The organism is Afifella pfennigii DSM 17143 (assembly GCF_000688515.1).
GTDB classification, from domain to species: domain Bacteria; phylum Pseudomonadota; class Alphaproteobacteria; order Rhizobiales; family Afifellaceae; genus Afifella; species Afifella pfennigii.
This window is the reverse complement of the sequence record NZ_JHZK01000025.1, coordinates 1-55,903: the sequence shown is the minus strand read 5'-3', so window position 1 is coordinate 55,903 and position 55,903 is coordinate 1. Positions and strand designations below refer to the sequence as shown.

The following is a 55,903-nucleotide window of genomic DNA, read 5'->3' as shown; positions in this document are numbered from 1 at the left end:
CCGACCTGGGCGTTATGTCGGCGCTGCGTGCGCTCGATATAGGCCCTGACCGCCTTCTCTCCCTCACCGTTCTCGACCAGAAGGTCGATGACCCCCTCCTGAAGCATCTCCTCGGCGTGAAAGCTGCGCCCGGAAAGCATCAGCTTCTCGGCCGTGCGCGCCGAGGTCTTGCGCTGCAGGTAGGAATAGGCGCCCATACCCGGGAAGAGATTGAACAGCACCTCCGGCAGGCCGAAGCTGGCGTTCTTCTCCGCCAGGATGAGGTTGCACGACAGCGCCGATTCCAGCCCGCCGCCGAGCGCCTGCCCCTCAACCAGGGCGATAGTTATGATCGGCAGTCCGGCGCTGATGGAATTGAGATAGGTCATCCTCGCGCAGGCATGCGCATAGTCGCGCAGCCCCGCCTCGTCGCGCTCGCGGATGAGCCGCGAGAACAGCTCAAGGTCGCCCCCGAGGCTGAAGATCTGCGGCGTCTTGGAGCGGTAGACGATGTATTTGAGCGGCAGGGAGCGTTGGAAGGCGCCGCCGGAAAGCCGCTCGTTCAACGACGTGAACAGATGGATGTAGTCATCCACCAGCTGACGCGTGAAGCACGGCCGGCCCGGCGGCGTCATCGTCGTCCACAGCGTTCCGGTCTCCGGCTCGAAGCGAAGAGCGATCTCCTTCACCTCACCCTGAAGCTTCTCCAGGATGGCCGTGACATACTTCTGGCTGTATTGCGCATCGGAAAGGCCGGCATGATCCGGCCTCGCCTCGCTCCGATTGGCGTCCCCCTCGCCATGCTCGCACGGCTCGTGGGCACGCGTTTGCCGCATTTCCATCACAGGTACTCCCGCCGCCACAGGACCTGTTAAGATTAATACAACCTTTTGGCGATTGGTTAAGGGAAAGTTTGAATCAAAACGTGGCAACTTCTTGTTAAGGTTAATATTGCGTTAACGCGCGCCCAGAGGCTGCAGCCCTGCCGCCGGCCATTCTTCGCGGCAGGATTGAACCGCCCCAGGCGCGAAATGGCTGAAAAACCGCGCCCCTGCGCCGCCGGCGCCGCGCACCGAGCGCCGCGGAGCGATGCCGCCGAATGCAGCTATCGTCCGCAAGGACCGGCCCCTGCCGCTGACGTACCCCTTCAGAGAAAAGCGTGGCGGGCCAGCCGGATACCGGCGGTCTTCGGGCCGTCGCGGCTCAGGCTGCGGCCTGTGCGTCGATGCGCAGGGCGAAGAGCTTGCTGAGCCTTTCCGGCGGCACCGGCTTGCCGATGAGGTAGCCCTGCACCTCGTCGACATAGCCGTCGGCCATGATGATGGCGAGTTGGTCTTCCCGCTCCACCCCTTCCACCGCCACCGACAGGCCGAGTTCGGCGCTGAGCCGGGCGACGCCGCGCAGCATGATCAGCGATTGCGGATCGGCATCCAGGGCCAGCACGAAGGAGCGGTCGATCTTCACCTTGTCGAAGGGGAAGCTGTGCAGATAGGCAAGGCTCGAATAGCCGGTGCCGAAATCGTCGAGCGAGATGCGGATGCCCATCTCGCTGAGCTCCGAGAGCGCCAGCTTGGTGCGCTCGGTATGCTCCAGAAGCACCGATTCGGTGATCTCGATCTCCAGCCGGTTGGCGGAAAGCCCGCTGCCCGCCAGCGCCGCCTCCACCGAGCGCACGATGTCGCCGCGACGGAAATGGATCGGGGAGACGTTGACGGCGACCCGCGTCTCCCCTGGCCATTTATTCGCCTCGCGGCAAGCTTGCAGCAACGTCCAGTCGCCGATTTCCACGATGAGGCCCATCTCCTCGGCGAGCGGGATGAATTCTGAGGGCGGCACCGGGCCGCGCCGGCCGCCCGGCCAGCGCAAGAGCGCCTCGCAGGTGGAGATGTTGCGTCGTCTGAGATTGAGCAGCGGCTGATAATGCAGTTGCAGCTCCTCGTTGGCGAAGGCGCTTCTGAGCTCCATTTCCAGCGAGCGCCGCTCCTGCGCCTTCACGTCCATCTCCCGCTCGAACAGGCAGAAGGTGCCGCGCCCGTTGGCCTTGGCCCGGTAGAGCGCCATGTCGGCGTTCTTGATGAGGGCATCGGCGTTGCGTCCGTCGGCGGGGGCGAGCGCGATGCCCACGCTCGCCCCGGCGACGATGGAATGGCCGTTGAGGGCGTAGGGCTGGGTCAGCGCCGCGATGATCCGTGTGGCGAAAAGGCCCGCCTCCTCCGCGTCCTCGATGCCGGTCGCCATGAGCACGAATTCGTCGCCCCCGAAGCGCGCCAGCACGTCGCTCTTGCGCGTCATCGCCGAAAGCCGCCGCGCCGTGGCGCGCAAGAGGCTGTCGCCGACCGGATGGCCGAGCGTGTCGTTGACGCTCTTGAAATGGTCGAGATCGATGCAGAAGACGGCGAAGCTCTTATCGGCCTCGATCGCCCGCTTCACCGCCTCCTCCAGCTGTTCCTTCAGCTTGACGCGGTTGGGCAGGCCGGTCACGTCGTCGTGATGCGCCATATAGGCGATGCGCGCTTCGGAGCGCTTGCGCTCCGTCACGTCCTCGGCCACCAGCACCATGCCGCCATCCTTGGCGGCCTCCACCGTGACGGCGATGGTGCGGCGGTCGTTGGTGACGATCTGCACGGCGGTGCCGACCTTGAACTCGCCCTGCAGCCGCTTCAGCTCCGAGCGCGAGATCACGCCCTTGCGCACGCAGGTACGCACCAGATCCTGCATCGTCATGCCTTCCTCGATATCGCCCTCCCTGAGGCCGAGGAGATCGAGGAGGCGGCCGTTATAGACGCGCACGCGCTCCTGCGCGTCGAGCATCATCACACCGTGGGACATGTTGCTGAGGGCAGCTTCCAGCCTTCCTGCGAGCAGCGACATGACCTTCTCCGCGCGCAGTGCCGTGAGCAGCGTGTTGCTGATCGACATGGAGACGCCGCGCATGCTCCAGAAGAAGAAGGCCATCAGGAGCGCAAGGACGATGTAGGAGGCCTCGCCGCGCAGCATCAGGCCGATGACCAGCGGAATGCAGGCGAAGATGATCTGAAGCGAGACCAGCGTCGGCCGGCCGGCGTTGCGGCCGGCGATGCCGGAGGAATAGCCGATGGTGACGGACACGGCGACCAGATGCGCCGCCACGTCGTTCGACATGGTCAGCGCCACCAGGCACCACACGCCCAAAAGCCCGGAATAGGCGCAGGCCCCGATGGCGTAGAGAAGGTCCCAGAAATGCGGGTTCTCCACGCCGCCGTTGCCGCCGCCGCGACGTCGGTAGAGCACCGCCGCCAGAACGCGCGCGAAGCCGATGACCGCGATCGCCGCCGCGGTCCAATAGAGCGCGACGGTACCGGTCTCGAATGCCGTCAACAGCGCAGCCGCCGTCCCGCCGATCGCCCCGGCCACCAGCGAACGCATGGAGCTGAAAAGCGAGGTAACCAGCGAGGCGTAAATGTCCGGCTCGACCCGACGGTCGATGGTGGGTCCGTTCTCCATCACCCAAACAGTCGCGACGTTCCGCGACATCTTGGAAGGAGTAGATTAAAGAAAGCGCTAAACCCGGTCGTTTTCTGTGTTTTCGACGGCAGCGCCTTCACCGGCCACGCTTTTTCACCGATCCTGTTGCGATTTTCGCGATTTCTCCGCAACGGCAAGGACATGCTGCACTGAACGAAATCCTGATCATCTGCATGTGCCTGCTTGCCGGCGGCACGCTCAAGGGCGTGACCGGCATGGGCCTGCCGCTCGTTGCTGTGCCGGGGCTCGCCGCCTTTCTCGGCGTGCCGCATGCCCTGGCTGTCCTGACGTTGCCGATCCTTGCCACCAATGCCTGGCAGGTATGGGTCTATCGGGCACATCGGCGGGGCCTTGTCTTCCTGCCGGCCTTGATCCTCGCCGCCCTTTTCGGCGTCGCCGTCGGCACCTTTCTGTTGACGCAGCTGCCGGGCGAGATCCTGTCCCTGGCCCTCGCCCTGATGGTGCTCGCCTATGTCGCCTTGCGACTGCTGCAGCCGCAATGGAAGCTGGCACTTGCCCCGGCGCGGCGGCTCGCTCCCGCCGTCGGCCTCGTCTCCGGCGCCCTTCAGGGCGCCACCGGCATTTCGGCGCCGGTCAGCGCCACCTTCATCAGCGCCCTGCGGCTGCCGCAGCCGCAGTTCGTCTTCGCCGTCTCCACCCTCTTCACCGGCTTCGTGCTGGCGCAGATACCCTCTCTCGCCCTTGCCGGCATCCTGACGCCGGAGCGCGCCGCCTACAGCCTCGTGGCGCTGTTGCCGACCTTCCTCGGCCTGCGTCTCGGCAACTGGCTCGGGCGCTATCTTAATGCCGCGCATTTCGACCGGCTCATTCTCCTCATGCTGGTGCTGATCGCGCTAAAGCTCTTCGCCGATTCCGGCATCCTCGTCTGAGGCGGCTCAGCCCTCCTTGGCCATCTCGCGCAGCCTGAACTTCTGGATCTTGCCGGTGCTCGTCTTCGGGATCTCGGCGAAGACGAAATGGCGTGGGCATTTGTAATGGGCGAGCCTCTCGCGCGTATAGGCGACGAGCTCTTCCTCGCTCGCCTCCTTGCCCGGCCTCAGTTCCACGAACGCGACCGGCGTCTCGCCCCATTTCTCGTCGGGCCGCGCCACCACCGCCACGGAGGCGATCGCCGGATGCTTGTAGAGCACGTCCTCCACCTCGATGGAGGAGATGTTTTCCCCGCCGGAGATGATGATGTCCTTGGAGCGGTCCTTGAGCTGGATATAGCCGTCCGGATGCATGACCCCGAGATCGCCGGAATGGAACCAGCCGCCGGCGAGCGCCGCTTCCGTCGCCTCCCGGTTCTTCAGATAGCCCTTCATGACGATATTGCCGCGGAACATCACCTCGCCGAGGCTCTCTCCGTCCGCCGGCACCGGCCGCATCGTCTCCGGGTCGATCACCGAAAGCTCCTCCAGCGCCGGATAGCGCACGCCCTGGCGCGCTTTCTTCCTCGCCCGTCCCGCCGCGTCGAGTTCGCTCCATTCGGCGTGCCATTCGTTGACCACCGCCGGCCCGTAGGTCTCCGTCAGCCCGTAAAGATGGGTGACGGAAAAGCCTGCCTCCTCCGTGGCTGAAAGCACCGCCTCCGGCGGCGGCGCCGCGGCCGTGGCGAAGGAGACCTTGTGCGAGAAATCGCGACGTTCCTGCGGCGCCGCGTTGACCAGCACGCTCATGACGATCGGCGCGCCGCACATATGTGTGACGCCGTGCTCGGCGATGGCGTGGTAGATCGATCGCGCCCGCACCCATCTGAGGCACACATGCGTGCCGACCGTCAGCGGGATCGTCCAGGGAAAGCACCAGCCGTTGCAGTGGAACATCGGCAACGTCCACAGATACACCGGATGGTGCCCCAGATCGGCGCTCACCTGGTTGGCGTAGCACATCAGCGCCGCGCCGCGATGATGGTAGACGACGCCCTTCGGATTGCCGGTCGTGCCGGAGGTATAATTGAGCGAGATGGCGTCCCATTCGTCCTGCGGCATCGCCCAGTCGAAATCCGCATCGCCCTCCGCGAGAAGTTCGGCCCATTCCAGGCTGCCGATCCGTTCCCCCTTGGGAAAGGGGGGCGCCTCGCCGCTTGCCGGCCCGTAATCGGGGTCGTCGAAATCGACGATAAGCGGCTTGACCTTCGCCTGCGCCAGCGCCTCGCCCATCACCGCGGCGAATTCCCGGTCGACGATCACCGCCTTGGCCTCTGCATGGTCGAGTTGGAAGGCGATCACCGCTGCGTCGAGGCGGGTGTTGATGGAATGCAGCACCGCCCCGGCCATCGGCACGCCGAAATGCGCCACCAGCATCGGCGGCGTGTTCGCCAGCATCACCGAGACGGTGTCGCCTTGCCCGATGCCGCGCTTTGCCAGCGCCGAGGCGAGCCGCCGCGCATCGGCGTAGAAGTCGCGGTAGCTCATCTGGCGGTGGCCGTGGATGACCGCGATCCTCTCCGGGAAAACGGCCGCCGTGCGCGCCAGGAAGGAGAGCGGCGTCAGCGGCTGAAAGTTCGCCGGCGTTTTCGGCAGGTCGGTGCGATAGGCGTCGTTCATCGGCGTTTTCTCCCTTGTCGCTAGGATCAAAGCCGAAGCCGGAAGCGACCGCAATCGCCTATCGGCGCCGCGGCCCGGTTCAGGAAAGCAGCGCCGAGACGCCGTCGAAAATGAGCTTCACCGAGACCAGCAGCACCATGGCGTAGCTGAGAGCGTAGAAGAAATGCGGGGAGACCATCTTCACCAGCCAGGCGCCGAAGAGCGTTGCGAACGGGGCGATGGGAAGCAGCACCGCGGAGGTCGCCAGATTGGCGGCGGAAAACTGCCCGAGAAAGAAATAGGGCGGAAGCTTCACCGCGTTGACGACGGCGAAGAAGATCACCGAGGTGCCGGCATAGAGCCGCGGATCGAGCCTTAAGGGCAGCATGTACATCTGAAAGGGCGGCCCGCCGGCATGGGCGAGGAAGCTGGTGAAGCCGGCAACCGCCCCCCAGAAACCGCCCTTGGCCGCGTTCGCCGGCCGGCCTTCGCTGCTGCGCTGGCGTCTGAGGTAGTGGTTGAGCGAGAAAACCAGCCCGATGGTGCCGACGATGAGGCGGATCTGGTTCTCCCCGATCGTGCCGGCGAGGAGCCAGCCGATACCGATCCCGAGGACCGCGCCGGGCAACAGGATGGCCAGGCTCTTGACGTCGTAGGTGCCGCGCCAGGCATAAAGCCCGGCGATATCCATGACGACGAGGATCGGCAGCAAAATCGCCGCCGCCCGCACCGGATCGACGGCGAGCATCAATAAGGGCACGCCGAGAATGGCGCCGGCTCCGCCGAAGCCGCCCTTGGAAAGACCGATCATCACGACGGCCGGGACCGCCATCATGTAGAAGAACGGATCCTCGATCACGAAGCTGTTTGGCTGCCGCCCCTCACGAAGCGGCGGTGCCGCGTACGGCGCGGGCGATGCGCGACAGCCGCTCGCTCGCCCGTTCCATCACCTCGCTGACCTCGCCTTCCAGCGCCTCGCAGCGGTCGAGCGCCTCGTTGCGGCCCTCGCGCAGATCGCCGATTTCCTCCTCCAGCGCCGAAATGCGGCCCTCCGCCTCGCTGAGCCGGTCCATGGTCAGCATCGCCGCCATGACGGTGAGGCGCTGGTCGCCCACCTCGCCGACCCCGGCGCGCAGCTCCGTGACGGTCTCGTCGAGCCGCGTTCCGAGCTGGGCGACATGCTCCTCCTGCCCGTCTTCGCAGGCGAGCCGGTAGCGATGCCCGGCGATCGTGACGGTGACCGTTCCCATCCTATCTGTCGCCTTCCCCGAGCGCCTGTTGCAAAACGTCGATCGCCCGCTCCAGGCGGCGGCCGACCTCTTGTCTTGCCTGCTCCAGTTTCTCCGAGCGCTCGCTGGCGGCGTCCAGCGCCTCGGCGAGCCGCGCCCTGTCCTGTTCCAGGTCGTGCAGCTGTGCGCTAAGCGCTTGGCTGCGTTGCTCGCCGGTCTCGGCCTGCTCCACGGCCAGTTCCAGCTCGCCCAGCGCCTCCTCCAGCCGCTTGGCCGCCGCTGCAAGACGCGTCGCGCCGGCACCCGGCTCGGAGCCTGAGTGCATTGGACGCGGATTGGTGAGCTGTTCAGCCGGCAAGGCCCCGTCTCGACATCGGATAAATCAACGGATTGCGGGGAAGAGGTTATGCAGCGCTTCAAAGGGCCGTCAACTGCCTCTTTGCAGGGCGCCCCTCATCGGACGCCCCGCGACGTTGACTCCCCTTGAGAGGCGTGTATGTCTCGCGCGCCTGCCGAAGGGGGCGGACGGCGGGGCATTTCCTCACTTTCACTCTACGACGCGGTTAGCAAGAAGTATTCATGTCAGAGGCCGACAAGCACGCACCCATGGCCAACGCTATTCGGGCGCTCGCCATGGACGCTGTGGAAGCTGCCAAGTCCGGACATCCGGGCCTGCCGATGGGGGCGGCCGATATCGCCACCGTCCTTTTCACCCGCCATCTCAAATTCGATCCCACCGATCCGGCCTGGCCGGATCGCGACCGCTTCGTCATGTCGGCCGGTCACGGCTCCATGCTGGTCTATGCCCTGCTTTACCTCCTCGGCTACGAGGACATGACGCTGGAGGAGCTGAAGAATTTCCGCCAGCTCGGCTCCAGGACGGCCGGCCATCCCGAATTCGGCGAGGCCGCGGGCATTGAGACCACCACCGGCCCGCTCGGCCAGGGCATCGCCAACGCCGTCGGCATGGTGCTCGCCGAGCGCCTGCTCAATGCCGACTTCGGCGACGAGCTCGTGGATCATCACACTTATGTCCTGTGCTCCGACGGCGACCTCATGGAGGGTATCAGCCAGGAAGCCATCGCCCTTGCCGGCCATCTGCAGCTGTCGCGCCTCATCGTCATCTTCGACGATAACGGCATCACCATCGACGGCGACATCGCTCTCGCCGATTCCACCGACCAGGTGGCCCGCGTGGAGGCTTCCGGCTGGAACGCGCTGCGTATCGACGGCCACGACCCCGACCAGATCGACCGTGCCCTCGCCGAGGCCCGTCAGTCGGATCGCCCGACGCTGATCGCCGCGCGCACCACCATCGGCTACGGCGCCCCCAACAAGGCCGGTACTGCCGCCGCCCATGGCTCGCCGCTTGGCGAGAAGGAAATCGAGGCGGCGCGCCAGAAGCTCGACTGGGAGCACGAGCCCTTCGCCATTCCCGAGAATGTTCGCGACGCCTGGCGCATCGCGGGCCTGCGCTCGCGTCCGCAGCGCAAGGCCTGGCAGGAGCGTTTCGAGGCGATGGACGCGGAACGCCGCGGCGATTTTGAGCGGCGCATGGCGGGCGATCTGCCGGCCGAGCTGGAGCGCGCCTTCGCCGAGCTGAAGAGCCGGCTCGCTGCCGAGCCGCAGAACATCGCCAGCCGCAAGGCCTCCGAGCTGACGCTGGAGGCGATCACCCCGGCCGTGCCGGAGATGGTGGGCGGCTCCGCCGATCTCACCGGCTCCAACAACACCCGCGCCAAGGCCATGAAGGCGGTGGCGCCGGGCGATTATTCCGGCTCCTTCATCCATTGGGGCATCCGCGAGCACGGCATGGCCGCCGCCATGAACGGCATGGCGCTGCATGGAGGGCTGATTCCCTATTCGGGCACCTTCCTCACCTTTTCCGATTACTGCCGGCCGGCGATCCGTCTTGCCGCCATGATGGGCCAGCGCGTCATCCATGTGATGACCCACGATTCCATCGGCCTTGGCGAGGACGGCCCCACGCACCAGCCGGTGGAGCATCTCGCCGCCTTGCGGGCGATCCCCAATCTTTGCGTCTTCCGCCCCGCCGATGCGGTGGAGACGGCCGAATGCTGGCAGCTCGCTCTGGCCCGCAAGGAAGGCCCGAGCGTGCTTGCCCTCACGCGGCAGAACCTTCAGCAGCTGCGCCTTGATCTGGAGGAGGACAATCGGTGTCGCCGCGGCGCCTACGAGCTCGCGCCGGCTTCCGGCGATGCGGCCGTCAGCCTCTTCGCCACCGGCTCGGAGGTCGCCATCGCGCTGGCCGCCAAGGAGCTTCTGGACGCCAAGGGCCATCCCGCGCGTGTCGTTTCCGTGCCGTGCTTTGAGCTGTTTGCGCGCGAGAGCGAGATGTATCGCCGGGAAGTGCTCGGCTCGGCGAAGCTGCGGGTGGGCGTGGAAGCGGCCATCCGCCAGGGCTGGGACGCCATCATCGGCGATGACGGGCTCTTCATCGGCATGACGGGTTTCGGTAGTAGCGGTCCTTATCAGGAGCTCTACCGGCATTTTGGCATCACCGCCGAGGCGATTTGCGAAGCCGCGCTCGCCCGGCTGGAAGGCAATGGGACGGACGAGGAGTAGGGAAATGGTTGTAAAGGTCGCCATCAACGGATTTGGACGTATCGGGCGCAACGTGCTGCGCTCCATCATCGAGACCGGCCGCACCGATATTGAGGTGGTGGCCATCAACGATCTCGGCCCGGTGGAGACGAACGCCCATCTCGTGCGCTACGACAGCGTGCATGGCCGCTTCCCCGGCGAGGTGAAGGTCGACGGCGACACCATCGATGTCGGCCGCGGCCCGATCAAGGTGACGGCCGAGCGCGATCCCTCCAAGCTGCCGCATGGCGATCTCGGCGTCGATATCGTCATGGAATGCACCGGCATCTTCACCGCCCGCGACAAGGCCGCCATGCATCTGGACGGCGGCGCCAAGCGCGTTCTCGTCTCCGCCCCGGCCAGCGGCGCCGATCTCACCGTCGTCTACGGCGTCAACCACGACAAGCTCACCGCCGAGCATGTCGTCGTCTCCAACGCCTCCTGCACGACCAACTGCCTGTCGCCGGTCGCCTATGTGCTCAACAACGCCATCGGCATCGACAAGGGCTTCATGACGACGATCCATTCCTATACCGGCGACCAGCCGACGCTGGACACGCTGCACAAGGATCTCTACCGCGCCCGCGCCGCGGCCCTGTCGATGATCCCCACCTCCACGGGTGCGGCCAAGGCCGTCGGCCTCGTCCTGCCGGAACTGAACGGCAAGCTCGACGGTGTCGCCATCCGCGTGCCGACCCCGAACGTCTCGGTCGTGGATTTCAAGTTCCTGGCCTCCCGTGAGACCTCGGTGGAGGAGATCCAGAACGCCATCCGCGAGGCCGCGAACGGGCCGCTGAAGGGCATCCTCGGCTACACCGACGACAAGCTCGTCTCCTGCGACTTCAATCATGACAGCCATTCCTCCGTCTTCCACATGGACCAGACGAAGGTGATGGAAGGCAGCTTCTGCCGCGTCCTGTCCTGGTACGACAACGAATGGGGCTTCTCCTGCCGCATGGCCGACACCGCTGTCGCCATGGGCAAGACGCTCTGAGCTGAAAACGCCTCTAGAAGACGCGACGACGGCGGCGGGCCTCCCGCCGCCGTTTTCGTGTGCGCCGACAGCTTGCTCTCCAGATCGCGCTCTCCGGATCACGCTCCCCGGATCGCGCCCTCAAGATCGCGAAGATGGGCCGTCCGATCCGGCGGATCGCTCGCCCTCTCCTCTGCCGTCTGCAGACGGCGAACCGTGATTCGCTTGCCGGCGCGCCAATCCCCTCAAGCCTCCGCATGCCCCGTGCTGGCGATGACAGCGCCCGAACGGGCCGGCCCCTCTCTTCCGTTGCGGCGGTGCGGAGAACGACCGGGCGATAGAGCGAGAAAATGCCGTCGGGACGGTGCTGGAGGGCGTTTAAGGGCTGCCTGGCGCCCCCTTGGCGCAGGAGCCCTGCAACCGCAAATGCCCGCTTCGGGGGGATCGCCGATAGCCGCTTCGTGCGCCGGTTGTTTCTTAGAGCCATTCTTGAATAACTGTGGCCCCGGCGCAACAGCGCTGCGCTGCCACAGCTGCTAGCAGACACGCGTTAAAGTCACTTATGTAAGGAAATTCAAGCAGCTATGAAGAGAGCGATTGCCCTCACGCTGAGCACATTCTTTCTCGCCGGCACGGCATATGCGGCCGATCTGCCGACCTATGAAGCGGCACCGGCGCCGGTCGCGCCCGCGGCCGCCTTCGACTGGACCGGCTTCTATCTCGGCCTTCAAGGGGGCTTCGGCGGCGACGAGTTCACCTATCCGCTCGATTATTCCGTTGGCGGCACCGGTGTCTTCAACGCCGAGGCCGATTTGGACTCCAGCGGCTTCTTCGGCGGCGCCTATGCCGGCTTCAACTATCAGTTCGGACCTAACTTCGTCGCCGGCATCGAAGCCGACATCAACTGGGCGGATATCGAGGGCAAGCTGGACGTCAGCGGCAACAGCCCGCTCCTCGGCGGGTTGAACGTCACCGCCAAGGCCGGCTCGCAGGTCAACTGGTTCGGCACCGGCCGTCTGAAGCTCGGCTTCCTGCCGACCGAGCGCTTCATGATCTTCGCCACCGGCGGTCTTGCCTTCGGCGAGGTGGAGAGCTCCTACCGTGTCACGGCCGCGGCCGGTGGCGGCTCCGTGGCGTTCCGTGATTCCACCAGCGATACGGAATTCGGTTGGACGCTGGGTGCCGGCTTCGAATACGCCATCACCGATGCGCTCTCCGTCAAGACGGATTACGCCTATGTCGATCTCGGCGATCAGACGCTTTACAACGCGCCCCTGGGTCTCGTCGCCGGCGACAATCTGAACATTGAGGCTGAGACCAGCTTCCACACGATCAAGGCTGGTCTGAGCTACCGCTTCTGAGCCGAGCTCGTTTGCGCAGGCAGCCCCCGCCTATGCGGGGGTTGCTGTCCCACCCTCCGGCGACGGCCCGCCCGCCCCGCCGGGCAGCCGCGAACTCTCGCCCGCCGCACAAGCTTTCCTTATGATTTAGGCCTTACCGGCCTTGCCTTCGCCCCACTCGCCGCAGAACAAGGAAGGGGCATGGCAAAGAGAGGCTTATGGAACAGGCGATCTATCTCGTTACCCTCATCGGCACGGCGCTCGTCCTCGTCGCCGCCTTCTCCAGCGTGATCGCTTTCCGCTTCGGCGCGCCCCTCCTCCTCGTCTTCCTGCTCATCGGCCTTGCCGCCGGCGTCGACGGTCTCGGCCTTGATTTCGACAATGCGCCGCTCGCCTATTTCGTCGGCTCGCTGGCGCTTGCCGTCATCCTCTTCGATTCCGGCTTTCGAACCTCGCTGACCGCCTTTCGTCAGGCGGCCCTGCCGGCCGTTTCGCTGGCCACCATCGGCGTTGTGCTGACGGCCGGCCTCGTCGGCCTCGCCACCTATTACCTCACCGATTTCACCTGGCTGGAATCCTTCCTTCTCGGCGCCACCGTCGCCTCCACCGACGCGGCGGCCGTCTTTTTTCTGCTGCGCGCCGGCAACATCTCCATCCGCGAGCGCGTGCGCTCCACCCTGGAAATCGAATCGGGCTCCAACGATCCGATCGCCATCTTCCTCACCCTGACCCTCGTCTCGGTCCTGGCAAGCGGCGAGGCGGTGAAGGCCGAAGCGCTCGCTGGCGAGGTGCTTGCCGGCTTTCTCCTGCAGATGGGTCTGGGCGCCGCGGCCGGGCTCGCCGGCGGGCGCCTCGTCGTCTGGCTGGTCGGTCGTTTCGAGCTCGATCGCGGCCTTTTGCCGATCTTCGTCCTGGCGCTGTCGCTGATGGTCTTCGGCGCGGCCGGCGCCATCGGCGGCTCCGGCTTCCTTGCCGTCTATCTTGCCGGCCTCGTTGCCGGCAATGCGCGCCTGCCGGCAGCCTCCGGCATCATGCGCTTCCAGGACGGCATGACCTGGCTCGCCCAGATCATCATGTTCCTGGTGCTCGGCCTCTTCGCCACGCCCTCGCAATTCCCCGTCATCGTCGTCGATGCCCTGCTCATCGGCCTCTTTCTCATCTTCATCGGCCGTCCGCTCGCCGTGGCGCTCTGCCTCGTGCCCTTCCGCTACCCGCGCAACGAGACGGTCTTCGTCTCCTGGGTCGGCCTCCGGGGCGCCGTCTCCATCCTCCTGGCTCTGACGCCGCTCATCATCGGGCTGGAGAACGGCCGCGCTTTGTTCAACACCGCCTTCATCATCGTCCTCGTCTCCTTGATGGTGCAGGGCTGGACGGTCGGCACCGTGGCGCGCCGCCTTGGCCTCGTCCTGCCGCCGCGCATGGGGCCTTTGGAGAAGATCGCTCTCGACCTCCCCGGCGCCAGGCATCAGGAGCTTCTTACCTACAAGGTCATCGAGGACAGCCCCGTGGCGCGCGGCGAGCGCATCCCACGCTGGGCGCGGCCTTCCCTGGTCCTGCGCGCCGGCCGGGCCCTTTCCTTCCACGATGCCGGCCGCCTGCAGCCGGGCGACCATGTCTACATCGTCGTGCCGGACCGCTATCCGCCGCTCCTCGACCGCCTCTTCGCCAGCCGCGCCGAGGTCGATCCGGCCGATGTCGATTTCTTCGGCCAGTTCGCCGTCGATCCGGAGCGCCCCGCCGCCGAGCTCGCCGCCGCCTACGGCGTTGCCCTCTCCGATGAGGAGGCGGCCATGAGCATTGCCGAGCTGGTCATGGAGCGCGTCGTCGGCAAGGCCGAATACGGCGACCGCATTCCCCTTGAGCCGGTGGAGCTCATCGTCCGCGACACCGACGCGGAGGGCCGCCCGACGAGGCTCGGCGTCTCCCTCGACCCGCCGGAGCCCTCCGAGAGCTTCATCACCTTGCTGAGCGCCGGCGGCCTGCGCGATCGTCTCGCCCGCCTCGCCGGCCTGAAGCGGCGGGAAGATCTCTCCTCGCGCGCCCCGGCGCGTCCGCCCTCGCCGGGTGCCGCGCTTTCCGCCTCCGAGCCGGCTCCCGCATCCGCCGAGAAGGCGCCGGGCGAGACATGAGGGCCGCTTGCCTTCGTTTTCTCTCTCTGTATGTTCCCGGCCAATCTGAACGCGACTGGGGGGTAAGATGATGAGCGGCTTCAATACGCTCGACGACGCCGGCGATATCGCCGGCAAGCGCGTGCTTCTGCGCGTCGATCTCAACGTGCCGGTAAAGGACGGCCGCGTCACCGATGCCACCCGCATCGAACGCGTCGCGCCGACCATCCGCGAGCTCTCGGGCAAGGGCGCCAAGGTAGCGCTCCTCGCCCATTTCGACCGGCCGAAGGGCAAGCGCATGCCGGAGATGTCGCTCGCCCCGGTGGCCCCTGAGGTCGCCGAAATCGTCGGCAAGCCCGTGGCCTTCGCCGAGGATTGCATCGGCGAGGCGGCAGAGCGCGCCGTCTCCAGCCTCGGCGACGGCGCCATCGTGCTTCTGGAGAACACCCGTTTCCATCCTGGCGAAGAGAAGAACGAGGCGGACTTCGCCGACGCCCTCGCCCGGAGCGGCGACATCTACGTCAACGACGCCTTCTCCGCCGCCCACCGCGCCCATGCCTCCACGGAGGGCCTCGCGCGCCGCCTTCCCGCCTATGCCGGCCGCGCCATGCAGGAGGAGTTGGAGGCGTTGGAGAAGGCTCTCGGCAGCCCCAGGCGCCCGGTCCTTGCCATCGTCGGCGGTGCCAAGGTCTCCACCAAGATCGACCTTCTCGCCAATCTCGTGCAGAAGGTGGACGCCCTCGTCATCGGCGGCGGCATGGCCAATACCTTCCTCTTCGCCAAGGGGATCGCCGTCGGCAAGTCCCTGTGCGAGCCCGATCTCGCCGAGACCGCCCGCCGCATCATGACCGAGGCCGCCTCCTCCGGCTGCGCCATCGTCCTGCCGCTCGACGTGGTCGTGGCCAGGGAGTTCAAGGCCAATGCCGAGAACGAGACCCTGCCGGCCGAGGAAGTGCCCGAGGATGCCATGATCCTCGATGTCGGGCCTCAAAGCCTTGCCGCCGTCAACGCCTGGATCGACAAGGCCGAGACGCTGGTCTGGAACGGCCCGCTCGGCGCCTTCGAGACGCCGCCCTTCGACGTCGCCACCATGGCCGCCGCCCGCCACGCCGCTGAGGTCACCAAGGCCGGCGGCATCGTCTCCGTCGCCGGTGGCGGCGATACCGTCGCCGCCCTCAACCAGGCTGGCGTTGCGGAAGATTTCTCCTATGTCTCCACCGCAGGCGGCGCCTTCCTGGAATGGATGGAGGGCAAGGCGCTCCCGGGCGTGGAGGCCTTGAAGAAGGTTTGAATCGTTCGACTTTTGGAGTAGCCAGCCGCATGGACAACGTTCAGCGCGGAGGACTTCAATGAGCGAGCGTATCGAGGATATCGCCAATAGGATGGTGGCGGAAGGCAAGGGTATTCTTGCCGCCGACGAGAGCACCGGCACCATCAAGAAGCGTTTCGATTCCATCGGCGTCGTCTCCACCGAGGAGAGCCGCCGCGATTATCGCGAGATGCTCTTCCGTTCCGAGGCGATGGCCGAGACGATCTCCGGCGTCATCCTCTACGACGAGACCCTGCGTCAGAAGGCGGCCGACGGCACGAAGCTGGTCAAGCTCATTGAGGCTGCCGGCGCCGTGCCGGGCATCAAGGTCGACCAGGGCGCCAAGCCGCTCGCCCTTTCCTCCGGCGAGAAGATCACCGAGGGCCTGACCGGCCTTCGCGAGCGCCTTGCCGAATATCACGAGCTCGGCGCGCGCTTTGCCAAATGGCGCGCCGTCATCACCATCGATGGCCCGCGCCCGTCCTGGAACTGCGTCAAGGCGAACGCCCATGCGCTCGCCCGCTACGCCGCCCTCTGCCAGGAGGCCGGCATCGTCCCCATCGTGGAGCCGGAAGTCCTGATGGACGGCGACAAGGCCAGGCACGGCATCGAGCGCTGTTACGACGTCACCTTGTGGACGCTGAACACGGTCTTTTCGGAGCTGTTCGACGCCGGCGTCGTCCTGGAAGGCATCGTCCTGAAGCCGAACATGGTCGTCCCCGGCCAGCATTCCGGCGAGAAGGCGAGCGTGGAACAGGTTGCCGAGAAGACCATCCGCTGCCTCAAATCCGCCGTGCCGGCCGCCGTGCCGGGCATCGCCTTCCTCTCCGGCGGCCAGTCCGACGAGGAGGCGACGGCGCATCTTTCCGCCATGAACGCCATCGACGACGTGCCCTGGAAGCTCACCTTCTCCTATGGCCGCGCTTTGCAGGCGGCGGCGCTTCAGGCCTGGAGCGGCAAGGCGGAGAACGTCGCCGCCGGCCAGCGCGCCTTCAACCATCGCGCCCGCATGAACGCGCTCGCCGCCACCGGCAATTGGAGCGAGGCTGAAGAGAAGCAGGCCGCATAGGGCCTGCCTGCGGGCCCTTCCAGCGGGCCTTTCCTTTTCTCCGGCGTAAAATCGCCGGATTTGTTGGCTGAGGAGGCGCTTGGCGCCTCCTTTTTCGTGCGAAATTGCCCGATAAGGGGGCGGTTGGAGCCGCCTTGCGAAAATCATGCAGAACGAGCCTGCCGAAAAGAAGATATTCCTCATCGCTCCGCCCGGCGCGCCGGGCGAGGCTGCCGAGCGCCTTGCCGCCGGCCTTGCCGGTGTCCCGGTCGCCGCCGTTCTCGTCACCGCTTCTGCCAGCGAGACGGAGACGGAGGCGCGCGCCAAGGCTTTGGTGCCGCTCGCCCAGGCGGCGGGCGCGGCCGCCCTGGTGGAGAACTTCACCCGCGCCGCCGGCCATGTCGGCGCCGATGGCGTGCATGTCTCTTCGGGCTTCTCAGAGTTGGCGGAGGCCGCGGAGAGGTTCCGGCCGAAGCGCATCGTCGGCGCCGGTCGTCTGCGCGGCCGCCATGCGGCGATGCAGGCCGGCGAAGTGGACGTCGATTACCTTTTCTTCGGCGAGCCGGAGGGCGACACCCATGCCGGACCGCATCCGAAGGCGCTGGCGCTCGCGCAGTGGTGGGCGGAGCTGATGGAGATTCCGGCCGTCATCATTGCCGGCAACGACCTTGCCACGCTGCCGGAGGCGCTCGCCACCGGGGCGGAGTTTATCGCTCTCGGCCGCGCCGTCTGGCAAGCGCCGGAAGGGCCGGAGGCGGCGCTGCGCCGCGCCCATGCCATGCTTTCATCCGCCGAGGTGCCGGCATGAGGCCGTGGCTCGCCGCAGCTTTGCTCCTCGCTTTCCTCGCCGCGCCGGCGGCAGCGCAGGAAGAAGCCCCGCGCAGCGGCCTGCCGACGCCTGACCTGCCGAGCCCGGTCTCCCCCGAGGCGGCGCCCTTCCTGCCCCCCTCATTGGCCCCAGCCGCGCCTGAAGCGGGCGCGGCGGCCGCCACCGACGGCGAGACGGCGGAGGCGCCGCAAGGCGGCGGGGCGACACAGAAGCTCGATGCCCGCCTGCTTGAGAACCGCATCGACCAGTCGCTCCAGGATGCCGGCGTTCTCGGCAAGGATGCTCCCGATTACGCCTATGGCGCTTTCCAGCGCGGGCATTTTCTTACCGCCTTCGCCATGGCGCTGCGCCAGGCGGAAGCCGGCAGCACCGCGGCGCAGACCCTCCTCGGCGAGCTCCTGTCGCGCGGCGTCGGCGTCAAGCGCGATTACGCCGAGGCCGCCGCCTGGTATGAGCTCGCCGCCAAGGCGGGTGACCGCGAGGCGCTCTACGCCCTTGCCCAGCTCACCCTGGAAGGCAACGGCGTTGAGGAGGACGCAGAGAAGGCGGCCGAGCTCTTCCGCCAGGCCGCCGAGCTCGGCCACGCCGCCGCCGAGCGCGAATACGCCTATCTGCTGCTCCAAGGCCGGGGCTTAACACAGAACCCGATGCTCGCCGCCGCGCATCTACGCAACGCCGCGCGCGCCGCCGACACCGACGCGCAATACGCCCTCGCGGGGCTCTATGCCGAAGGCGTCGGGGTCGTCGCCAATCCGGCCGAGGCCGCTCGCTGGTATGCCGAGGCGGCGCGCCGCGGCCACGCCCCGGCACAGATCGAATACGCTACTCTGCTTTTCAACGGCACCGGCGTGCCGAGAAACCGGCAGACCGCCGCGGCGTGGCTGCGCCAGGCGGCTCTCGCCGGCAATCCGGTTGCCCAGCTCCGCCTCGCCAAGCTCTACAAGGAGGGCGCGGGGGTTCAGAAGGACGAGGTGCAGGCGGCCCGCTGGTATCTCATCGCCCGCGCGGTGGGGCTCGTGGAGGATCCCATGGAGGGCTATCTCATGGGCCTTCCCTCCGGCATCCGCGCCGAGGCGGAAGAGCTCGTCGCCGCCTGGCCGGGAGGCGGCGGCCCGCCCCTGCCGGGAAGCCGGCAGCCGAACGAGGCGGCCTCGCCTGACCGCGCCGAGATTTTCCCGGAACCGGATGCCGACGAAGCGGTTAGCCAAGAGGGTGGCCCGCCTTCCGCCCTGCCTGCCGCCCCGCCTGCAGCAATGCCGCGCCGGACGCAGAGCGAGGCGGGGGAGGCGGCCGCTGCCGCGCCGCAACAGGACGTCGAAAACGGCCGGGAGCCGGGCGCGCCTGAGGTGGACAAGACGGGCGAATAGGTCTATATGGCCCCCGCCCGATCGCAGAGGCGAGAGCGGGCTCCAACTGTTTTCGCGGGCATTTGCGGCGGCGGTCTCATGCGTCACCGAGCCGGCGTGACCGCCGCGCTTGACCGCGATGTGCGAGCGAGAGGAAAGGAACGGGTTCAACGTGCAAGTCGTCGTACGAGACAACAATGTCGATCAGGCGCTGAAGGCGCTGAAGAAGAAGATGCAGCGCGAGGGCATCTTCCGTGAGATGAAGCTGCGCAATTTCTATGAGAAGCCGTCGGAGAAGAAGGCGCGCGAGAAGGCCGAAGCCATTCGCCGCGCCCGCAAGCTGGCCCGCAAGCGCGCCCAGCGCGAAGGTCTCCTCCCCGGCAAGCGCCGCGGCCGCTAGAAGCCGCCTGTCATCCACACCCGAGCGCGTCACGCGAAGGACCGGCGATGAAGCCTCGATCGGCACGTTTCTGGCCTTTTATCGCGCTCCTTGCCTTGGGGCTTGGCGCCTGCCAGTCGGTGGGCAGCGGTGGTCTGTCGAGCCAGCTCACAGTCGATCCGGATACCGGCTCTGAGGCCAACATCGCCTCGCTGACCGCCGTCATCGAGCGCAATCCGCGCGATCCGGCTGCCTACAACGTGCGTGGCGCCGCCTATGGCAAGGCGGGCCAGTACCGCGAGGCGCTGTCGGATTTCAACACCGCGCTGCAGCTCGATCCGGGCTTTGCGCCGGCCTACGCCAACCGCGCCCTCATCCATCGCCAGCGCGGCGACACCCAGGAAGCCTTCAACGACTACAACCGGGCGATCCAGGCCGATCCGAACTACGCCACCGCCTATGTCGGCCGCGGCACGGTCTATCGTCAGCAGGGCCGTTTCAGCGAGGCGCTGGCAGACTACAACACCGCCACACGGCTCGATTCCACCGACGCCCAGGCCTTCCACAATCGCGGCCTCGCCCAGCAGGCGCTCGGCAACCACCAGGCGGCGATCGAGAGCTTCACCACCGCCATCGGCCTGTCGCCGCTGACCTCCGAGCCCTTCAACGGCCGCGGCCAGAGCTATCTGGCGCTGGGCGACTACAAGACCGCGCTCGACGATTTCAACGAGGCGGTGAAGCGCAACCGCAGCTCCTTTATCGCCTGGACCAATCAGGGCCTGGCGCTGGAAGCGCTCGGCGACCGCAAGAAGGCCTTCGCCTCCTTCGCCCGCGCCGCCAACATCAACCCGCAATACGATCCGGCCCGCCAGGGCATGCAGCGCACCACCGGCGCCTAGGGGTCGGCAGGCATCTGCGAAACCGCATGTGTTGACGCCGCTCGCGGCATCATCGCCGCCAGCCTATTCCGCCGCTACGGCGCCGCGGCCCGGTGCGCGCAGGAGCCCGCGCACATCCGTCGCCCCTTCCAGTGCCTCCACCCGCCGGCGCAAGGTCTCCGCCGCCTCGCCCAGCACCGGGCGCGCCAGCGTCATGAATTTCTCCGCCAGCGCCTCCGGCGCCGGAAAGCTCTGCGGCTCGCCGGAAGGCTCGCCCACGCGGCGGGAAAGCCGGCGCCCGTCCTTCAGAAGGATGGCCACCTCCGCCCCGAAGGGATGGGAAAGGCCTTCAAGGCTCTCTTCGCGTACCACGTGAAACCGTGCCGCGAGCGCCTCCACTTCCGGCGCGCCGAGCCGGCGGTAATCGTCCCAGGAAAAGCCCCCTTCAAGCAGCGCCACCGCCCCGACGAAGGGCATGGAGAACTGACCCTCCACGATACTGCCAGGCCGCCGTTTCGCCTCCACCGGCTCGGCGGTCAGCGCGATGCCGTTGCCGTGAAGGCCCACCTGAACCTTTTCGATATCCACAGCCCGAAGCCCCGCCTCGGCGCGCAGCTGAAGGAGCGCATCGAGGGCGGCATGGGTATAGCGGCAGGTCGGATAGGGCTTCACGGCGATATTGAGCGTCTCCCAGGTCTCGCCGAGCCCGGCGACGGCGCGGGCAGGCTCCGCCCCGTCCGAATAGGCCTTCAGGAAGCCGTGCTTGCCCTCGATCGCCTCCGCCGCTCCCAGAAAACCCTCGCGCGCCAGCGTCGCCGCCATCAGCCCGTTCATCGCCGCCGCCCCGACCTGGTAGCGCTTGTTCCAGGCACCGTTGGCCAGGAATTGCAGCGAGCCGGCGGCCTGGCTTCCCGCCACCCCGAAGGCCGCTGCCACGCCTTCCTGCGCTAGGCCGAAGACGCGTGCGGCGGCCGCCGCCGCACCGAAGGTTCCGGCCGTCGCCGTCGGGTGGAAGCCGCGGGCGTAATGCGCGGCCGGGTCGAGCGCCATGCCAAGCCGGCAGGCGGTCTCGTAGCCGGCGACGATGCCGGCAATCAGGCTTTCGCCCTCCGCCTCCACCATCTCCGCCGCGGCGAGCGCCGCCGGCACCACCGGCGCGGAAGGGTGCAGCGAGCTCGCCGCATGCGTGTCGTCGAAATCAAGCGAATGGCCGAGCGCGCCATTGAGCAGCGCCGCCGTCAGCGGTGGATAGAGGTGTTCGTCGCCCGCCACGCTGGCGCAGCATTCCCCGCACCATTCCGGCGCCAGCCCGAGCGCTTTCACCGCTGAGAACAGAGCCGGGGTCGAATCGGCCTCCGCCCGCGCCCGCACGGCGCTGCCCAAAAGGTCGAGGGCCAGCGCTTTGGCCCGCTCGGCCGCTTCGCCCGGAATCTCTGAGAAGTCGAGCTCCGCCACGAAGCCCGCCAGAAGCTCGCTTTCGCCTGCCATCCTCGCCTCCCGATGCGTCTTGAGCTGCGCCGCCAGCGCCCCGCCAGCCATGCTGCCAGACGTGCGGGCGTAGCCTTCTGCGCGCTTGCGCCGCGCTCCGCCGGCGGGCAAGCTCGCCGCTACGCCTCATCGCCGGCATGGCGCGCCCGCCCTTTTCCGCCGCGCCGCTTTGCCAGGAAAGCCCCGATGGCCCTTGAAGACAAGGCTTGATCGATGTCCGCTGATCCTTTCGGCGCCCTCGCCGCCGAATGCCCCGTCACCGATCCTCGGGCGCGGAGACGCTCGCCGAGTTCCGCGCTTTCCTGCGCAGATCGTGCGAGCGCTTCGGCAGTGCATCGTCCACCACCTATGCGGAGTTCGCCGCGCCTCCTTCCGCGCAGACAAGCCGCAGGCAATCGGCGACCTCGCGGCGCACGCTCACCGCCGCCCCCCGCTCGGCGAGCAGATCGCCGAGCGAAGCCAGAAGGCTTTCGTGATGGGCTTTGCAGGCCGCTTCGGCGGCATCTTCGTCGCGCCGGGACATGGCGGCGACGATCGCCTGTACCTCGCCCGCGCACGCCTTGATTCGGCCAGGCCGCGACATGTCGGCGACCCAGAACCGCGTCACGCGCGCGAAGATGGGGCTGAGGGCGGCGGCGGCCGAGCGGTTGCTCGCGCCGGCCAGAAGGACGGCGTAATACTCGCGCATCAGCCGCGCGAAGTCGCAGACATCGAGGCTCTGCGAGCTGTCTGTCATCGCCGCGACGATATCGGCGAGCCGGTCGATCCTTGCCCGGCTCGCACGCTCGGTGAACTGGCGTACCAGAAGACATTCCAGCGCCGCGCGCGTCCTGTAGCTGTCCTCCGCCTCCTCGGCATTCGGCGCGGCGACCACGACGCCGCGATGCGGTATGGAGGTGACGATGCCCTCGCTTTCCAAGATTCGCAAGGCCTCGCGCAGCGAGGTGCGGCTGATCCCGAGTTCCTCGCACAGCACGCGCTCGCGCAGTCGCCTGCCCGGCTCAAGGGCGCCTACCGCGATGGCGCTGCGCAGCATGTCGGCGACCTGGTTGCGCAGGGACGCGGCGTTGGGCTTGACCCGCGTCAGCATTGCCCGGCCTCCGCCGGGCTCGGCCGACGGCCCGGCGCAATGGCGCGGGCGCGGCCGCGAGGGGCATGCGGCCTCGCCGGAAAGACGGCGGGGTGGGGAAGGATTGGACGGCCCCTGGCGGACGATATCCGCATCGGCCCGTCCGCGTCGGCTCTGGCCGGGTCGGACCGTTCGTCTACCGCCTTTGGCATTTGTATCGCCCTGGGAAAGAATACTTTTATATCGATACCTGCATGTGTAGCAGATATTGCCGCCCACTTAGACGGCAACGGCGCCTTTCGGGCGCTTTCGCCGCATAGTTCTTTTGTCTAATGCAGCGCGCAGCGCGGCCGGAGAAGAAAATGACAGAGAGTTCGCAACATCATACCGAAATCGATATTGAACATCTTCGACAATGGCTGGGCCGCAGCGAGACGGCCGAAGATATCGTGACGCCGCGCCTGGCGGCGCATTTCCTGGCGACGTTCGACGAGCCATCGCCAGCGCCTGAAGCCGGCGAGCCCGCACCGCTCGCCATTCATTGGTGCCTCGCCCCCTCGGCGGCGCCGATGTCGTCCCTTGGCCCGGACGGTCATGCCGCGCGCGGCGGCTTCCTGCCGCCCGTGCCGCTGCCGCGCCGCATGTGGGCCGGCGGCCGGCTTGAGCTTCTGGCGCCCCTTCGGGCCGGCGAGACGGTAACGCGGCTTTCGACCGTCAAGGATATCTCGTTGAAGGAGGGCCGCTCCGGGCGTCTGTGCTTCGTCGTCGTGGAGCATCTTTTCGCCAGCGAGCGCGGCGAGCTTTTGAAGGAGCGCCAGGATATCGTCTACCGCGAAGCCGCCAGGCCGAGCGCCGGCTCCGGCGCACCGCCGGCGGGCGCGCCGGAGCCGCTGCCCCGCCCGACTTGGCGGAAGCGGCTGACGCCCGATCCCGTCCTGCTCTTCCGCTATTCGGCCCTCACCTTCAACGGCCATCGCATCCATTACGACCGGCGCTATTGCATCGAGGAGGAAGGCTATCGCGGCCTCGTCGTGCACGGCCCCCTGCAGGCGAGCTGGCTGCTCCGCCTTGCCGCCGAGGCGCGCGGCGCTCCGCCGAAAAGCTTCGCCTTCCGCGGTCTGAGCCCACTCTTCGACGGCACGGAGATCACGTTGAACGCCGCCGAGGACGAAGACGGGCTTCGGCTTTGGGTGGCGGACGCAGATGGCCGGGCGACGATGCGCGCCGAGGCAGGGTGGTGAGGTAGAAGAGCCCGCCCGACAAGCCAAATGCTGGCTTTGGGCGAGCCGGTTCAGGCGACCTGTCGCTGGGCCCTCTCCACCATTTCCGCCCCGTAATCGCCGAAGAGGAAGCCGTTGGAAAAGCGCGCCTCGGGCAACAGCATGCCGAGCCGCGTCACCGCCTCTTCGGCATCGAGCTTCTCCTCCAGCCGCTCGCGGAAGAGGCCCGCCACCGCCACCATGTCGCAATCGTGCGGCGACAGGCGGAACGAGGTCACGCCCGCCGCCTTCAGCGCGTCGAGCTCGCCGAGGACGCTCGCATGGGTGAAGGACATGGTCTGCACGCCGTTGACGGCCAGGAAATCCTCCCCGTCGAGGGTGGCAACGCGCAGCCCGTCGAGATCCTCGCCGCAGACGAACTGGCAGGAATCCTTGGACAAACCGTGGATGCGGGCATGATAGCAGCGCCCGGAGATGGCGAGCGGCACCCGCCCGAAGGCCCAGACCTCCGTGTCGATGCCGGCCGCCCCGCCGGCCTTGGCAAGCGCCGTCACCGAGGCGATGGGCAGCTCCGGCGGCAGGCAGACGAGTTTGGCCCCGCGCCCCGCCAGCCAGGCGAGCGTGCCCTCGTTGTAGACGTTGACCAGGGGCCCGGCGGCGAAGGGCGCGCCGGGCTCAAGATAGCGCAGCATGGTGAAGTCGTTGATCTCCACCGGCAGTTCGGCGCCTTCGGCGAGTTCCTTCATCGCCTTGCGCTCGCGCGGCAGGGTGACGAGGACGAGCGAGGCGAGAAGCACCTCCTTGCCGGCCTTTTGCAGCCGTTCCACCGCCGCGCCGATCCGGTCCTCGCAGAAGGGCGAGCGCTTGGAGCAGACCACCTCGCCGAGGACGACGCGGTCGACCTCCGCCTCATCGGCGATGCGGGCGTAGAAATCGCTCCACTTATCGGCCGGCCAGTTGAACAGAAGCGGGCCGAGGGTGAGGGAGGGGCGTGCGGGCACTTTCTTGAACCTTGGCTGCGGCGCGCTCAGCGCCAGGTCTTGGCATAGGCGCCGGCGGTCGTCGTCTGGCCTTCCGTCAGGCGCTGCAATTCGTTCGCCATGATCGGCAGGCCGGCGGCCTCCGCCTCCACCGCCTTGCGGAAGGAGCGCACCACCGCCTGCGTGTAGGAACGCGAGCGCTGGCGGCCTTCGATCTTCAGCGCCGTCACGCCCGCCTTGGCGAATTCGGCGATCAGCGTCGCCGCGTCCAGGCTGACCGGGTCCTCGAAGACATGGCCCCTGTATTCGCCAGCGCTGAAACAGCCCTTGCAAAGGGTCGGATAGGGCGCCGGGGCGCCGCGCTTCACCCGGTTGATGGTGAAGGGGCCGAGCCGCGACACGAGATCGGTGCCCTCCTCGCGGTAGACGACATGGCTTGCCGGCGAGCAGGCGCCGTTCATGTCGGGCGAGCGCCCGGTGGCGTAGGCCGACAGCGCGCAGCGCCCCTCCGCCATGACGCACAGCCCCCCGAAGACGAAAACCTCCGTCTCGCAGCCGATCTGCCGGTTGATGGCGGAGATCTCCTGTACCGTCAGCACCCGCGGCAGCACCACCCGCTTCACCCCGAACGTGTCGACATAGAAGTTGATGGCATCGGCGTTCGCCGCCGCCGCCTGCACCGAAAGATGCCGGCGCAGCCCCGGATGCTTATCCGCGGCATAGGCGAGAAGGCCGAGATCGGCGAGGATGACGGCATCGGCCCCGAACCGTGCCGCATCGTCGACGGCCGCCCGCCATTTCTCCGGCGCCCCGGCACGCGGGAAGGTGTTGATGGCCACAAGCAGCTTCACCCCGGCCTTGTGGGCGTAGCGCACGCCCTCCTCCATCTCCTCGCGCGAGAAGTTGAGGCCGGGAAAGTTGCGCGCGTTGGTCTCGTCGCGAAAGCCGCAATAGATCGTGTCGGCGCCGGCATCGACCGCCGCGCGCAGCGCCGCGGGCGTGCCGGCCGGGCAGACCAGCTCCAGCCGCTCCATGTCTCAAAACTCCATCATGTCGACGCGGTGCAAGGGCAGCCCCGTCACCCTTTCAGCAATCGGCATTGCCCTTTTCATCAGCGGCTCCACCGCCGGCCGGAACGGGCCGAAGGCGGCCGCCGCCTCCTCCATCAGGTCGATCTCCGCATCGTCGAGCGCGTTGCGCAGGGCGAGCACGGCCTCCGTGTCGCCCTCGATGACGATATCGCGCGAGAAGAACAGCGCGTCGCCGTCGAAGGCGCCGTGGATCATCCCCATCAGCGCCCCGAGCGGGCCGGCCACGCGCGCGTCGTGAAGCCCGCCATCGCCGCGCCGCACCGGCTCCACGCTCGGCCGCTCCGGCCGCGGCTTCAGGCGGAAGGCGAAGGGCAGATCCGTCGGATCGATGAGGAAGGTTTTCTGCGCATGCTCGTCGAGCCTGGAAAACAGCCCCGGCCGGCGGCGGATGAGGCCGGCGACCATGCGCTCCAGGACGAGGCGCAGGGGAAACAGCGGCAACGGCCGCAGGAACAGGCGGACGGGCGCCGGAACGGCGACGATATCGGTGGCAGGCTGCATGGCGCGCGCATTGCGCCCCGAAGAAGGGCGAGCGTCCTTGATCTATCTCAAAGCGGTGCCGGCCGCTCTGCCGCATCGGGGACAAGGAGGTGCGCCTTGACGTTCCGTGATCTGCCGCCGTTCCGCACGCTCGGCGATTTCCTCGCCCATCTTTCCCGCTCCGGCGATCTCGCCGCCATTTCCGAGCCCGTCTCCATGGTGCACGAGGCGACCGAGATCGAGCGCCGGGTGCTGGCCGCCGGCGGCCCTGCCCTGCGCCTCGACCATGCCCTCCACGCCGACGGGCGCCGCGCCGAAATGCCCGTCCTCGTCAATCTCTTCGGCACGGTGGAGCGCGTCGCCGCCGGCTTCGGCGTCAAACTGTCACGCCTTGGCGAACTCGGCGAGGCGCTCGCCGCCCTGCGCGAGCCGCAGCCCGTCCACGGCCTCAAGGACGCGCTCGCCCAATGGCCGATGCTGCGCGCCGCCCTCAACACCCGCGCCGAGAGCGTTTCGCGTCCCGCCGTGCAGGCGGAGGTGCGCCGCGGCACCGACGCCAACCTCGCCCGCCTGCCCATCCAGACCTGCTGGCCGGGCGAGCCGGCGCCGCTCATCACCTGGCCGCTGGTCATCACCCGAGGGCCGGAGGGCGGGCCGATCAATATGGGCGTTTACCGAATGCAGATGCTGGACGAGCACCGCCTCATCGCGCGCTGGCTCGCCCATCGCGGCGGCGCCAAGCACCATCGCGCCTGGGCCAGCGCCGGGCGCGACATGCCCGTGGCCATCGCCATCGGCGCCGATCCGGCGACGATTCTCTCCGCCGTCATGCCGCTGCCGGAAACGCTCTCAGAGCTCGATTTCGCCGGCCTGGTGCGCGGCGAGCGCCCGCGTATCGCCGAGGCTCTCACCGTTCCCCTGCCGGTGCCGGCCGATGCGGAGATCGTCATCGAGGGGCTGGTCTCGGCCAGCGAGACGGCGCCGGAAGGACCCTATGGCGACCATACCGGCTATTACAACGCCGTGGAGGAATTCCCGGTGATGCGGGTGACCGCCATCACCCACCGCCGCGATCCCGTTTATCTCTCCACCTATACCGGCCGTCCGCCCGACGAGCCTTCCGTCATCGGCGAGGCGTTGAACATTCTCGCCAAGCCCATCATCCGCCAGCAGATGCCGGAGATCCTCGACGTCTGGCTGCCGCCGGCCGCCTGCTCCTACCGCCTCGCCATCGTCTCCATCAAAAAGCGCTATCCCGGCCAGGCGCGCCGGGTGATGATGGGGCTCTGGGGCATGCTGCCGCAGTTCAGCTATACTAAGGGCATCGTCGTGGTCGACGACGACATCGACGTCACCGATCCCGCCGATATCGTCTGGGCCCTGTCGACGCGCATGGACCCCTCGCGCGATCTCCTGCTTCTGGATCGCACCCCCATCGATTATCTCGACTTCGCCTCGCCGGAGGCCGGCCTCGGCGGCAAGCTCGGCATCGACGCCACCACCAAGATCGGCGCCGAGACGAGCCGCGAATGGGGCCGCGTCCTGAAGATGAGCCCGCAAGTGGAGGCGCGTATCGACAAGCTCTGGCCGAAGCTCGGCCTGCCCGCCGCCCAGCCGCTGCGCAGGGTCGGATGAAGCCGCCCGTCATCCTCGCCGTCACCGGCGCCTCCGGCGCCGCCATCGGCCTGCGCGCCGCCGAGCTTCTCGCCGAGCTCGGCTTTGCCATCGAGCTCGTCGTCTCCGCCGCCGGTGAGCGCACCTTGCTGGAGGAGGTCGGCCCGCACGCCCTGTCCGGTATCGCCGCCCGCCGCCATGCCGTCGATGCGGTCGGCGCCGCGATCGCCTCCGGCTCCTATCCCGTCGCCGGCATGCTCGTCGCACCCTGCTCCATGCGCAGCCTTGCCGCCATCGCCCATGGTCTTGCCGACAATCTGATTGCCCGCGCCGCCGACGTGCAGTTGAAGGAGCGCCGCCCGCTGGTGCTCGTCGCCCGCGAGGCGCCGCTCAATCTGGCGCATTTGCGGTCGATGACGGCGGTCACGAAGATGGGCGGCATCGTCCTGCCGCCGGTCCCGGCCTTCTATCTGAAGCCGAGAAGCGTTGCGGAAATCGTCGACCAGATCGCCCGCCGCGCCGTCGACGCCTTGAAGATCGCCCCGCCGCTTGCCGCCGCCTGGGACGGCGGCGCGCACTGAGAGGGGGAGCCAGGCTTCCCCTGCACCATGAAAACAAAAGGGGAGGCCACCTTTCGGCGCCTCCCCAGTTTTTCCGGCCGGCCATGACCGGCCGGTGGCCAGCTCAAAATCAGTTGCTGTCGCCGTTTCCGCCATCGGTGGACACGTTCTGGACGCCGACACTGTGGCAGGCCGTGCAATTCGCCCAGGAGCGGGCCTTGCGGATCGCCCGCCGCGACACCTCGCTCCCATGTACATTCACGAACCAGGCGAGACGGGAGACGCGCTGCGGCGCGCCGGAGACGCCGCGGCGATTGTCGGCGTGAGCGACGAGATAGGCTTCAATCTCGCTGCGCACCGGTTCGCCGACGGCGGCGTTGACGCCGAAATGGTTGTCCAGACTGCGCATCATCATCTGCCAGGAAGCCGGCGGCAGAAGATCGGCTGGAAAGGTCATATGGCAGGCGCCGCATTTGGCGGCGGTCGCAGCATGCGTGACGGCCGGAAGCGGTATGTCGTCATCGGCAAGAGCTGGCGCGCCGATCATCAGGGCGATGAGCCCCGCTGCAACAATTCGATACATTCATTCCCCCCTTTACTTTAAAAGAGCGCCGGCTCGTAAGCCGGGGCGCTGTCGACGTCTTCCCTGGCCGCTCAAGGCACGGCCGATCCCTGCTCACGTCGCGGCGGCACGCATCGCTTGCCTCCGTTCGCCTTGGTGCCAGGCGTGAAACGTGCGCCTTGACTTGGTACCGGCCGGCCCTGGCCGGCCGGTCACCAGCCCCATCAATCGTCGTCGAAATAGCCGCGCTCGGCGCCGCGATGGCATTCGCCGCAATTGGCCCAGGAGCCCGCTCTCGCCAATTCGCGGCGCGAGACCTCGTCGCGATGCTCGTCGACGAACCACCTGAGCTCGGAGATGCGCTGCGGCGCGCCGCTGCCGCGCCCGGCATGTGAGACGAGATAGGCTTGGATATCGGCCCGGGTCGCCTCGTCGAGCGCGGCGCTCTCGCCGAAATGGTTGTCGAGATCGCCCATCATCTTCCGCCAGGAAGCGGCCGGCAGGAAGCCGGCGGGATAGGCGATGTGGCAGGCGCCGCATTCGGCCTTCGTCGCCGCATGGGTGACCGCCGAGACGCGGGTATGGTGGTCGTCGCCCCGGCGGCCGCGATCGTCGTCATCGTCGGCAAGGGCGGGCACGGTGAGGATGATGGCGCCGGCCGTCGCCGCCGCCAGTAACATTCGGTACATGAAAATCTCCCTTTCTTGGTTGGTTCACTGGCTGGCGAGCCAGGCGACGACGTCCGCCTTTTCCCCGGCGGTGCAGGAGCGGCCGAGAACGCTGTCGCAATTGCGGCGGAACCACTTCTCCACCTTGGCGAGATCCGTCAGCCGCGCGCCGTTCGCCGAAGGCGCCAGCGGGTCGATCGTCTTGCCCGTGCGCGCCTTGCCGGCGCTGCGCGGGTTTTTGGTGTGGCAGGTCGTGCAGGAGGGCGTATCCGGCTTGCCGCTGCCATGGTTGGCCAGGAAGAACGATTTTCCGCGCCCCGCATCGGCGGCCCGTCCGGCCTCGGCCGAGTAGCGTTGGATGAGGTCCGAAGGCGAGGTCGATTGTGCCAGCGCCGGCGTCGCAATCAGCAGCGCCGGCACGATCAAAAGGTATTTCATCGAATGGTCTCCTGTTTCGGGATGGATATGGACAAGGGGCTGAAGAGCCCGGTCTCCGCGTCGAGGTGGCAGGCGGCGCAATTGCTGGCGCTGCCAACGGCATCGGAAGCGAAGAGCGCCTTGGCCAGATCTTCGTGCTGGTGCTTCCAGAACGGCGTCTCGGTCATGGCCAGCGGCGGCGCGTCGAGGCCGCGCGCCATGCGGTTGGCGGCCTTGGTGTCGGCCGTCTCGGCGGCATGGGCGACGAGATAGGCTTCAAGTTCCGCCGTCAGCTCCGGCCCCAGGCTGGCGTTCTCGCCGAAATGGTCGGCAAGCCGCGGCATCAGCGCCCTCCAGGAAGCGGCCGGCAGAAGGCTTGGATGGTAGACCGTATGGCAGTCGCCGCATTCCTGGGCGTAGGTCGGATCGAGATTGGCCACGGGCATGCCCGGCACCGGCCGCGCCGACAGGCCGGTATTGGCGAGGATGAGGACGGCGCCGACCGCGGCGATCGCGGCCGCCGCGGCAAGGCCACGCGGCCTGGCGATCCGGGGCTGATGGTCGTCCGCCCGCCATTCCTTCTCGCCCGTCACCATGCCGCGGGCGAGGTTCTCCCGGCTGCGAAAGCTTTCCAGGACGACGCCGGCGACGTGCAGGCCGATCATGACGAGAAGCGCCAGGGCGATGAGTTCGTGCACCTCCTCCATCGCGTGACCGCTCTGGAAGGTGAACGCGAAGGCGAGCGGTCCGGTCTTGAAGGCGCCGCCGAGGATGGCAAGGCCGGTAGCGGCCAGAAAGAGGATGGCGAGGAAGAAGGCGAAGACCATGGCCCCGCCGAGCGGGTTATGGCCGCGATGCCGCCCGCCGCCGCCGCGCAGATGCTCCATGACCGCGGAGGGCCGTGGAAAGAAGTCCTTGAAGCGGGCATGGGTCGGCCCGGTGAAGCCCCAGACGATACGCGCCAGCACCAGGCCGGCAGCGCCGAGCCCGCCGGCGATATGCAGGCGCAGCCAGGTGGCGTCGGCGAAGAAGCCCGTCACCGTGGCTGTGGCGACACAGGCGAGAAGCAGCCAGTGGAAGAGCCGCACCCAGATGTCCCAAACGGGAACCGTCAGCCCTTGGCCTTCTCTGGTTTGCTCTGTGTTTTTTTGCAGCATGATATGCCCCGTCCGGTCCGCATCCTCCGCGAACCTTTCGGGGACCATCGCACCGGCGGGCTGACGCCGCCCTGACCGTGGATGTCAGCGAAATGTCAGGAAGTCGGCGGCCGCACCGCCGGCAGGATGAGGCGCGCCTCAAGGCCCGGCTCGACGTTGTGCAGCGACAGCACGCCGCCGAGCGCCTCGGCGATTTCGGAGGCGATGGCGAGGCCGAGGCCGGTTCCGGGGCCGCTGGTATCGGCCCGCGCTCCGCGCGCCATCAGCGCCTCGATCCGCTCCGGCGGGATGCCGGGCCCGTCGTCGCGCACCGAAAGCACGATGAAGCCCGCATCCTCGCGGGCGGCGATCGTGACCTCCTGGCGCGCATAGCGCGAAGCGTTCTCCACCAGCGCGCCGAGCGCCTCCGTCAAATCGTCGCGGTCGACCGCCGCCTGCAGGTCCTGCGGCACCTCCTGGCGCCATGCGATCTCGCCGCCCTCCTCCGTGCGGCGAATGACGCGCACCACGTTCTCCACCACCTTGCCGACATCGGCCTGCGCCGCCTTGCTCCTGAGGGCGATGCGCGCGCGCGTCAGCTCCCGGTCGGTGTGGCGGCGCATGGCGCCGGCGATCTCCTCGATGGCCTTCGCCGCTTCCGCGCGTCCGGCCTGGCGCAGCCGCTCCGCCTCGCCGAGCAGCGCCTGCAGCGGCGTCTTCAGCCCGTGGGCGAGATCGCCCGCACGCGCCCGGGCCCTGACGATTTCATGCTCGCGCTGCTCCAGGAGCGCGTCCACCTCGCTGGCCAAGGGAAGCACCTCGACCGGAAAGTCCTCGCCGAGGCGTTTCGCCTCGCCGGAGCGTACGGCGGCGACGCGCGCCCCCACCGCTGCCAGCGGGCGAAGCCCGATGGCGATCTGCAGACCGCCGGCGATGGTCAGCGCCAGGGCGAGAAGCGCCGTATAGGGGATGAGATCGGCGACGAAGGCGCGCCGCGCTTCCTCCAGCTCGGCACGGTCCATGGCGACGGCTGCCCGCGCCCGACCGCCGCCGAGGCGCTCCGGCAGGGTGACGCTGCGCTCGATGGTCAGGAGCCGCTGGTCCGTCGGCCCGGCGATGTCGTGCACATGCACCGCCCCGTCGACGAGTTCGTCCGTCGGCAGCTCCAGGGCGTCATCCCACAAGGAGCGCGAGCGCAGCACCTCCCCGTCTTGCGAGATCTGCCAGTAGAGTCCGCCGAAGGGACGGGAAAAGCGCGGATCGGCGGGCATTTGCGCCAGGACGAGGCTTCCCTGCGGCCCGCGCTCCAGGCCGGAAAGGACCTGGTCCAGATGCACCGAGAGCTCCGCCACGGCGCGCCGTTCCACATGCGCGGCGAACAGCGCCGACAGGCCGAGCGCGGCCAGCGCCAGCGACACGCTGATGGCGAGCGCGCCGGCGAGGATCAGCCGCAGCCGGAGCGAGCGCTGCATCAGGCGGCGTCGCTCGCCGCTTCCAGGAAATAGCCGAAGCCGCGCCTTGTCCCGATGACGCCGGGCCCGAGCTTGCGCCGCAGCCGCGTCACCAGCGCCTCCACCGCGTTGGTATCGCGCGATTCCTCATCGCCGTAGAGATGCTCCAAGAGCTCTGTGGGCGGCACCGCCCGCTCCTTGTGCAGCATCAGATAGGCCAGAAGCCGGTATTCCAACGCCGTCACCGTCACCGGCACGCCCCTCAGCGCCACCGTCATGCGGTTGGCGTCGAGGCGGAGCTCGCCGGAACTTTGCACCGAGGAGCCCCTTCCCGCCGCCCGCCGGATGAGCGCCCTGGCGCGCGCCACCAGCTCCTCCATGCGGAAGGGCTTGGGCAGATAATCGTCCGCCCCCGCATCGATGCCCTCTACCCGCTCCGTCCAGGCGCCGCGCGCCGTTAAGATGAGCACCGGCATTTCCCGCCCGTTTGCCCGCCAGCGCTTCAACAGCGTCAGCCCGTCGAGGCTCGGCAGGCCGAGATCGAGCACGACGAGGTCGTAATCCTCCGTATCGCCGAGGAACCAGGCCTCCTCGCCGTCGCCGCAGGTCTCCACGCGAAAGCCCGCCGCGCCGAGCGCGGCGGCAAGATCGGCAGCGATACGCGGATCGTCCTCCACGGCAAGCGCGCGCATGTCTTTCTCGTCCTCAGCTGCCCGTGCGCCGGCTGCGGTCGATCTCCTTGCCGATGACGGCGCCGGAGGCGGCATCCACTTCCAGCTCGATGATACGCCCGTCGCGGGTGATCAGCTCCAGCTCGTAGACGATGATACCGTCTTCGCGTTCCAGCTCCACTTCCAACAGGCGGGCGCGGTAGCGCCGCTCGATCTTCGGCAGGATCTCGGCGAGCGGGAGGATTTCGCCCCGGCGCAAGGCGTCGCGGGCACGGTCGTGATCCTTGTCCGCCAGCGCCGCCGGCGAAATCAGCAAGAGGATCGTCAGCAATAGGTTTGTCATGGGCTACATCCTAGGCCGTCCTGCCTGACGCATTGCTGACAAGGCCAGTCAGGGAGGCGTCAGCGGGCCTGTGGCATTCCTCGCTCCATCGAGAGCGGCAACCCGCCGGTCTCACAGCAAGAAAGATGGAGCACAACACCATGAAGAAGAAAATTGCAATCGCCGCCCTTCTGGCCGCCGCCATCGGCGTTTCCGCCCTCGGCACGGCGCAGGCCTCCGCCGACGACAGCCGCTTCTCCCGCGACCGCGGCAGCGTCACCTGGATGCCGATTACCGATCTCGTCAGCCAGCTGGAGGCCCTCGGCTACACCGTCCTGGAAGTGGATCGCGAGGACGGGCGCTACTGGGACGTCAAGATGACCGACACCAACGGCATGCAGGTGGAGGCCGAGCTTGATGCGGCAACCGGCGCACCGATCTCCGGCGCCTGGGAGAAGGCGCTCGACTGATGGTCAGCCTCACGCATGATGAGGATGCCACCGGGCGGGTCCGGGTATGGGACCCGCTGGTGCGCATCGGACACTGGGTGTTGGTGGCGGCCTTCGCCGCCGCCTACCTCACCGAGGGCGAGCCGGAATGGCTGCATAGCTGGTCGGGCTATGCCATCGCCATCACCGTGGCTCTACGTATCGTCTGGGGCTTCATCGGCCCGGAACATGCGCGCTTCGCCGATTTCGTCACCGGTCCCGGCCGTGTCTTTTCCTATCTCGCCGCTCTCGTTTCCGGCCGGGCCGAACGGCATATCGGCCACAGCCCCGCCGGCGGGGCGATGACGCTGGCGCTTTTCGCCGCGCTCGCCGTGACGACCTTCTCCGGCATGGCCACGCTCGCCGTGGAGGACGGCAGCGGTCCGCTTGCCGGCATCATCGTCCAGGCGCCCGCGGAAAGTTTTTCCTCCTTCCCCGCGCTGGAAGGCACGGCCGGAGAGGAAGGCGGGGTGCGGCAGAAGCGCGAGAATGTATGGGAGGAGGTGCATGAGGTGAGCGCCAATCTCTCGCTGGCTCTCATCGTTCTCCATATCCTCGGCGTCGGCCTCGCCAGCCTCGCCCATCGTGAGAACCTGCCCCGTAGCATGATCACCGGTCAAAAACGCGCCTAGCCAGCGCACCACCGGTATGGCGGGCTTCCAACACCCCCGGACGCCCGCCGGCGGCAACGGCAAGCAATGTCGATGCCGCATTTGCCCGGCCCGTCGCCCTGTCGCCTAGCCAGCACGGGAACGAGGGGCCGGGCCTTTTTTGCCCGGCGGCCTTGCCTCTCGCCCCCCGCCCGGCTCAGCCCGCGGCCTTCATCCTCGGGGCGGCCGCAGCCTCCTCAGCCATGGCCGTCCATTGCAGCCCGCCCGCATAGCGCCACGTCATGCGTCCTTCCTCATCGAGCGCGAAGAGATGCATCCAGCCATGTTCGAAGAGCGCCCGCAGCTCCTCGTGCCGGCGCAGGATGGCGGTCATCGCCTCGCGTGGCGCCGCGATGACGACGGAAAGGCGCAAGGGCTCGTGGATGAGCCGCTCCCCGTCATGCACCGATTGCCAGGCAAGACCGGCACGCAGATTGCCGCCGTTCCCTTCCGTAACGCCGATACCGCCGACGACATTGTGCAGCACCTTGTTGCCGCTGCCGAAGGCCTCCGGCGCCACGCTGGAGCCGTAATATTGCAGGCTGATCCAGCTCGCCACGACGACAGGCGCGGTCATGATCAGCTCCAGCACGGAAAAATCCTCGTCTTGGCGCCAGTCGTAATCGTGCAGGAAGGCCCGGCCCTGAAACTCCCTTCCCTGCGTGTGGCCTCTCGGCGCGGCGATGAAGGCGCTGCAGCCGGCAAGGCCCCATTCGGGCCTCGTCTCGGCCCAGTCGCGCCCGCGCCGCGGCAGAGCCGCCTCGCTACTTGCGCGCGGCAACCTCGCCGCCCGCTCCGCCCGCGCCAGCTTGCCCGCAGCGGCGAGCCACCGCTGCGCCTTACCGAGTATTTCCGTATGAGAAGCATGCGGATGATCGTCCGCATAGACCGTCACCGCATCGCTGGTGGTGTCGTGCAACGCGCCGAGGAAGAGCGTGTCGTCGGCAATGGCGATGCCGCGCTTCTTCAGCCCGGCCCGCACGTCCTCGTCGTTGAGGAGCGCGGCCAGGAGCCGGGCATTCGCCTCCCCGGAAAAGCCGCCGCAGGCGCCGCATTGCAGGGCGCTCGCATGCGGGTTGTTGGTCACCCTGGCGCCATGGCCGGCAAGAAGCACCAGGGGGGCAAAGCCCTCCGTGAGCGACATCGCCTTTAAGACCGTCTCGGCCGCCTCGATGCGCTGTGCCAGGTCCGGCGGCGGATCGAGCCTCGGCGCCGGCTCGGCCGGTGCGGCGATCTTCTTCAAGCCGAGCCCGTCGCGCAAAAGCCTGCCGACATAGACCGGTCCGGAGGCCTCCACGAAGGCGAAGGAGGAGACGGCGGCGAGCTTGAAGCGGCCCCAGGCGCGGCTGGCGCGGGCGGCAAGCCGCGCCGCCAGGTCGGCCGAAGCTGCCTCCGCGCCCCCCGAACGGCTCTCCAGTGTGGGATTGAGAAGCACCGGCAGGCGCCGCTCGGCGACATCGGAGGCAAAGCCGCGGTGCGACAGTCCGAGGCCGAAGAAGCCGGCGAAGCCGAGCGTGCGGATGCCGCCATCGAGGCTCTCCAGGCAACGCCGGAAGACCTCCGAACGCACGTCGATGCAGAAGGCGACCTGCAATGTCGGCCGCGTCTCCGTCGGGGCCGCGACCGGCTCCGACAAAGTCGCGGCGAGCCGGCGCTGATGCGCCCGTTCGGCCGCTTCCTGCAAGATGGCGTCGACGACGAGGTCCGGGGATGGCGCGATCTTCTCGCCGTAGAGGCGCCGCGCCGCCGCCCATTTTAGCCTGATCTCCTCGCCGTAAAGATCGAACAGCGCCGCCTCCCACTGGATGCGGATGGCAATCAGCTCGGCGAGTGTGGCATCGCTTTTGCCGCCGAGCTCCGCCTGCCACAGAAGGTAACGCGCATACTGCGCCCAGCCGCCGAGGCTCGCCAAAAGCCGGTGGAAGTAGGTTTCCAGCGCCGCCTCCGGCAGGCCGAGCCGCGCCACCGCCTCGCCGATCGTCCGGCGCGGGCTTTCCGGCGTCTCCGCGACGCGTTGGGCAAAACCCTTCAACCCGATGATCTCGGGCGTCAGGTCACGGATCGCAAAGGCGCGCCAGGCCGCATAGGCGCTCCTTCCCCGCGGTGCCGGCCACAGGGCCTGGCCGGCGTCGAAATGGCCCGCAGCCCAGGCCCCGAAGCGCTCCGCGATGAGCCCCGGCCAGTCGGTGCCGGAAGCCTCGGCGGCGAGATCGGCAACGCTCGGCACGGCGCGCGTATGGGGCGCCGGCGTTTTCGCCGCCGCCTTGAGAGCGGCAAGGCTCGGCGGGCGTAACTCGGCGGGAGCCGCGGCGAGCGCTTGCAAAAGGTCTTCCTCGGCGATCTCGCCGCTCGCGATCCGTTCCGCGTACCAGGTGCGCGGCATGGTGAGCCTTGCCCCGGCGACGCGCGCAAGCCGCGCGCTGGCCTCCGCCAGGCCCTCCCCGGCCTGTCCCAGGAAGGGATTGACGGCAACGCTGGTGGTAAGCGGCCAGAGCGGCGGGATGGCGCGAGCGGCCTTCGCCGCCGCCGCGGTCACGGTGTCGGCGTGCAATGTCGCAATGTCGCGGGTGGTGAACATCTCGTCTCTCCCTTGAGCCGCTCAGGCGGATCTGCCGAGCCGCCAGCCGCCGAGAAGGCGGTCGAGGATGGCGTTGGCGTAAAGCCCGTTGGAAAGATGCACCCTCAGCCCGGCGGCGGCGGGATGGTGGGCCCAGAGCGGAAACAGCGTCTGCGCCACCGCCACGACGCCGAAGCTGGCGACGGCGAGGATGATCAGCGTCCATTCCAGCGGCCCTGGCGCCGGCGCCGGCGGCAGCACGCCGGAGGTCAGCCGGTTGGCGGCGCCCTGCAGGGCGAAATAGGTGAGCGCCGTCGCGGTCGAATAGATCGCGATCCGGCGTGTCAGCTGTCGCGGCGCCGCGTCGGCGAGCCCCTGAGCCAGGAGATAGGCGACACCGAAGAGAAGGATGGCGCCGAGCGCCACCGCCTGGGGCGATTTATCGTCGAAGCCGAAGCCGAGCCCGACCGCGCCATAGATGGCGAGCGCGACGATGAAGGCCCGCGCCACGGTGGCAACGCCCGGCACGGCCACCGGCCCCGGCCGGCGGATGGACGCAACGCCCTCCACGGCGCTACCGGCCATCAGGAAGGCATGCGCCTTGTAGAGCGAATGCGCCACGATATGCAGGAGCGCCAGGGGAAAGAGCGCCAGCCCGCATTGCAGGATCATGAAGCCCATCTGCGCCACGGTGGAATAGGCGAGCGAGGTCTTCACCGCCGGCTGGGTCAGCATGACGAGCGAGCCGAAGAGCGCGGTGAAGCCGCCGAGCATGACCAGCGCGGCCAGCACGCCCGGCGCCAGGAGCATGACGTCGGCGAAGCGGATGAGAAGAAAGCCGCCGGCATTGACGATACCGGCATGCAGGAGGGCGGAGACCGGCGTCGGCGTCTCCATCACCTCCGCCAGCCAGCCATGGGTGGGAAACTGCGCCGATTTCAGGACGGCCGCCAGCGCCAGGAGGCCCGCGGCCCATAACGCAGCCTCGGGCGCCTCGCCCGCCTTGGCGGCGCTGAGGATGGCGCCGATATCGCCGCTGCCATAGGCGCGAACGAGAAGGATGGCGGCGCCGATAAGGGCCGCGTCCCCGAGCCGCGCGGTGAGGAATTTCTTGCGCGCCGCCCGCTTCGCCGCCACCCGTTCCGGATAGAAGAGAAGCAGCCTGTGCAGGAAAAGGCTGGTCGCCACCCAGGCAAGGACGAGCTGCGCCAGCGAGCCGGAAAGGACGAAGAAGGCGACCGCGGCCAGCGTCAGGCACATCCAGCCGGTGAAGGGGCCCTGCCGCGCCTCGCCGTCGAGATAGGTCGCCGCATAGCGCAGCACCACCCAGCCGATGCCGGAGACGAGAAGCAGCATCGTGGCGCTCACCGCGTCGAGGCGCACCGCAAGCTCCAGCGCGCCGGCCGGCAGCCCGACGGCCGGCAGCCAGACGGCCGTGGCGGCCCCTTGGGCGACAAGCATCGCCGCCGCGGCAATCGAGATCGCGAGCGCTGCCACAGAAGCGGCTTCGGCGAAGCGCGGCGACAGGCGGGGCCTGAGCCCGGCCCCGGCGAAGGCGACGATGGCGGCGAGGACGAGAAAAACGGGAGCGAGGAGCGCGACGAGAGCGGGCAAGGGCGCCTCCGAAAACCGTGGTTGGGCGGATGGCGCTCAGCTAGCATCGCTCGTTAGGCTATAAAAATATATTGTTATGCAATTATCGTTCGATAAAATCGAATGACATGGCCGCGCTCAACTACCGACACCTGCGCTACTTCTGGGCCGTCGCCCATGACGGCAACCTGACGCGCACCGCCGAGCGTCTCAATCTTTCGCAGTCGGCGCTGTCGGTGCAGATCCGCCGGCTGGAGGAGCGGCTTGGCCATGCGCTTTTTGAGCGCCGCGGTCGCCAGTTGCATCTGACCGAGGCGGGGCGCATCGCGCTCGACCATGCCGATGCCATCTTCGCCGTCGGCGAGGAGCTTCTCGGCACGCTGAAGGAGGCCGGACGGGCGCGCCGGGCGGTGCGCGTCGGGGCCTTGGCGACCTTGTCGCGCAATTTCCAGATCGGCTTTCTGCGCCCGCTCCTGGCGCGTGGCGACGTGGAGGTCGTGCTGCGCTCCGGCACCACGGCGGAGCTTCTGCGCGGCCTTGAGACGCTCAGTCTCGATGTGGTGCTTCTCAACCAGCCTCCGGCGCGCGACGCGGCCGCCGCTTATGTCGCCCATCGCCTGGCCGAACAGGAGGTCAGCCTCGTCGGCACGCCGGCGCTCATCGGCGAGGGAGGCCGGCTCGTCGATCTCTTGCGCCGCGCGCCGGTCGTGCTGCCGACGCTGGAAAGCGGCATCCGCACCGGCTTCGATGCGCTCGCCGACCGTCTCGGCCTGCGCCCGCAGATCGCCGCGGAGGTCGACGACATGTCGATGATGCGGCTTCTGGCGCGCGAGGGGGCGGGGCTCGCCGTCCTGCCGCCCATCGTCGTCAAGGACGAGTTGGAAGCGGGGCATCTTTGGGAAGCGGAACGCCTCGTCGGCATCGCGGAGACCTTCTATGCGGTCACCGCCGAGCGACGCTTTCCCAATCCGCTGGTGCGCGAGCTGTTGCGCGCCGAGCCGCTCGCCGCCGCGTCTAGCCCTCGCCCGACAGACGCATCAGCACGATCCCGGCAAGGATGAGGCCGGCTGCCGCGATGCGCATCGGGCTCGCCGCCTCGCCGAGGACAACGATGCCGACGACAAAGGCGCCGAGCGCGCCGATGCCGGTCCACACCGTATAGGCGGTGCCGAGCGGCAAGGAGCGCATGGCGATGGCCAGAAGCGCGAAGCTGGCGATCATGGCGATGAGCGTGACGAGGCTCGGCGTCGGGCGGGTGAAGCCTTCCGAAAGCTTCATGGTGAAGGCCCAGACCACTTCCAGCGCGCCTGCCACCCCCAGAATGATCCAGGCCATACGGCCCTCCTTTCGAAGAGCCGGGCCGTCCCGGACATTGTCGCCCGCTTTTTCGGGGGAGGTCGTTGCCTCGCTTTCCTGGAGCTAGAGAGAATATCGCTCCCCTTCAAGCCCGAGACCGGCAAAAGCTCGGGCACGAGGCGCCTTCTTGCCTCCACGGCTGCCTTCTCAGACGAGAAAGTAATAGAGGGAGAGCGAAAGGCCGGTGGCCACGACGACCAGGCGCAAGGCCGGTGCCGGAATGTGTCGCGCCGTCCGTGCGCCCAGATAGCCGCCGATGGCAGCTCCCGCCAAAACCGTCAGCGTGTGCGGCCAGGCAACGACGCCGGCCACGATGAAGGTCGCCACCGAGATCGTCGTGATGATGGTGGCCAAAAGGTTTTTCTGGGCGTTCGCCACCTGTACATCCCTGACGCCGACGATGGACAGCGCCGCCATCATCAGGACCCCGAGACCGGCGCCGAAATAGCCTCCATAAACGGCAAACAGGAACTCCACCATGCGCGCCGGGACGGCCGAGGAGGAGCGCAGCCGCGCCCTCGCCTGGCCGATGAGGGGACCGGCCGCGAAGATCAGCGTCGCGGCGAGCAGCAGCCATGGCACCAGGCTGGTGAAAACCCGGTTGCCGGCCCACAGGAGCACGAGCGCGCCGGCCAGACCGCCGGCCGCCGCCACCAGGCTGCGCGGCAAGAGGTCGGAGCGGCAGCGCACGAGTTCCTGCCGATAGGCTGGAACGGCCGCCGCATGGCCAGGATAAATCGCCACCGCATTGGAGACATTGGCCGTGAGCGGGTCGAGACCGGCGGCCATCAGCGCCGGAAAGGTGAAGAACGTGCCGCCGCCGGCGATCGCATTCGCCGCGCCGCCGACAATGCCTGCCGCAAAGAGCAGGATAGCCGTTGCCATGTCGTCCTCGCCTTTGCCCGATGGAAAGCGAGGATGCCGTTCGCCATTCGCCTCGTCTGGAAGGTTTGTGACGCCTCACTCGCCACGCGCATAGGCAGCCGGCGTCGTACCGAAGCATCGGCGGAAGAAACGTCCGAGATGGCTCTGGTCGGCAAAGCCCGCCGCCGCCGCCGCATCCGCCGGTGCCGCACCGCCCGCCAGAAGGTTTCGCGCCACGTTCAGCCGGTATTGTCGATGATAGCGCGCCGGCGACATGTCGAGGTGGCGCTTGAAACGCCTGATCAGCGTCTCGCGGCTGACCCCGAGATCGGCGGCGGCGCGCGCTGTGTCGAAGCCCGGTGCCCGCGCGAGGCGCGCGAGCCCTTCCGCGCCGCCTTCGTCGGCTCTTTGGCCGGAGGCGCCTTGGCGAGCGTGCCTTACCCGTTCGGCAAGAAGCTCCAAAAGGCGGCTTTCGCACATGAGCGGTTCTTGCAACGTGATGACAAGAGGCGAAAGCCAGCCTCTCTGGGGAAGAGCATCATCTCCGACGTAGAAATTGAGCCCGCGAAATCGTCCCCCGGCCGCGACATGTGCAACGCCTGCAGGCAGGAAAAGCGCCTCGCCCGGCTCCAGCGCGAAGACGCGCTTGCCGACGCGAAAGCGGCGATGTCCGGCCAGCACATAGGCGATCTGGTGCGTGTCGTGAAAATGCGCCTCCAGCGAGGCATCTTCGGCGCCTTCGCCGCTCGCCGCCTCCAGTCCCGCCTCACGGCGATAATGCCACAACGGATGAACCAAACCGGCCCCCATGCCCCCAAGACAGCCTCAAAGCTCGCGGCGCCGTCAATGACGCCGGACCCGACACGGGATGAAAGGGTATGGCATCGGCTCCCTCTTTCGCTACGCGATCTGCCGGGGCACGCTCGAACGGCTAGGCAGCCGCGTCAGGGTATGGCCGGTGAACTCATCGACCTGCCAAGGCTCAGTAATGCGGCGGCGTGATGACCCAGACCACCTTGGTTGGGATATTGCCGGGATTGGCGCAGCGATGCACCTGCGTGCTGGCGAAGGCGAAGCTGTCGCCTTCCTCCAGGCGGAAGAAGCGTCCGCCGACCCATAGATCCAGCGTGCCGGAAATGACGACACCGGCCTCGGCGCCGTCATGGCTGTAATCCCCGCTGTCGGCTCCCGGCTCGATGGTGCTCATGAGAAGTTCCAGCGGGCCGCGCAGATTTGGCGACAGAAGCTCCTCACCGATGCCGATACCGGTGAAGGTCAGCCGCCGTCGGTCGCTGGAACGCACCACGATGTCGCGCTCCTCGGCCGGGGCTTCGCTGGCCTGGAAGAACCAGTTCATGTGGACGCCTAGGCAATCGCTGATGCGTTTCAGCACACCGATGGGAAGCTTGCTGCGATTGCGCTCGATCTGGCTGAGATAGCCTGCGGAGATATCGCAGGCCGCCGCGACCTGCTGAAGCGTCATCCCCTTCGCCTTGCGCAGATCGCGGATCTGCGCGCCGATCGCCGGCTCGTCGAGCGGCGCCTGACGGCCGCCAGATTGCCGAGCTGTTTGTTGCATCCGCGTGGTCTCTCGCGGCACCGCCGTTTCTCTCAAATCCATGGCCGCGACCGGCCGCCCCGCCGCGATCCGTGTCCTCTCCGCTTTCGGCGGCGCCTCGCATTCCAAGCAGGAACACGGCCCCCGAAGCGGCCTGTCCTATAGCACCGTTTCTCTCATCATGTGAAATTCAGAGTCCAAAATTTCACACTTGTGACATCAATTATTCCATGAAAATGTCTTGGCGTCCAAATTTCACAATGGATAAGCGACACTCCCCCAACAAGCGGGGACGTAAGGAGGAAACGGCCCCGGCAAAGCCAGCCTGCGGCCAGGAAAGAGGGATTGGCGCCATGACGCAACTGCCGGCGAAGGCCCGCGCGGTCATCATCGGGGGAGGAATTTCCGGCTGCTCCCTCGCCTACCATCTGGCGAAGCTAGGCTGGAGCGATATCGTGCTCCTGGAGCGCAGGCAGCTCACCTGCGGCACCACCTGGCATGCGGCCGGTCTTATCGGCCAGCTCCGCGCCTCTCAGAACATGACGCGCTTGGCGAAATACTCCGCCGATCTTTACCTCAGCCTGGAGGCGGAGACCGGCATCGCCACCGGCATGCGCCAGAACGGCTCCATCACCCTGGCGTTGAGCGAGGAGCGCAAGGAGGAGCTTCTTCGCCAAGCGACCCTGGCCCGGATCTACGGCATCGATGTCGACGAGATTTCGGCCGCCGACGTGAAATCGATGTACCCGCACGTCAATGTCGATGACGTGGTTGCCGCCGTTCATCTGCCGCGGGACGGACAGTGCGATCCCGCCAACATCGCCATGGCGCTTGCCAAGGGCGCCCGCCAGCTCGGCGCCCGCATCGTCGAGAACGTCGAAGTGACGGCGGTTCACGACCGCGACGGGCGCGTCACCGGCGTCTCCTGGCGCCGGGCGGAGGAAACCGGCACCATCGCCAGCGACATCGTCGTCAATTGCGGCGGCATGTGGGGCCGCGAGCTGGCGGCCCGCTCCGGCGTCGCCTTGCCGCTGCATGCTTGCGAGCACTTCTATATCGTCACGGAGGCCATAGATGGCTTGCCCCGCCTGCCGGTGCTGCGGGTGCCGGACGAATGCGCCTATTACAAGGAAGATGCCGGCAAGATGCTGCTCGGCGCCTTCGAGCCGGTTGCCAAGCCCTGGGGCATGGATGGCATCCCGGACGATTTCTGCTTCGACCAGCTGCCGGAGGATTTCGACCATTTCGAGCCGATCCTGGAAAAGGCCGTGGGGCGCATGCCGATACTGGAAACGGCCGGCATTCACACCTTCTTCAACGGCCCGGAAAGCTTCACTCCGGACGACCGCTACTATCTCGGCGAGCCCCCCGAACTGAGAGGCTATTGGGTCGCGGCCGGCTTTAATTCCGTCGGCATCGTCTCCTCCGGCGGTGCGGGCTTTGCGCTGGCGCAATGGATCAACGACGGCGAGCCGCCCTTCGACCTCTGGGAGGTCGATATTCGCCGCGCCCAGCCCTTCCAGAAAAACCGCCGCTATCTGCAGGCCCGCGTCACGGAGACCCTCGGCCTGCTCTACGCCGATCATTTCCCCTTTCGCCAGATGGCGACCGCCCGCGGCATCCGCCGTTCTCCGCTCCACGAGCATTTGAAGGCCCGCGGCGCCGTTTTCGGCGAAGTGGCGGGCTTTGAGCGCCCCAATTGGTTCGCCCGCGAGGGGCAGGAGCGCCAATACCGCTATTCCTGGAAGCGGCAGAACTGGTTCCACAACCAGCGCGAGGAGCATCTCGCCGTGCGCCATGGCGTCGGCCTCTTCGACATGTCCTCCTTCGGCAAGATCCGCATCGAGGGGCGCGATGCGCTCGCCTTCGTGCAGCGGCTCTGCGCCAACCAATTGGACGTGCAGCCCGGCAAGATCGTCTACACGCAGATGCTGAACCGCCATGGCGGCATCGAGAGCGACCTGACCGTCACCCGCCTCTCTGAGACGGCTTTCCTCGCCGTCGTGCCTGTCGCCACCTTGCAGCGCGACCTGGCATGGCTGCGCCAGCATATTGAGACCGATGAGCGCGTCGTCGTCACCGACGTCTCCGCCGCCGAGGCGGTGCTCGTCCTGATGGGGCCGAAGGCGCGCGAGGTGATCGCCGAGGCGAGCCCGGACGATTTCTCCAACGCCGCCTTCCCCTTCGGCTCCGCGCGCGAGATTGAGATCGGCAAGGGTCTTGCCCGCGCCCATCGCGTCACCTATGTCGGCGAGCTCGGCTGGGAGCTTTACGTCTCCGCCGATCAGGCCGCCCATGTCTTCGAGACGGTGATGGAAGCCGGCGAGCCGTTCGGCTTGAAGCTCTGCGGCCTGCACGCTCTCGATTCCTGCCGGATCGAGAAGGCCTTCCGGCATTTCGGCCACGACGTCACCGACGAGGACCATGTGCTGGAAGCCGGCCTCGGCTTCGCCGTCAAGCCGGACAAGGGCGACTTCATCGGCCGCCAGGCCGTTCTGCGCAAGAAGGAGGAGGGGCTTTCGCGCCGCCTCCTGCAGTTCCGGCTGAAGGACCCAGAACCGCTTCTGTTCCACAACGAAGCCATCCTGCGCGAGGGTAAGATCGTCTCCTACGTCACCTCCGGCAATTACGGCCACCATCTCGGCGGCGCCGTCGGCCTCGGCTATGTGCCCTGCGAGGGCGAGACGGCGGCCGATCTCCTGGCTTCCGGCTACGAGATCGAAATCGCCGGCGAGCGCTTTGCCGCCGAGGCCTCGCTCAAGCCGATGTACGATCCCGCATCCGAACGCCCGAAACGATAGGAGGCGCCCCTTGCTGCCTCCCCTCAGCCGCCGGTGATGACGGCTTCCGGGATCTCGAACCGCTCGTTGCCGATCCGCACCGTGTGGAGATCGACCTCCTTGCCGACGGTCATCTCCGCGCCGGCATCGGCCTGCGAGCGATCGTAATAGGCGGGCGTCCCCATCTCAAAATGGATCACCCGTTGCCCCCCATCGGGCCAGAAGACGGTCAGCCGGCCATTGCCGTTGCCTTGGCGCACGACACCGAACTGGCAGCTCCCCATCGGCTGTCCGGCAAAGCGGGCGCAAGGTATGTTGCCGACGGCAGTGAAATCCATGCCGGAAGCGAGCCCGTCCGGGCCGCCGCTTGCCGGCGCTTGCCCGGGAAGCTGCGTCGCGGCGCCCTCGCTGGGATAGCCCTCGCGCAGATACCGGCCCGCCGACCAGCCGCTCACCGCCGGCCGTTCCATCGTCTCCACCCGGCACCAGCGCTGACCTTCGTTCATCCGGCAACCGAGGTTGCGCAGAACCGTCCCGTCAGGCGCGCTGCCGAGGATGCGCGCGCCCGCCGAGGGCTGCTCGCGTATGTTGAGCGGATCGTCGGGATCGCCGGTGGTGACCTGCCAGTAATCCGGCCCGCCCTGCAGCCCATCCGCGTAGTCGTTCTGGACGATCGCGCCGCGTTCGCCGGTGATCGACACATCGAGCGTGAAATCGGCGCGATCGCCCCGCCTTGCAGCGTTGCGATAAAGATAGACCGAGACGGTGTAGGTGCCCGATGTCGGCAACCTCCCGTCGAATCGGTTGATGTCGGGCACCATCGGGCCCAACCGGTCACCGGTGGCAAGCGCTGCATCTCCGGGACCGCGGCCCGGCTCGTAAACGTTGAAATAGACGGAGGTGTTGGAGGAGCGCAGATCAACGCGCATCCTTTGCCCCGCCTCCGCCCCGAGCAGATAGGAAACCGATTGGCGCCCCTTGATGCTGTCGCGGATCGCCGTTCCGCTCTGCCCGGCGGGAAAGCGGACCTCCTCCTTGCGTATCTCATCCTGCGCCAAAGCCGCCGGACCGCCCGTCAGGACCATGGCGGCAAGAAGAAAAGGGCTCAAAACACGCTTGCGCATCGGCTGTACCTCGTCCTGCCGCCATATCCTGGATGTTCGCCAGGCGGCTCATGACAGGCAAATCGGGCGTTGCTGTGAAACGGCAACGCCTCCGCGCGCCGGCGGCCCCACGGGCCGAGGGGCCAAGCGGGCGGGCGCCGGACTTCCCTCTCTATCCCGCCGGGGTCATCTTGGAGAGAAGCGCGCGCGCCTGCTCCGGGAGATCGCCTGCATCGTGCGCGGACGCCCCGTCCGGCCGATCCGGCGACCGGTCGGAGCCCAGATAGGTGATCTGCGAGGGCAGAGCGAAGGCCGCGCCCTCGCTTGCCACGATCTGCATCACCTTCATGAACAGCTCTTCCTGAATCTTCAGGAACCTGCCCCAATCGGCGCAATGCACATACGCCCAGATCTCCATATTGAGAGACCAGTCGCCAAAGCCGCGAAAACAGACCCGCACCGTATCCGCCTTCACCCTTTCGTCGCAGCGCAGCATCTCTGCCGTCTTCTCGATGATGCGCGAAAGCTGCTCCGCGCTCGTCCCGTAGCGCAGGCCGATCTGGGCGTTCATCAGATTGGAATCGCGGCGCGTGAAGTTGGTGATCGACATTTGCGCGAATTCCGCGTTCTGCACGGTCACCAGCGTGCGATCGAGGCCGCGGACCTTGGTGGAGCGCAGGCCGATCGCCTCCACCGTGCCGAGCATGTCCCCGAACTTGCAGAAATCGCCGACTTTTACCGGCCGGTCGGCGTAAAGGATGATGCCACCGATGAAGTTCTCCAAGGTCGGACGAACGGCCAGCGCCAGCGCCAGGCCGCCGACGCCGAGACTGGCGATGATGCCGTAGAGGGGAATGCCGACGCGCGCCGCCGCCTGAAACAGGATGTAGCCGGCGACGCCTATGCCGAGCACCCTGAGAACCAGACGGATAAGGCTGGCATCCAGCGTCTCTTTTCCGATCCGCGGCAAGGCGACGATCAGCGCGGCGACGGCGTTGAAGGCAAGCACCGCAATGACGGCGGATGCCAGCGCCTGCAAGACGACAACCGCCAGTTCCACATCGGCGAGGATGGAACCGGTCAGGTGAATGACATCGGCGTTGAGCCAGTGATAGAGGGCGAGCAGAGCGATGATCAGGAAGGCTGGCAGCATGAGCTGCAGCGAGCGGATCGCGGCATTGGCGGAACGCTGCCGCCCCACCTCTGCGCGCAGCAGGAAGAAAGCGACGACGCCGACGACCAGCGTCAGCGCCGCGAAGGCCAGCCATTGCCACACGGCCTGTTCGAGGTACACCCTGAGCATCCAGGGCGGCAGCTCCAGCACATAGCGGTAGAGCTCGATCGGCATGGACAGGCCGGGCCCCACCACGAAGCTCTGATAAAAGTCGATCCTGTCGTCCGAATGGCGCGGCAGGGCGCGCACTTGGCTGTAGAATTGCGCGAGATGGCTGATCGTCTCGGCGGAGAAGACAAACCGCGGCTCGCCATCCGGGCCCTCGATCCGCGCCATGCGGATCTCCGTCCCCGGCAGCGTCCAGCCATTGGGCGCCGCCCCCGCATCGATATCGGCCTCGTCCGGAATCTCGTCGATCTCCGGCAGCGGAATGCGGTCCATGATCTCGTCAAGCAGCAGGGCTGAGCTGATCCCGACCGTTCGCCGGCTCGCCGGCGCGATGCCGGAAAGGTCGAGCGTCGATGCGGCCTTGTCGAGACTTTCCACGGCCGCCGCCTTCAGAGTGCGCAACTCGGGCGTGTCGAGGATCGCATCGTTCTGCGCGGAGGTCTCGATTGCCTCCATCAGAAAATCGGAAGCCTGTTGCGTCAGTGCGCGAAAGCTCTGGAAGGTCTGCCTGGGCGAGGTCGTCGGCGCCGGCGCGAGTGGCGAGGCGAGGATAGAAAGCCCGTCCCCCTCCACCGTTAGAGCCGCATCGCCATCCGCCGGGTACGCCGCCCCATTCTGCGCCGCAGCCACGGTGGACAGGGCGAGCGGGACGAAAAGTGCCAGGAAGACACCCAACCCTAGCAAGCTTGTGCTGGGACGGATTGCGTTTGCGTCGATCTTTGCCCTCATGCCGGGAGCCTAGAAGCGACGATTTTAACAATTGGTGTGTGCCTGCATCTCGCCTTGCGCGGGAAATCCGCCATCTCGTCGCAGCGGCGCTGCTGGGATTGCCCGCGCTGGACGATGGGAGGTCGCGCTGGCGCGCCTCGCGCAGGCGCGTTGCCATGACGGCGGTTCCATGCCGCAGAGTTCGCCGCGCTCCGGCCGCAAGGGAAGAAAACGGAAACGATCGTTCACGCCCGAGGCTGGTGCGCGCGGCGCACCATGCTACTCCAGCATTATCAAAACAACGCGGAATGGATCCGATATGCGACACTTCACCGGGCGGTGCCTCGCCTTCTCGTTGACGATCGCGGCAGCGACCGCCGGCTCGCTCGATCGCGCCGATGCCGAGGACAAGCTTCTCGGCGAGACCGTCGAGTTCACGGGCGCCGTGCTCTTTCTGGAGACGAAGGTGCCCGGCCTCGTCATCGGCGCCGTCCGTGGCGGAGATACCGCGGTCGCCGGCTTCGGCAGCATCGCCGAGGGCTCCGACAAGGCACCGGACGGCGATACGCTGATGCGGGTCGGTTCCGTCAGCAAGGTCTTCACCGGCGCCGTTCTCGCCAGCCTCGTGGCCGATGGCACGGTCGGTTTCACCGACCCCTTGCAAGAGCATCTCGGCCCGGATGTCAGCGTTCCTCAAATGGATGGCCAGCCCATCCGTCTCATCGACCTTGCCACCCACACCTCCGGCCTGCCGCGCGAGGTGGAGCGCGAACAGGGTCCGGCGGACGATCCCTTCGCCACCCTGACCGAACGGGCCTATATCGAAGCGCTTGGTTCGGGCCCGCAGCTCTTTGCGGCCGGCACCGGCGGGCTTTACTCCAATTTCGGCTTCGACATGCTTGCCCTCGCCCTCGGCTCGGCCGCCGCCAAGCCTTACGAGGCCTTGCTGGCAGAGCGCGTGCTTCAGCCGATCGGCCTCGCCGACACCATGCTCGCCCCCTCCGCCTCAGATCGCGACCGGCTGATGCAGGGCCACGATTTCGACGGCTCTCCCCTGCCCGACGTGCCCAACACCTCGGTCATGGCCGGCGCGAGCGGCATTTATTCGACCACCAACGACATCCTGAAATGGCTTCAATGGCATCTCGACCGCTTCTCACCCGACAATGCCGAGATGCGCCTGCTCAACCATGCCGCCTATGTTCCGCGCGACAGCCTCGACCCGGTCTACGGCTTCGACGAATCCGGCCGCATGGATGCGATGGGCCTTGGCTGGGTGGTGATGCGGCCGAAGGGCGACCGGCCGCTGATTCTGCAGAAGGCCGGCGGATTGCAGGGCATGTTCGTCTACCACGCCTTCGCCCCGACCCGCGGCGTCGGCGTCTTCATCGCCATCAACCAGTTCAACTTCGCCGCCTCGATGATGATGGCGGAGGTGGCAAACGACCTCATCGCCCAATTGGCGCCGCGCTGAGGCAAGCCTTTCCGGGAAAATGCAGGCGCCGCGCTCCTCTCGGGCGCGGCGCCGTGTTTTCAGTGCGGTCGGCGCGCCGGGCGGGCCATCGTCGGCCCGCGCCGGCGGCCGTGTTCACGCTGCGCGCACGTTGTCGAGGAACTGGGCAACCTGCACCTTCAGCGTCTCGCCCTGCTGGGCCAGTTCGGACGCCGCCGACTGAACCTGGCTCGCCCCGCTTCCGGTTTCGCTGGCCGCCTGCCTGACGCCGGAGATGTTCGAGGAAACCTCGCTGGTGCCGGTCGCCGCCTCCTGGACGTTGCGGGCGATTTCGCGCGTGGCCGCGCCCTGCTCCTCGACCGCCGAGGCGATCGCGGTGGCGATCTCGCTCATGCGCGAGATGGTTTGGCTGATCGCCTCGATGCGCCCGACCGACTGATCCGTCGCAGATTGCATCGCCTCGATCTGCGCGGCGATCTCCTCCGTGGCCTTGCCGGTCTGGGTGGCCAGCGCCTTGACCTCGGCGGCGACCACCGCAAAGCCCTTGCCGGCATCGCCCGCCCGGGCCGCCTCGATCGTTGCGTTCAACGCCAACAGGTTCGTCTGCTCGGCGATGTCGCTGATGATCTGCACCACCCGGTCGATCTTCTCGGCGGCTTCCGCCAGGCCCCTGACGGCGACATTCGTCGTCTCCGCCTCGCCGACCGCCTGTCCGGCGATCTGCGTCGACTCGCTCACCTGCCGGCCGATCTCCTCTACCGAAGCATTGAGCTCATCGGCGGCGGAGGCGACGGTCTGCACGTTCTGAGAGGCCTGCTCCGATGCCGCCGCCACGGCCGTTGCCTGCCGCGTCGTCTCTTCGGCCGTGCCGGCCATCGCGGTGGAGGTGGCGTTCAGCTCCGTCGCGGAGGAAGACACCGTATCGACGATGGCGCCGATGGCCGACTGGAAATCGTCGGCGAGCTTGTTCATCGCCGTGCGCTTCTCCGCCTCCGCCTGCTGCTTCATCTCCTCCTGCTCGGCCCGCAGGCGCTCCGCGTTGATCATGCTCTCCTTGAACACCTGCACTGAGGTCGCCATCTGGCCGACCTCGTCGCCGCGTCCGGTCCCGGGCACCTCCGCGCTCATGTCGCCGCCGGCGAGGCGGTTCATCACCCCGGTCATCTCCATCAGCGGGCGGGAGATGCTGCGCGCCGCAAGCCAGCCGAGCAGGCCGACCACCGCGAGAATCCCAAGGCCGATGACCAGGATGATCGTCTTCATCCGGTCCACCGGCGCCAGGATCTCCTTCAGGTCGACCTCGCCGACGACCGCCCAAGGCACGCCCGCGACATCGACCCGGCGATAGGCCGACAGCACCGGAACGCCGCGATAATCGACGCTCTCTTGGACGCCGCTCTCGCCGGCAAGCGCTGACTTGACCGAGGCCGTTTCCACTTCCGTCTTCAAAATCGTGGACTCGCTGGCGAAGCGGGAATCGCTGCGCATCAGATAGTCCGAGCCGACCAGATAGGTTTCCCCGCTTTCGCCCATGCCGACGCTCGATTGCATGATCTCGTTGATCCGCCCGATCGGCATCTGAAAGGCGAGAACGCCCAGAACCCTGCCCTGGCGCACCACCGGCGTGGCGATGAAGCTCGCCGCCGCTCCCGCGCTCGGCTCGTAGGGCTGGAAATCGGCAAAGGCCGTCGCCGATGGATCGGCCGATTTCACGGCCTCTTCGAAGACCTCCGCCAGATCGCTCTCCCGCCACGCTCCGCGTCGCAGATTGGTGGCGAAATCCATCTCCTTGTAGACCGAGTAGACCACGTCTCCGTCCGGGGCGATGAGGAAGATGTCGTAATAGCCGCGCGCTTCCCCGAACTGCCGGAACCAGGGGTGAAACCGCCCATGCGCCAGGCTGTAGGAGGTTCCGTCGGCGGCGCGATCGAGCTTGTGCCTTTCGCCGGCCGCGTTCGGATTGTCGGTGACGTAGGCCGCGCGCAAGGCAGCCTCAGCATTGAAGCCCAGCTCGTCGAAGCCCGGCCCGAGCTCTTCCAGCGCCATCTCGGCGATGTGCCCCGCTGCCACCGTCGCCAGATCTTCCTGAATGCTCCCGATGTAGCTCGACAGCGCCTGCTGGCGCGCTTCGGTCAAGGCTCCGAGCTTGTCGGACGCCTCGCTGCGAAGTTGTTCGGCGGTCTGCAGATAGCTCAGCAACCCCACCGCGAGCACAGAGACGACTGTCGCTGCGCCCACCAGGATGGGAATTTTCTTAGACAGGGATATATCCGAAAAGCGCATACGCACGGCTTGAGTACTCCACGGCAAGTGTCATCGCCTCCAGGAAACGAAGAGCGACCCCTAGCAAACGGGGAGCGGACGGTGATGGTAGCACTTTAACAGAACGCTAAAACAACGGGCCCGAGCCGGCCATTTGCGTTGTCCAATGTATAGACGAACGTCGAATACAAGCCGTGACTTGGAGGCAAAACCCAGGCAGTGCTTGACGCTTGGCGCCCCGCGCCGGTCTTGGGATCGAATTCGGGCGCCTTGCGCTAAGCCCAGCCCCACGCAAGCTCCGCATCCGGCCATGCCGGCCGCACGGTTCCTGCCTGCGGCAGCCGGGCCGCCCGGGAGCAAGGGAATCGGTTTCGCGCAGGCAACAAAAAACCCGCCTTGCGGCGGGTAATCTTGGTTGCGGGGGCTAGCTTCAACCGCTGTCATAAAAGGGATTTCCGGCAGCCTTCCTTCCTCGGCGCTGGCGATTCCCAAGATGCCCATCAACTCGCCGCGTAGTGCGGCACGAACCTCGCCCCGCTTCTCGCCGGGTGTGACGATCACCTCGCCGATCAAGGACCGTAATGCGTCAGCAGCCTGACGACCTCCATCGGGATCATTCAGAGCCTCGGCAAAGCGCGCGACATTGCGGCGGTAGTTCGCCGCGACGTTCGGATGCACGTCCGGCATATCGGCAGGAGCTTCGGCCATGCGAGCGACGATCTCCGCCTTCTGCCGCTCCAACTCATCCATCCGCGCCTTCATCGACGGCTGATACATACCGTCCTCAATGGCCGAAATGATCCCGGCAATGGCACGCTCGATCTTCGCCAAGGCGCGGCGGTCGGTTTCGTGTTGCGCACGGCGCTGGTGGTTCAGCCGGTTGGCTTCCTCGACATAGGCGCGCACGGCTTCCCCGACAGCCTCGGCGGATACCAGCCTGTCCTGCAATCCAGTTAGTACACGCGCCTCCAGCTTCTCGCGCAAGATGGTGCGGTTATTGGTGCAGGTGCCACGCCGGTGGTGGTTCAGGCAACCAAGGCGATCCGACAGGATGATTCCGATCTTCCCGCCACAACAGCCGCAGGTCAGAAGGCCGGAAAGAAGGGAGGCAGGGCGATTCGCCAGATGCAATCGCTTCGCCCTGCCCTCCCGCGTGTTGGCGGGATTGGGGCCGAAGATTGCGGCGATCTGCTTCTGACGCTCGCGCACTGCGTTCCAGAGTTCATCGTCCACAATCCGCAAATGCGGAACCTCTGCCCTGATCCATTCAGATTCCGGATTCGGGCGCGAGACGCGCTTGCCAGTGGACGGGTCTTTGATGAAGTGCATGCGGTTCCAGACCAGCACCCCGGCGTAAAGCTCGTTGTTCACGATGCCCGTACCTCGATTGCGGTGCCCCCGGATACTTGTATCGCCCCATGCCCGGCCAAGCGGACCGGGAATGCCCTCGTTGTTCAGATCGACGGCGATGGCCTTCGGGCTTTTGCCTGATACGAACTCGCGAAAGATGCGCCGAACGATCTCGGCTTCCTCCGGGACGATCTCACGGTCGCCCCGGATCGGCTCGCCATTGCCGTCGAGTTTCTTCACAACGCGATAGCCGTAGCAGAGACCGCCGCCCGCTTTGCCCTTCTCTACCCGGCCCCGCAAGCCGCGATGGGTCTTCATGGCAAGATCTTTCAGGAACAGCGCGTTCATCGTACCCTTGAGGCCGACATGCAACTCGGAGACTTCACCCTCGGCCAGCGTCACGATAGTGACGCCCGCGAACTTCAATTGCTTGTAGAGCGTGGCAACATCGGCCTGATCGCGGCTGATCCGGTCCAGCGCCTCGGCCAGCAGAATATTGAACTCCCCATGCTGCGCATCACGCATCAGTCGCTGGATGCCTGGCCGCAGGATCGTGCTCGATCCCGATATGGCCGCATCCTCGTAGGAGCCGACAATCTCCCACCGTTCCCGCCGCGCGTATTCCCGGCAGAGTCGAAACTGGTCCTCGATGGACGCCTCGCGCTGGTTGTCGGATGAATAGCGGGCGTAAAGCGCGGCGCGGGTCATGGCGGTCTCCGTTCGGTCAGTCCTTGATGACATCCTCCGACACCGGCGGCACATCCGGTGCCCGGTCAAGCAGGTGAGTCAGATCACCACGCTTTGCCGTGCCTGCACGTGCCTTGAGAAAATCGCTGGCCGTCTCCACGGCACCGATCTTCTGTGCAACGGCCGAGACGATCCACTGGTTGAGCGACACGCCGTCTTCCATGGCAAGACGCGCCGCCGTCTCCTTGAGCGACTGCGGCAGTTGCAGCGGGTATTTGTAGCGTTGGGTCTGTGTCATGTGTTCAGCCTCCTGACGATCTCTCCCGGCGTTGCGATGGTGACGCCCAGCATGAGCGCCGGGCGGAAGTCCTTCACATTATGCGTCACGATGGCCTCGGCCTCTCCGTTCAGAGCGGCCTCAAGCACCATCTCGTCCGCGGCATCAGCCAGCATGGGCCGCGTCCGAAACGAAATATCAACGCCCTCGGACACGGCGGCAAGCGCGCTCATGACCGCCGCGACATCTTCCAGGCTTTGGCCCGTCGCCTTCCGGGTTTCCTCCCGGCTCAGCACCGCCTCGTATTCAAGAAACAGCGCAGTGGAGCAAAGTGGCGTCACCATGCCCCGGTCAACGAAGCGCAACAGCAAGTTGCTTGCCCCGTTGCGGCTGCGGAACGCTGCCACGATCACGTTGGTATCCAGAACCAGCCTCATGGAAGATAACTTATAGACATCCCATAAGATGTCAATGATGTGCCCACCGCATCCGGTCATGCGAGATATCCCCTGGGCAATGCGGATCACGACCTCACCGTTCATGGTCGCCTGCATCGGGTTGCGTATTGTCGTTGGCGGCATGCATGGCTTCCTCATAGTCCTCGCGCGCCATCCGCCGGCCGATCAGGCGAGCGATGGACAACACCACCTTGTCCAGCCGCTCGGACGCATCCGCATCGTTCTCGGCGACTTGTCTATCGGGGGGGCGATTGTCATTGGCGGGTTTCCCTCCGCCCGGGCACCTGTCGTCATCGGCCATCACCGGCCTCTTCCTCTGGCCTTCGGCGCCCCGCGGACATGGTCCATGCCCTTGTCATCGAGCCATGTCGCGAGCTTGCCCGCGATGTACGAGGATCCGTTGTCGCTGAGCAGCCTTGGCCGGTGGAGGACCGTTGGCTGGTCGCAGCCGGAGACCTCGAGAGCGAGAACGAGCGTGTCCATGACGTCCTCGGCCCGCATGGTCGTGCAGAGTTTCCAGGAGACAACGTATCGGCTGAAGTCGTCGAGAACGGTGCTGAGGTAGTACCAGCCCCAGCCTACTACCTTCAGATAGGTGAAGTCGGTTTGCCAGAGTTCGTTCGGCCGCGTGGTC

50 protein-coding genes and 1 pseudogene (1 of these 51 cut by a window edge) are annotated in these 55,903 nt (G+C 67.2%); 19 read left to right on the top strand and 32 right to left on the bottom strand.

Annotation, left to right across the window (positions count from 1 at the left end; genetic code table 11):
• Both Q331_RS22015 and Q331_RS0115375 read right to left on the bottom strand, forming a co-directional pair.
• Nucleotides 1-821 carry the 5' portion of a crotonase/enoyl-CoA hydratase family protein gene (locus Q331_RS22015; RefSeq protein ID WP_051631229.1) on the bottom strand. It extends 190 nt beyond the left edge of the window, so the window shows 821 of its 1,011 coding nt (coding positions 1-821); its start codon is at nucleotides 819-821; its stop codon lies off the left edge, out of view.
• Between the two features lie 361 nt (nucleotides 822-1,182).
• A complete protein-coding gene (locus Q331_RS0115375) occupies nucleotides 1,183-3,462 on the bottom strand; it encodes a putative bifunctional diguanylate cyclase/phosphodiesterase (protein ID WP_026381406.1) in 2,280 nt (759 codons plus the stop codon).
• Nucleotides 3,463-3,656: 194 nt separating this feature from the next.
• Between Q331_RS0115375 and Q331_RS0115370 the strand changes: the two genes are divergently transcribed.
• The gene (locus Q331_RS0115370) at nucleotides 3,657-4,373 is read left to right on the top strand and encodes a sulfite exporter TauE/SafE family protein (protein WP_051631228.1); all 717 of its coding nucleotides are present in this window, start codon (nucleotides 3,657-3,659) and stop codon (nucleotides 4,371-4,373) included.
• A gap of 6 nt (nucleotides 4,374-4,379) precedes the next feature.
• Here the strand turns inward: Q331_RS0115370 and Q331_RS0115365 are convergent, their stop codons facing one another.
• The 4 genes from Q331_RS0115365 to Q331_RS0115350 all read right to left on the bottom strand — a co-directional run bounded on the left by Q331_RS0115365 (nucleotide 4,380) and on the right by Q331_RS0115350 (nucleotide 7,565).
• Entirely contained in the window at nucleotides 4,380-6,032 is a 1,653-nt protein-coding gene (locus tag Q331_RS0115365) for an acyl-CoA synthetase (protein WP_026381404.1), read from the bottom strand.
• Nucleotides 6,033-6,111: 79 nt separating this feature from the next.
• On the bottom strand, nucleotides 6,112-6,870 hold the full coding sequence (locus Q331_RS0115360; RefSeq protein ID WP_026381403.1) for a sulfite exporter TauE/SafE family protein: 759 nt from the start codon (nucleotides 6,868-6,870) through the stop codon (nucleotides 6,112-6,114).
• A gap of 22 nt (nucleotides 6,871-6,892) precedes the next feature.
• Complete coding sequence (locus Q331_RS0115355) at nucleotides 6,893-7,261, bottom strand: cell division protein ZapA (protein ID WP_026381402.1); 369 nt, start codon at nucleotides 7,259-7,261, stop codon at nucleotides 6,893-6,895.
• Nucleotide 7,262: 1 nt separating this feature from the next.
• Nucleotides 7,263-7,565 carry a DUF4164 family protein gene (locus Q331_RS0115350; protein ID WP_026381401.1) on the bottom strand — a complete coding sequence of 101 codons (303 nt, stop codon included), beginning with the start codon at nucleotides 7,563-7,565 and terminating at the stop codon, nucleotides 7,263-7,265.
• Between the two features lie 254 nt (nucleotides 7,566-7,819).
• On the opposite strand from Q331_RS0115350, the gene tkt reads away from it, so the two are divergent.
• The 10 genes from tkt (at nucleotide 7,820) to Q331_RS22005 (ending at nucleotide 20,075) form a co-directional block, all read left to right on the top strand.
• Nucleotides 7,820-9,826: a transketolase gene (gene tkt, locus Q331_RS0115345; RefSeq protein ID WP_026381400.1), complete on the top strand. Its 2,007-nt coding sequence runs from the start codon at nucleotides 7,820-7,822 to the stop codon at nucleotides 9,824-9,826.
• A gap of 4 nt (nucleotides 9,827-9,830) precedes the next feature.
• The gene (gene gap, locus Q331_RS0115340) at nucleotides 9,831-10,838 is read left to right on the top strand and encodes a type I glyceraldehyde-3-phosphate dehydrogenase (RefSeq protein WP_026381399.1); all 1,008 of its coding nucleotides are present in this window, start codon (nucleotides 9,831-9,833) and stop codon (nucleotides 10,836-10,838) included.
• 563 nt (nucleotides 10,839-11,401) lie between these two features.
• Nucleotides 11,402-12,178: an outer membrane protein gene (locus Q331_RS0115335; protein ID WP_034492550.1), complete on the top strand. Its 777-nt coding sequence runs from the start codon at nucleotides 11,402-11,404 to the stop codon at nucleotides 12,176-12,178.
• 197 nt (nucleotides 12,179-12,375) lie between these two features.
• Nucleotides 12,376-14,286 (top strand): potassium/proton antiporter, encoded by a 1,911-nt coding sequence (locus Q331_RS0115330; protein WP_026381397.1) that lies wholly within the window; start codon nucleotides 12,376-12,378, stop codon nucleotides 14,284-14,286.
• 70 nt (nucleotides 14,287-14,356) lie between these two features.
• Complete coding sequence (locus Q331_RS0115325) at nucleotides 14,357-15,556, top strand: phosphoglycerate kinase (protein ID WP_026381396.1); 1,200 nt, start codon at nucleotides 14,357-14,359, stop codon at nucleotides 15,554-15,556.
• A gap of 58 nt (nucleotides 15,557-15,614) precedes the next feature.
• Nucleotides 15,615-16,643 (top strand): class I fructose-bisphosphate aldolase, encoded by a 1,029-nt coding sequence (locus tag Q331_RS0115320; protein WP_026381395.1) that lies wholly within the window; start codon nucleotides 15,615-15,617, stop codon nucleotides 16,641-16,643.
• A 145-nt stretch (nucleotides 16,644-16,788) separates the two neighbouring features.
• Nucleotides 16,789-17,430, top strand: coding sequence for a thiamine phosphate synthase (locus Q331_RS0115315; protein WP_026381394.1), 642 nt, complete (start codon nucleotides 16,789-16,791; stop codon nucleotides 17,428-17,430).
• Complete coding sequence (locus tag Q331_RS23195; protein ID WP_051631227.1) at nucleotides 17,427-18,818, top strand: SEL1-like repeat protein; 1,392 nt, start codon at nucleotides 17,427-17,429, stop codon at nucleotides 18,816-18,818. The genes Q331_RS0115315 and Q331_RS23195 overlap by 4 nt, the downstream gene beginning before the upstream one ends.
• Before the next feature lie 118 nt (nucleotides 18,819-18,936).
• Nucleotides 18,937-19,197 carry a 30S ribosomal protein S21 gene (gene rpsU / locus Q331_RS0115305; protein ID WP_026381393.1) on the top strand — a complete coding sequence of 87 codons (261 nt, stop codon included), beginning with the start codon at nucleotides 18,937-18,939 and terminating at the stop codon, nucleotides 19,195-19,197.
• A gap of 47 nt (nucleotides 19,198-19,244) precedes the next feature.
• A complete protein-coding gene (locus Q331_RS22005) occupies nucleotides 19,245-20,075 on the top strand; it encodes a tetratricopeptide repeat protein (RefSeq protein ID WP_156953378.1) in 831 nt (276 codons plus the stop codon).
• Between the two features lie 63 nt (nucleotides 20,076-20,138).
• Here the strand turns inward: Q331_RS22005 and Q331_RS0115295 are convergent, their stop codons facing one another.
• Together Q331_RS0115295 and Q331_RS22000 are read right to left on the bottom strand one after the other, a co-directional pair.
• On the bottom strand, nucleotides 20,139-21,542 hold the full coding sequence (locus tag Q331_RS0115295; protein WP_026381392.1) for an MmgE/PrpD family protein: 1,404 nt from the start codon (nucleotides 21,540-21,542) through the stop codon (nucleotides 20,139-20,141).
• 346 nt (nucleotides 21,543-21,888) lie between these two features.
• Nucleotides 21,889-22,632: a GntR family transcriptional regulator gene (locus Q331_RS22000; RefSeq protein ID WP_051631226.1), complete on the bottom strand. Its 744-nt coding sequence runs from the start codon at nucleotides 22,630-22,632 to the stop codon at nucleotides 21,889-21,891.
• Between the two features lie 341 nt (nucleotides 22,633-22,973).
• On the opposite strand from Q331_RS22000, the gene Q331_RS0115285 reads away from it, so the two are divergent.
• Nucleotides 22,974-23,852, top strand: a complete 879-nt coding sequence (locus Q331_RS0115285) for an FAS1-like dehydratase domain-containing protein (RefSeq protein ID WP_026381391.1) — start codon at nucleotides 22,974-22,976, stop codon at nucleotides 23,850-23,852.
• Nucleotides 23,853-23,902: 50 nt separating this feature from the next.
• Here Q331_RS0115285 and ubiV read toward each other — a convergent pair whose 3' ends face one another.
• Genes ubiV through ubiT form a run of 3 tightly spaced genes read right to left on the bottom strand, consistent with a single transcriptional unit; the run spans nucleotide 23,903 to nucleotide 26,403 of the window.
• Nucleotides 23,903-24,832, bottom strand: coding sequence for a ubiquinone anaerobic biosynthesis protein UbiV (ubiV, locus tag Q331_RS0115280; RefSeq protein ID WP_026381390.1), 930 nt, complete (start codon nucleotides 24,830-24,832; stop codon nucleotides 23,903-23,905).
• 26 nt (nucleotides 24,833-24,858) lie between these two features.
• Complete coding sequence (gene ubiU / locus Q331_RS0115275) at nucleotides 24,859-25,836, bottom strand: ubiquinone anaerobic biosynthesis protein UbiU (RefSeq protein WP_026381389.1); 978 nt, start codon at nucleotides 25,834-25,836, stop codon at nucleotides 24,859-24,861.
• Nucleotides 25,837-25,848: 12 nt separating this feature from the next.
• A complete protein-coding gene (gene ubiT / locus Q331_RS21995; RefSeq protein ID WP_034492547.1) occupies nucleotides 25,849-26,403 on the bottom strand; it encodes a ubiquinone anaerobic biosynthesis accessory factor UbiT in 555 nt (184 codons plus the stop codon).
• 96 nt (nucleotides 26,404-26,499) lie between these two features.
• Between ubiT and Q331_RS0115265 the strand changes: the two genes are divergently transcribed.
• Together Q331_RS0115265 and Q331_RS0115260 are read left to right on the top strand one after the other, a co-directional pair.
• The gene (locus Q331_RS0115265; protein ID WP_026381388.1) at nucleotides 26,500-28,017 is read left to right on the top strand and encodes a UbiD family decarboxylase; all 1,518 of its coding nucleotides are present in this window, start codon (nucleotides 26,500-26,502) and stop codon (nucleotides 28,015-28,017) included.
• Entirely contained in the window at nucleotides 28,014-28,577 is a 564-nt protein-coding gene (locus tag Q331_RS0115260; protein ID WP_026381387.1) for a UbiX family flavin prenyltransferase, read from the top strand. The genes Q331_RS0115265 and Q331_RS0115260 overlap by 4 nt, the downstream gene beginning before the upstream one ends.
• Before the next feature lie 109 nt (nucleotides 28,578-28,686).
• Here Q331_RS0115260 and Q331_RS23190 read toward each other — a convergent pair whose 3' ends face one another.
• The 7 genes from Q331_RS23190 to Q331_RS0115225 all read right to left on the bottom strand — a co-directional run bounded on the left by Q331_RS23190 (nucleotide 28,687) and on the right by Q331_RS0115225 (nucleotide 33,804).
• The gene (locus Q331_RS23190; protein ID WP_084175092.1) at nucleotides 28,687-29,139 is read right to left on the bottom strand and encodes a hypothetical protein; all 453 of its coding nucleotides are present in this window, start codon (nucleotides 29,137-29,139) and stop codon (nucleotides 28,687-28,689) included.
• A gap of 203 nt (nucleotides 29,140-29,342) precedes the next feature.
• Entirely contained in the window at nucleotides 29,343-29,807 is a 465-nt protein-coding gene (locus Q331_RS0115250) for a diheme cytochrome c (protein WP_034492545.1), read from the bottom strand.
• A gap of 24 nt (nucleotides 29,808-29,831) precedes the next feature.
• Entirely contained in the window at nucleotides 29,832-30,224 is a 393-nt protein-coding gene (locus Q331_RS0115245; RefSeq protein WP_026381385.1) for a DUF1924 domain-containing protein, read from the bottom strand.
• On the bottom strand, nucleotides 30,221-31,360 hold the full coding sequence (locus tag Q331_RS0115240) for a cytochrome b/b6 domain-containing protein (RefSeq protein WP_051631231.1): 1,140 nt from the start codon (nucleotides 31,358-31,360) through the stop codon (nucleotides 30,221-30,223). The genes Q331_RS0115245 and Q331_RS0115240 overlap by 4 nt, the downstream gene beginning before the upstream one ends.
• Nucleotides 31,361-31,455: 95 nt before the next feature.
• Nucleotides 31,456-32,811: a sensor histidine kinase gene (locus Q331_RS0115235; protein ID WP_026381383.1), complete on the bottom strand. Its 1,356-nt coding sequence runs from the start codon at nucleotides 32,809-32,811 to the stop codon at nucleotides 31,456-31,458.
• Complete coding sequence (locus tag Q331_RS0115230) at nucleotides 32,811-33,482, bottom strand: response regulator transcription factor (protein WP_026381382.1); 672 nt, start codon at nucleotides 33,480-33,482, stop codon at nucleotides 32,811-32,813. Before Q331_RS0115230 ends, Q331_RS0115235 begins: the two co-directional genes overlap by 1 nt.
• 13 nt (nucleotides 33,483-33,495) lie before the next feature.
• Nucleotides 33,496-33,804: a PepSY domain-containing protein gene (locus Q331_RS0115225; protein ID WP_026381381.1), complete on the bottom strand. Its 309-nt coding sequence runs from the start codon at nucleotides 33,802-33,804 to the stop codon at nucleotides 33,496-33,498.
• 140 nt (nucleotides 33,805-33,944) lie between these two features.
• Here Q331_RS0115225 and Q331_RS21985 point away from each other — a divergent pair, with 140 nt between their 5' ends.
• The gene (locus Q331_RS21985; RefSeq protein WP_169738525.1) at nucleotides 33,945-34,253 is read left to right on the top strand and encodes a PepSY domain-containing protein; all 309 of its coding nucleotides are present in this window, start codon (nucleotides 33,945-33,947) and stop codon (nucleotides 34,251-34,253) included.
• A complete protein-coding gene (locus tag Q331_RS0115215) occupies nucleotides 34,253-34,903 on the top strand; it encodes a cytochrome b/b6 domain-containing protein (protein WP_026381380.1) in 651 nt (216 codons plus the stop codon). The genes Q331_RS21985 and Q331_RS0115215 overlap by 1 nt, the downstream gene beginning before the upstream one ends.
• Before the next feature lie 175 nt (nucleotides 34,904-35,078).
• Here Q331_RS0115215 and Q331_RS0115210 read toward each other — a convergent pair whose 3' ends face one another.
• Both Q331_RS0115210 and Q331_RS0115205 read right to left on the bottom strand, forming a co-directional pair.
• Nucleotides 35,079-37,499, bottom strand: a complete 2,421-nt coding sequence (locus Q331_RS0115210; RefSeq protein ID WP_034492538.1) for a YbcC family protein — start codon at nucleotides 37,497-37,499, stop codon at nucleotides 35,079-35,081.
• A gap of 21 nt (nucleotides 37,500-37,520) precedes the next feature.
• On the bottom strand, nucleotides 37,521-39,092 hold the full coding sequence (locus Q331_RS0115205; protein WP_026381378.1) for a proton-conducting transporter transmembrane domain-containing protein: 1,572 nt from the start codon (nucleotides 39,090-39,092) through the stop codon (nucleotides 37,521-37,523).
• Nucleotides 39,093-39,199: 107 nt separating this feature from the next.
• On the opposite strand from Q331_RS0115205, the gene Q331_RS21980 reads away from it, so the two are divergent.
• The gene (locus Q331_RS21980) at nucleotides 39,200-40,132 is read left to right on the top strand and encodes a LysR family transcriptional regulator (RefSeq protein ID WP_051631223.1); all 933 of its coding nucleotides are present in this window, start codon (nucleotides 39,200-39,202) and stop codon (nucleotides 40,130-40,132) included.
• On the opposite strand, the gene sugE is transcribed toward Q331_RS21980, so the two are convergent.
• The 4 genes from sugE to Q331_RS0115180 form a co-directional block, all read right to left on the bottom strand.
• Nucleotides 40,086-40,406: a quaternary ammonium compound efflux SMR transporter SugE gene (sugE, locus tag Q331_RS0115195; protein ID WP_026381377.1), complete on the bottom strand. Its 321-nt coding sequence runs from the start codon at nucleotides 40,404-40,406 to the stop codon at nucleotides 40,086-40,088. The two genes, Q331_RS21980 and sugE, sit on opposite strands and share 47 nt — an antisense overlap.
• A 168-nt stretch (nucleotides 40,407-40,574) precedes the next feature.
• Nucleotides 40,575-41,312, bottom strand: coding sequence for a sulfite exporter TauE/SafE family protein (locus tag Q331_RS0115190; RefSeq protein WP_034492536.1), 738 nt, complete (start codon nucleotides 41,310-41,312; stop codon nucleotides 40,575-40,577).
• Between the two features lie 75 nt (nucleotides 41,313-41,387).
• Entirely contained in the window at nucleotides 41,388-42,101 is a 714-nt protein-coding gene (locus Q331_RS24425) for an AraC family transcriptional regulator (RefSeq protein ID WP_051631222.1), read from the bottom strand.
• A gap of 172 nt (nucleotides 42,102-42,273) precedes the next feature.
• Nucleotides 42,274-42,870: a helix-turn-helix domain-containing protein gene (locus tag Q331_RS0115180; protein WP_051631221.1), complete on the bottom strand. Its 597-nt coding sequence runs from the start codon at nucleotides 42,868-42,870 to the stop codon at nucleotides 42,274-42,276.
• A 332-nt stretch (nucleotides 42,871-43,202) separates the two neighbouring features.
• Here Q331_RS0115180 and Q331_RS0115170 point away from each other — a divergent pair, with 332 nt between their 5' ends.
• Entirely contained in the window at nucleotides 43,203-45,650 is a 2,448-nt protein-coding gene (locus tag Q331_RS0115170) for a GcvT family protein (protein ID WP_026381374.1), read from the top strand.
• Nucleotides 45,651-45,673: 23 nt separating this feature from the next.
• On the opposite strand, the gene Q331_RS23950 is transcribed toward Q331_RS0115170, so the two are convergent.
• Both Q331_RS23950 and Q331_RS0115155 read right to left on the bottom strand, forming a co-directional pair.
• Nucleotides 45,674-46,753 (bottom strand): SH3 domain-containing protein, encoded by a 1,080-nt coding sequence (locus tag Q331_RS23950; RefSeq protein ID WP_051631220.1) that lies wholly within the window; start codon nucleotides 46,751-46,753, stop codon nucleotides 45,674-45,676.
• 151 nt (nucleotides 46,754-46,904) lie between these two features.
• Nucleotides 46,905-48,758 carry a mechanosensitive ion channel family protein gene (locus Q331_RS0115155; protein WP_169738523.1) on the bottom strand — a complete coding sequence of 618 codons (1,854 nt, stop codon included), beginning with the start codon at nucleotides 48,756-48,758 and terminating at the stop codon, nucleotides 46,905-46,907.
• A 343-nt stretch (nucleotides 48,759-49,101) separates the two neighbouring features.
• Between Q331_RS0115155 and ampH the strand changes: the two genes are divergently transcribed.
• On the top strand, nucleotides 49,102-50,256 hold the full coding sequence (gene ampH, locus Q331_RS0115150; protein WP_034492534.1) for a D-alanyl-D-alanine-carboxypeptidase/endopeptidase AmpH: 1,155 nt from the start codon (nucleotides 49,102-49,104) through the stop codon (nucleotides 50,254-50,256).
• A gap of 114 nt (nucleotides 50,257-50,370) precedes the next feature.
• On the opposite strand, the gene Q331_RS23175 is transcribed toward ampH, so the two are convergent.
• From Q331_RS23175 to Q331_RS21950, 6 genes and pseudogenes are all read right to left on the bottom strand, one after another.
• Nucleotides 50,371-52,473 carry a methyl-accepting chemotaxis protein gene (locus Q331_RS23175; RefSeq protein WP_169738522.1) on the bottom strand — a complete coding sequence of 701 codons (2,103 nt, stop codon included), beginning with the start codon at nucleotides 52,471-52,473 and terminating at the stop codon, nucleotides 50,371-50,373.
• Nucleotides 52,474-52,578: 105 nt separating this feature from the next.
• Nucleotides 52,579-54,555: a recombinase family protein gene (locus Q331_RS21955; RefSeq protein WP_210164971.1), complete on the bottom strand. Its 1,977-nt coding sequence runs from the start codon at nucleotides 54,553-54,555 to the stop codon at nucleotides 52,579-52,581.
• 16 nt (nucleotides 54,556-54,571) lie between these two features.
• Nucleotides 54,572-54,832 (bottom strand): toxin-antitoxin system HicB family antitoxin, encoded by a 261-nt coding sequence (locus Q331_RS0115135; RefSeq protein ID WP_026381371.1) that lies wholly within the window; start codon nucleotides 54,830-54,832, stop codon nucleotides 54,572-54,574.
• Nucleotides 54,829-55,353 carry a putative toxin-antitoxin system toxin component, PIN family gene (locus tag Q331_RS0115130; RefSeq protein ID WP_245615681.1) on the bottom strand — a complete coding sequence of 175 codons (525 nt, stop codon included), beginning with the start codon at nucleotides 55,351-55,353 and terminating at the stop codon, nucleotides 54,829-54,831. The genes Q331_RS0115135 and Q331_RS0115130 overlap by 4 nt, the downstream gene beginning before the upstream one ends.
• A complete protein-coding gene (locus Q331_RS0115125) occupies nucleotides 55,343-55,570 on the bottom strand; it encodes a hypothetical protein (protein WP_026381369.1) in 228 nt (75 codons plus the stop codon). Before Q331_RS0115125 ends, Q331_RS0115130 begins: the two co-directional genes overlap by 11 nt.
• 23 nt (nucleotides 55,571-55,593) lie before the next feature.
• Nucleotides 55,594-55,903: pseudogene (locus Q331_RS21950) on the bottom strand (transposase); the annotation flags it as partial.

Coding starts and splice junctions, on each gene's coding strand:
- Q331_RS0115375 (WP_026381406.1), bottom strand. CDS start 3,462: ATGGAGAACGGACCCACCATCGACCGTCGGGTCGAGCCGGACATTTAC.
- Q331_RS0115370 (WP_051631228.1), top strand. CDS start 3,657: ATGTGCCTGCTTGCCGGCGGCACGCTCAAGGGCGTGACCGGCATGGGC.
- Q331_RS0115365 (WP_026381404.1), bottom strand. CDS start 6,032: ATGAACGACGCCTATCGCACCGACCTGCCGAAAACGCCGGCGAACTTT.
- Q331_RS0115355 (WP_026381402.1), bottom strand. CDS start 7,261: ATGGGAACGGTCACCGTCACGATCGCCGGGCATCGCTACCGGCTCGCC.
- Q331_RS0115350 (WP_026381401.1), bottom strand. CDS start 7,565: ATGCACTCAGGCTCCGAGCCGGGTGCCGGCGCGACGCGTCTTGCAGCG.
- tkt (WP_026381400.1), top strand. CDS start 7,820: ATGTCAGAGGCCGACAAGCACGCACCCATGGCCAACGCTATTCGGGCG.
- gap (WP_026381399.1), top strand. CDS start 9,831: ATGGTTGTAAAGGTCGCCATCAACGGATTTGGACGTATCGGGCGCAAC.
- Q331_RS0115335 (WP_034492550.1), top strand. CDS start 11,402: ATGAAGAGAGCGATTGCCCTCACGCTGAGCACATTCTTTCTCGCCGGC.
- Q331_RS0115330 (WP_026381397.1), top strand. CDS start 12,376: ATGGAACAGGCGATCTATCTCGTTACCCTCATCGGCACGGCGCTCGTC.
- Q331_RS0115325 (WP_026381396.1), top strand. CDS start 14,357: ATGAGCGGCTTCAATACGCTCGACGACGCCGGCGATATCGCCGGCAAG.
- Q331_RS0115320 (WP_026381395.1), top strand. CDS start 15,615: ATGAGCGAGCGTATCGAGGATATCGCCAATAGGATGGTGGCGGAAGGC.
- Q331_RS0115315 (WP_026381394.1), top strand. CDS start 16,789: ATGCAGAACGAGCCTGCCGAAAAGAAGATATTCCTCATCGCTCCGCCC.
- Q331_RS23195 (WP_051631227.1), top strand. CDS start 17,427: ATGAGGCCGTGGCTCGCCGCAGCTTTGCTCCTCGCTTTCCTCGCCGCG.
- rpsU (WP_026381393.1), top strand. CDS start 18,937: ATGTGCGAGCGAGAGGAAAGGAACGGGTTCAACGTGCAAGTCGTCGTA.
- Q331_RS22005 (WP_156953378.1), top strand. CDS start 19,245: ATGAAGCCTCGATCGGCACGTTTCTGGCCTTTTATCGCGCTCCTTGCC.
- Q331_RS0115295 (WP_026381392.1), bottom strand. CDS start 21,542: ATGGCAGGCGAAAGCGAGCTTCTGGCGGGCTTCGTGGCGGAGCTCGAC.
- Q331_RS22000 (WP_051631226.1), bottom strand. CDS start 22,632: ATGCTGACGCGGGTCAAGCCCAACGCCGCGTCCCTGCGCAACCAGGTC.
- Q331_RS0115285 (WP_026381391.1), top strand. CDS start 22,974: ATGACAGAGAGTTCGCAACATCATACCGAAATCGATATTGAACATCTT.
- ubiT (WP_034492547.1), bottom strand. CDS start 26,403: ATGCAGCCTGCCACCGATATCGTCGCCGTTCCGGCGCCCGTCCGCCTG.
- Q331_RS0115260 (WP_026381387.1), top strand. CDS start 28,014: ATGAAGCCGCCCGTCATCCTCGCCGTCACCGGCGCCTCCGGCGCCGCC.
- Q331_RS23190 (WP_084175092.1), bottom strand. CDS start 29,139: ATGTATCGAATTGTTGCAGCGGGGCTCATCGCCCTGATGATCGGCGCG.
- Q331_RS0115250 (WP_034492545.1), bottom strand. CDS start 29,807: ATGTACCGAATGTTACTGGCGGCGGCGACGGCCGGCGCCATCATCCTC.
- Q331_RS0115245 (WP_026381385.1), bottom strand. CDS start 30,224: ATGAAATACCTTTTGATCGTGCCGGCGCTGCTGATTGCGACGCCGGCG.
- Q331_RS0115240 (WP_051631231.1), bottom strand. CDS start 31,360: ATGCTGCAAAAAAACACAGAGCAAACCAGAGAAGGCCAAGGGCTGACG.
- Q331_RS0115235 (WP_026381383.1), bottom strand. CDS start 32,811: ATGCAGCGCTCGCTCCGGCTGCGGCTGATCCTCGCCGGCGCGCTCGCC.
- Q331_RS0115230 (WP_026381382.1), bottom strand. CDS start 33,482: ATGCGCGCGCTTGCCGTGGAGGACGATCCGCGTATCGCTGCCGATCTT.
- Q331_RS0115225 (WP_026381381.1), bottom strand. CDS start 33,804: ATGACAAACCTATTGCTGACGATCCTCTTGCTGATTTCGCCGGCGGCG.
- Q331_RS21985 (WP_169738525.1), top strand. CDS start 33,945: ATGAAGAAGAAAATTGCAATCGCCGCCCTTCTGGCCGCCGCCATCGGC.
- Q331_RS0115215 (WP_026381380.1), top strand. CDS start 34,253: ATGGTCAGCCTCACGCATGATGAGGATGCCACCGGGCGGGTCCGGGTA.
- Q331_RS0115210 (WP_034492538.1), bottom strand. CDS start 37,499: ATGTTCACCACCCGCGACATTGCGACATTGCACGCCGACACCGTGACC.
- Q331_RS21980 (WP_051631223.1), top strand. CDS start 39,200: ATGGCCGCGCTCAACTACCGACACCTGCGCTACTTCTGGGCCGTCGCC.
- sugE (WP_026381377.1), bottom strand. CDS start 40,406: ATGGCCTGGATCATTCTGGGGGTGGCAGGCGCGCTGGAAGTGGTCTGG.
- Q331_RS0115190 (WP_034492536.1), bottom strand. CDS start 41,312: ATGGCAACGGCTATCCTGCTCTTTGCGGCAGGCATTGTCGGCGGCGCG.
- Q331_RS24425 (WP_051631222.1), bottom strand. CDS start 42,101: ATGGGGGCCGGTTTGGTTCATCCGTTGTGGCATTATCGCCGTGAGGCG.
- Q331_RS0115180 (WP_051631221.1), bottom strand. CDS start 42,870: ATGCAACAAACAGCTCGGCAATCTGGCGGCCGTCAGGCGCCGCTCGAC.
- Q331_RS0115170 (WP_026381374.1), top strand. CDS start 43,203: ATGACGCAACTGCCGGCGAAGGCCCGCGCGGTCATCATCGGGGGAGGA.
- Q331_RS23950 (WP_051631220.1), bottom strand. CDS start 46,753: ATGCGCAAGCGTGTTTTGAGCCCTTTTCTTCTTGCCGCCATGGTCCTG.
- ampH (WP_034492534.1), top strand. CDS start 49,102: ATGCGACACTTCACCGGGCGGTGCCTCGCCTTCTCGTTGACGATCGCG.
- Q331_RS21955 (WP_210164971.1), bottom strand. CDS start 54,555: ATGACCCGCGCCGCGCTTTACGCCCGCTATTCATCCGACAACCAGCGC.
- Q331_RS0115135 (WP_026381371.1), bottom strand. CDS start 54,832: ATGACACAGACCCAACGCTACAAATACCCGCTGCAACTGCCGCAGTCG.
- Q331_RS0115130 (WP_245615681.1), bottom strand. CDS start 55,353: ATGAACGGTGAGGTCGTGATCCGCATTGCCCAGGGGATATCTCGCATG.
- Q331_RS0115125 (WP_026381369.1), bottom strand. CDS start 55,570: ATGGCCGATGACGACAGGTGCCCGGGCGGAGGGAAACCCGCCAATGAC.